This window comes from Actinacidiphila yanglinensis, from assembly GCF_900107965.1.
GTDB lineage: Bacteria > Actinomycetota > Actinomycetes > Streptomycetales > Streptomycetaceae > Actinacidiphila > Actinacidiphila yanglinensis.
On the sequence record NZ_FNVU01000011.1, the window covers coordinates 114,913 to 171,932 of the forward strand.

49 protein-coding genes, 2 tRNA genes and 1 pseudogene (2 of these 52 only partly in view) are annotated in these 57,020 nt (G+C 73.9%); 30 read left to right on the plus strand and 22 right to left on the minus strand.

The window, feature by feature from the left end; translation table 11 throughout:
* The 11 genes from C4U44_RS24505 to C4U44_RS24555 all read left to right on the plus strand — a co-directional run.
* Positions 1-674: the 3' portion of a GntR family transcriptional regulator gene (locus tag C4U44_RS24505; RefSeq protein ID WP_103888155.1), read on the plus strand. The gene continues 79 nt to the left of window position 1, outside the view; 674 of the gene's 753 nt are visible here — the last part of the coding sequence; the start codon falls outside the window, past its left edge; the stop codon is at positions 672-674.
* Positions 675-809: 135 nt separating this feature from the next.
* On the plus strand, positions 810-1,928 hold the full coding sequence (locus tag C4U44_RS24510; protein WP_103888156.1) for a TIGR03364 family FAD-dependent oxidoreductase: 1,119 nt from the start codon (positions 810-812) through the stop codon (positions 1,926-1,928).
* 5 nt (positions 1,929-1,933) lie between these two features.
* Positions 1,934-2,641 (plus strand): phosphonatase-like hydrolase, encoded by a 708-nt coding sequence (locus C4U44_RS24515; RefSeq protein ID WP_200823392.1) that lies wholly within the window; start codon positions 1,934-1,936, stop codon positions 2,639-2,641.
* Position 2,642: 1 nt separating this feature from the next.
* On the plus strand, positions 2,643-3,956 hold the full coding sequence (locus C4U44_RS24520; protein WP_103888158.1) for an ABC transporter ATP-binding protein: 1,314 nt from the start codon (positions 2,643-2,645) through the stop codon (positions 3,954-3,956).
* A complete protein-coding gene (locus C4U44_RS24525; protein WP_103888159.1) occupies positions 3,943-4,857 on the plus strand; it encodes a 2-aminoethylphosphonate ABC transporter permease subunit in 915 nt (304 codons plus the stop codon). The genes C4U44_RS24520 and C4U44_RS24525 overlap by 14 nt, the downstream gene beginning before the upstream one ends.
* On the plus strand, positions 4,844-5,641 hold the full coding sequence (locus C4U44_RS24530) for an ABC transporter permease (protein WP_103888288.1): 798 nt from the start codon (positions 4,844-4,846) through the stop codon (positions 5,639-5,641). The genes C4U44_RS24525 and C4U44_RS24530 overlap by 14 nt, the downstream gene beginning before the upstream one ends.
* Before the next feature lie 80 nt (positions 5,642-5,721).
* Complete coding sequence (locus C4U44_RS24535; RefSeq protein ID WP_103888160.1) at positions 5,722-6,813, plus strand: 2-aminoethylphosphonate ABC transporter substrate-binding protein; 1,092 nt, start codon at positions 5,722-5,724, stop codon at positions 6,811-6,813.
* Positions 6,814-6,899: 86 nt separating this feature from the next.
* Positions 6,900-7,679, plus strand: coding sequence for an HAD-IIA family hydrolase (locus tag C4U44_RS24540; protein ID WP_103888161.1), 780 nt, complete (start codon positions 6,900-6,902; stop codon positions 7,677-7,679).
* 203 nt (positions 7,680-7,882) lie between these two features.
* Positions 7,883-8,560 carry an LPXTG cell wall anchor domain-containing protein gene (locus tag C4U44_RS24545; RefSeq protein ID WP_103888162.1) on the plus strand — a complete coding sequence of 226 codons (678 nt, stop codon included), beginning with the start codon at positions 7,883-7,885 and terminating at the stop codon, positions 8,558-8,560.
* 6 nt (positions 8,561-8,566) lie between these two features.
* The gene (locus C4U44_RS24550) at positions 8,567-9,268 is read left to right on the plus strand and encodes a class F sortase (RefSeq protein ID WP_103888163.1); all 702 of its coding nucleotides are present in this window, start codon (positions 8,567-8,569) and stop codon (positions 9,266-9,268) included.
* Positions 9,269-9,433: 165 nt separating this feature from the next.
* Complete coding sequence (locus C4U44_RS24555; RefSeq protein ID WP_103888289.1) at positions 9,434-12,400, plus strand: FAD-binding and (Fe-S)-binding domain-containing protein; 2,967 nt, start codon at positions 9,434-9,436, stop codon at positions 12,398-12,400.
* Positions 12,401-12,806: 406 nt separating this feature from the next.
* Here the strand turns inward: C4U44_RS24555 and C4U44_RS43285 are convergent, their stop codons facing one another.
* Complete coding sequence (locus C4U44_RS43285) at positions 12,807-14,039, minus strand: PP2C family protein-serine/threonine phosphatase (protein ID WP_146088328.1); 1,233 nt, start codon at positions 14,037-14,039, stop codon at positions 12,807-12,809.
* A gap of 348 nt (positions 14,040-14,387) precedes the next feature.
* Here C4U44_RS43285 and C4U44_RS24565 point away from each other — a divergent pair, with 348 nt between their 5' ends.
* Both C4U44_RS24565 and C4U44_RS24570 read left to right on the plus strand, forming a co-directional pair.
* Positions 14,388-15,809, plus strand: coding sequence for a M1 family metallopeptidase (locus C4U44_RS24565; RefSeq protein WP_103888165.1), 1,422 nt, complete (start codon positions 14,388-14,390; stop codon positions 15,807-15,809).
* 139 nt (positions 15,810-15,948) lie between these two features.
* The gene (locus C4U44_RS24570; protein WP_103888290.1) at positions 15,949-16,767 is read left to right on the plus strand and encodes a pentapeptide repeat-containing protein; all 819 of its coding nucleotides are present in this window, start codon (positions 15,949-15,951) and stop codon (positions 16,765-16,767) included.
* A gap of 99 nt (positions 16,768-16,866) precedes the next feature.
* Here the strand turns inward: C4U44_RS24570 and C4U44_RS24575 are convergent.
* Positions 16,867-16,940: transfer RNA gene (locus C4U44_RS24575), tRNA-Lys, on the minus strand.
* 46 nt (positions 16,941-16,986) lie between these two features.
* Positions 16,987-17,745, minus strand: coding sequence for an IclR family transcriptional regulator (locus C4U44_RS24580; protein WP_235032333.1), 759 nt, complete (start codon positions 17,743-17,745; stop codon positions 16,987-16,989).
* A gap of 386 nt (positions 17,746-18,131) precedes the next feature.
* Here C4U44_RS24580 and C4U44_RS24585 point away from each other — a divergent pair, with 386 nt between their 5' ends.
* The 3 genes from C4U44_RS24585 to C4U44_RS24595 all read left to right on the plus strand — a co-directional run bounded on the left by C4U44_RS24585 (position 18,132) and on the right by C4U44_RS24595 (position 21,997).
* Positions 18,132-19,256, plus strand: a complete 1,125-nt coding sequence (locus C4U44_RS24585; RefSeq protein ID WP_235032317.1) for an LLM class flavin-dependent oxidoreductase — start codon at positions 18,132-18,134, stop codon at positions 19,254-19,256.
* Between the two features lie 310 nt (positions 19,257-19,566).
* Positions 19,567-21,441, plus strand: a complete 1,875-nt coding sequence (locus C4U44_RS24590; RefSeq protein WP_103888167.1) for a glycosyl hydrolase family 18 protein — start codon at positions 19,567-19,569, stop codon at positions 21,439-21,441.
* Between the two features lie 112 nt (positions 21,442-21,553).
* Positions 21,554-21,997, plus strand: a complete 444-nt coding sequence (locus tag C4U44_RS24595; protein WP_146088329.1) for a hypothetical protein — start codon at positions 21,554-21,556, stop codon at positions 21,995-21,997.
* 83 nt (positions 21,998-22,080) lie between these two features.
* On the opposite strand, the gene C4U44_RS24600 is transcribed toward C4U44_RS24595, so the two are convergent.
* Entirely contained in the window at positions 22,081-22,992 is a 912-nt protein-coding gene (locus C4U44_RS24600; protein WP_103888169.1) for a hypothetical protein, read from the minus strand.
* Positions 22,993-23,262: 270 nt separating this feature from the next.
* Entirely contained in the window at positions 23,263-25,071 is a 1,809-nt protein-coding gene (locus C4U44_RS24605; protein WP_103888170.1) for a putative bifunctional diguanylate cyclase/phosphodiesterase, read from the minus strand.
* A 358-nt stretch (positions 25,072-25,429) separates the two neighbouring features.
* Between C4U44_RS24605 and C4U44_RS24610 the strand changes: the two genes are divergently transcribed.
* The gene (locus tag C4U44_RS24610) at positions 25,430-26,758 is read left to right on the plus strand and encodes a M6 family metalloprotease domain-containing protein (protein WP_407642881.1); all 1,329 of its coding nucleotides are present in this window, start codon (positions 25,430-25,432) and stop codon (positions 26,756-26,758) included.
* A gap of 4 nt (positions 26,759-26,762) precedes the next feature.
* Complete coding sequence (locus C4U44_RS24615; protein WP_235032318.1) at positions 26,763-28,052, plus strand: M6 family metalloprotease domain-containing protein; 1,290 nt, start codon at positions 26,763-26,765, stop codon at positions 28,050-28,052.
* Between the two features lie 120 nt (positions 28,053-28,172).
* Here the strand turns inward: C4U44_RS24615 and C4U44_RS24620 are convergent, their stop codons facing one another.
* From C4U44_RS24620 to C4U44_RS24655, 8 genes and pseudogenes are all read right to left on the minus strand, one after another.
* Entirely contained in the window at positions 28,173-28,601 is a 429-nt protein-coding gene (locus tag C4U44_RS24620) for an OsmC family peroxiredoxin (protein ID WP_103888171.1), read from the minus strand.
* Between the two features lie 191 nt (positions 28,602-28,792).
* Positions 28,793-28,866 (minus strand) — tRNA-Lys (locus tag C4U44_RS24625).
* Positions 28,857-29,528, minus strand: a pseudogene (locus C4U44_RS24630) (bifunctional DNA primase/polymerase). Before C4U44_RS24630 ends, C4U44_RS24625 begins: the two are co-directional and overlap by 10 nt.
* 105 nt (positions 29,529-29,633) lie before the next feature.
* Positions 29,634-29,996, minus strand: a complete 363-nt coding sequence (locus tag C4U44_RS24635; protein ID WP_103888173.1) for a hypothetical protein — start codon at positions 29,994-29,996, stop codon at positions 29,634-29,636.
* 80 nt (positions 29,997-30,076) lie between these two features.
* Positions 30,077-31,357 carry an AAA family ATPase gene (locus C4U44_RS24640; protein WP_235032334.1) on the minus strand — a complete coding sequence of 427 codons (1,281 nt, stop codon included), beginning with the start codon at positions 31,355-31,357 and terminating at the stop codon, positions 30,077-30,079.
* A gap of 155 nt (positions 31,358-31,512) precedes the next feature.
* The gene (locus tag C4U44_RS24645) at positions 31,513-33,060 is read right to left on the minus strand and encodes a hypothetical protein (protein ID WP_103888174.1); all 1,548 of its coding nucleotides are present in this window, start codon (positions 33,058-33,060) and stop codon (positions 31,513-31,515) included.
* Entirely contained in the window at positions 33,057-34,202 is a 1,146-nt protein-coding gene (locus C4U44_RS24650) for a hypothetical protein (RefSeq protein WP_407642887.1), read from the minus strand. The genes C4U44_RS24645 and C4U44_RS24650 overlap by 4 nt, the downstream gene beginning before the upstream one ends.
* A 222-nt stretch (positions 34,203-34,424) precedes the next feature.
* Entirely contained in the window at positions 34,425-35,519 is a 1,095-nt protein-coding gene (locus tag C4U44_RS24655) for a phosphatase PAP2 family protein (RefSeq protein ID WP_103888175.1), read from the minus strand.
* Between the two features lie 240 nt (positions 35,520-35,759).
* Between C4U44_RS24655 and C4U44_RS24660 the strand changes: the two genes are divergently transcribed.
* The 4 genes from C4U44_RS24660 to C4U44_RS24675 all read left to right on the plus strand — a co-directional run bounded on the left by C4U44_RS24660 (position 35,760) and on the right by C4U44_RS24675 (position 38,626).
* Positions 35,760-36,449: a TetR/AcrR family transcriptional regulator gene (locus C4U44_RS24660; protein ID WP_103888176.1), complete on the plus strand. Its 690-nt coding sequence runs from the start codon at positions 35,760-35,762 to the stop codon at positions 36,447-36,449.
* 63 nt (positions 36,450-36,512) lie between these two features.
* Entirely contained in the window at positions 36,513-37,118 is a 606-nt protein-coding gene (locus tag C4U44_RS24665) for a histidine phosphatase family protein (RefSeq protein WP_103888295.1), read from the plus strand.
* 245 nt (positions 37,119-37,363) lie between these two features.
* Positions 37,364-37,747, plus strand: coding sequence for a hypothetical protein (locus tag C4U44_RS24670; protein ID WP_103888177.1), 384 nt, complete (start codon positions 37,364-37,366; stop codon positions 37,745-37,747).
* Between the two features lie 24 nt (positions 37,748-37,771).
* Entirely contained in the window at positions 37,772-38,626 is an 855-nt protein-coding gene (locus C4U44_RS24675) for a spermidine synthase (RefSeq protein WP_103888178.1), read from the plus strand.
* 20 nt (positions 38,627-38,646) lie between these two features.
* On the opposite strand, the gene C4U44_RS24680 is transcribed toward C4U44_RS24675, so the two are convergent.
* Complete coding sequence (locus tag C4U44_RS24680) at positions 38,647-39,192, minus strand: hypothetical protein (protein ID WP_103888179.1); 546 nt, start codon at positions 39,190-39,192, stop codon at positions 38,647-38,649.
* Positions 39,193-39,296: 104 nt separating this feature from the next.
* On the opposite strand from C4U44_RS24680, the gene C4U44_RS24685 reads away from it, so the two are divergent.
* The 4 genes from C4U44_RS24685 to C4U44_RS24700 all read left to right on the plus strand — a co-directional run bounded on the left by C4U44_RS24685 (position 39,297) and on the right by C4U44_RS24700 (position 44,671).
* Positions 39,297-39,989, plus strand: a complete 693-nt coding sequence (locus tag C4U44_RS24685; RefSeq protein WP_200823382.1) for a response regulator transcription factor — start codon at positions 39,297-39,299, stop codon at positions 39,987-39,989.
* Between the two features lie 25 nt (positions 39,990-40,014).
* Positions 40,015-41,358, plus strand: a complete 1,344-nt coding sequence (locus tag C4U44_RS24690; protein ID WP_103888181.1) for a sensor histidine kinase — start codon at positions 40,015-40,017, stop codon at positions 41,356-41,358.
* Between the two features lie 570 nt (positions 41,359-41,928).
* Positions 41,929-43,536 carry a right-handed parallel beta-helix repeat-containing protein gene (locus C4U44_RS43645; protein WP_407642882.1) on the plus strand — a complete coding sequence of 536 codons (1,608 nt, stop codon included), beginning with the start codon at positions 41,929-41,931 and terminating at the stop codon, positions 43,534-43,536.
* A 46-nt stretch (positions 43,537-43,582) separates the two neighbouring features.
* The gene (locus C4U44_RS24700; protein ID WP_407642883.1) at positions 43,583-44,671 is read left to right on the plus strand and encodes a methyltransferase; all 1,089 of its coding nucleotides are present in this window, start codon (positions 43,583-43,585) and stop codon (positions 44,669-44,671) included.
* Positions 44,672-45,149: 478 nt separating this feature from the next.
* Here the strand turns inward: C4U44_RS24700 and C4U44_RS24705 are convergent, their stop codons facing one another.
* From C4U44_RS24705 to C4U44_RS24735, 7 genes are all read right to left on the minus strand, one after another.
* A complete protein-coding gene (locus C4U44_RS24705) occupies positions 45,150-45,473 on the minus strand; it encodes a TcmI family type II polyketide cyclase (protein WP_103888183.1) in 324 nt (107 codons plus the stop codon).
* 6 nt (positions 45,474-45,479) lie between these two features.
* Positions 45,480-45,986: an SRPBCC family protein gene (locus C4U44_RS24710; protein ID WP_103888184.1), complete on the minus strand. Its 507-nt coding sequence runs from the start codon at positions 45,984-45,986 to the stop codon at positions 45,480-45,482.
* A 26-nt stretch (positions 45,987-46,012) separates the two neighbouring features.
* Positions 46,013-46,297 carry an acyl carrier protein gene (locus tag C4U44_RS24715; RefSeq protein ID WP_103888185.1) on the minus strand — a complete coding sequence of 95 codons (285 nt, stop codon included), beginning with the start codon at positions 46,295-46,297 and terminating at the stop codon, positions 46,013-46,015.
* Positions 46,298-46,422: 125 nt separating this feature from the next.
* Complete coding sequence (locus tag C4U44_RS24720; protein WP_103888186.1) at positions 46,423-47,679, minus strand: beta-ketoacyl synthase N-terminal-like domain-containing protein; 1,257 nt, start codon at positions 47,677-47,679, stop codon at positions 46,423-46,425.
* Entirely contained in the window at positions 47,676-48,974 is a 1,299-nt protein-coding gene (locus tag C4U44_RS24725) for a beta-ketoacyl-[acyl-carrier-protein] synthase family protein (protein ID WP_103888187.1), read from the minus strand. The genes C4U44_RS24720 and C4U44_RS24725 overlap by 4 nt, the downstream gene beginning before the upstream one ends.
* Positions 48,971-49,408: a cupin domain-containing protein gene (locus C4U44_RS24730; RefSeq protein WP_103888188.1), complete on the minus strand. Its 438-nt coding sequence runs from the start codon at positions 49,406-49,408 to the stop codon at positions 48,971-48,973. The genes C4U44_RS24725 and C4U44_RS24730 overlap by 4 nt, the downstream gene beginning before the upstream one ends.
* 187 nt (positions 49,409-49,595) lie before the next feature.
* Positions 49,596-50,738 (minus strand): SchA/CurD-like domain-containing protein, encoded by a 1,143-nt coding sequence (locus tag C4U44_RS24735; RefSeq protein WP_235032321.1) that lies wholly within the window; start codon positions 50,736-50,738, stop codon positions 49,596-49,598.
* Positions 50,739-51,112: 374 nt separating this feature from the next.
* Between C4U44_RS24735 and C4U44_RS24740 the strand changes: the two genes are divergently transcribed.
* Positions 51,113-52,864 (plus strand): FAD-dependent oxidoreductase, encoded by a 1,752-nt coding sequence (locus C4U44_RS24740; RefSeq protein ID WP_103888190.1) that lies wholly within the window; start codon positions 51,113-51,115, stop codon positions 52,862-52,864.
* Positions 52,865-53,000: 136 nt separating this feature from the next.
* Here C4U44_RS24740 and C4U44_RS24745 read toward each other — a convergent pair whose 3' ends face one another.
* Positions 53,001-54,191, minus strand: a complete 1,191-nt coding sequence (locus C4U44_RS24745; RefSeq protein ID WP_160145091.1) for a multicopper oxidase domain-containing protein — start codon at positions 54,189-54,191, stop codon at positions 53,001-53,003.
* A gap of 344 nt (positions 54,192-54,535) precedes the next feature.
* Here C4U44_RS24745 and C4U44_RS24755 point away from each other — a divergent pair, with 344 nt between their 5' ends.
* The 3 genes from C4U44_RS24755 to C4U44_RS24765 form a co-directional block, all read left to right on the plus strand.
* Positions 54,536-55,018 (plus strand): hypothetical protein, encoded by a 483-nt coding sequence (locus C4U44_RS24755; protein WP_103888193.1) that lies wholly within the window; start codon positions 54,536-54,538, stop codon positions 55,016-55,018.
* A gap of 181 nt (positions 55,019-55,199) precedes the next feature.
* Entirely contained in the window at positions 55,200-55,913 is a 714-nt protein-coding gene (locus C4U44_RS24760) for a class F sortase (protein WP_103888194.1), read from the plus strand.
* A gap of 152 nt (positions 55,914-56,065) precedes the next feature.
* Positions 56,066-57,020: the 5' portion of a glycoside hydrolase family 18 protein gene (locus C4U44_RS24765; RefSeq protein WP_103888195.1), read on the plus strand. The gene runs 515 nt beyond the window's last position; 955 of the gene's 1,470 nt are visible here — the first part of the coding sequence; it begins with the start codon at positions 56,066-56,068; its stop codon lies off the right edge, out of view.

Sequence of the window (57,020 nt, forward strand, 5' to 3'; positions counted from 1 at the left end):
TGAAGACCCGGCTGGAGGGCATGCTCGACGACCTCGGCGAGGGCGGGCTGCTGCCCACCGAGCGGGAGTTGGCGGCGGACTTCGGGGTGGCGCGGGAGACCGTGCGGCAGGCGTTGCGCGAGCTGCTCATCCAGGGCCGGGTGCGCCGCAAGGGCCGCGGCACCGTCGTGGCCGGTCCCAAGCTGGTGCAGCCGCTGTCCACGGCGAGCTACACCGAGGGCGTGCGGCGCCAAGGCCGGGTGCCCGGGCGCAACCTGATCGGCCTGGAGCGGCTGGAGGCGGACCCCGCGCTCGCCGCCGAGCTGCGGCTGGAGACGGGCGACCCGGTCTGGCACATGGAGCGGGTGCTGCTGGCCGACGAGGAACGGGTCGGCCTGGAGAGCACGTACCTGTCCTGGGCCCGGATCCCCCGGCTGGACCGGGACTTCGCGCCGGACACGTCGTTCTACGCCTTCCTCCGCGAGCGGATGGGGATGGAGCCGACGGTGGTGGACGAGCGGATCGAGACGGTGCTGGCCACCCCGCGGGAGGCGCTGCTGATCGGGACGCCGCCGGCGCTGCCGATGCTGCTGCTGCACCGGTCGAGCAAGGACCGTACGGGGATGCCGCTGGAGCGGGTGCGGTCGCTCTACCGGGGGGACCGGTTCAGCTTCACCGTGCACCTGGGCGGATGACGGCCCGTTCCGGCGGGCCGCGGCGGTGTTTGGTCACGGAAGAATAACGGGTCTAGTCCAAGCTTGGAGGCGTGTTCACGCAAGGGACCGCATTCCGTTGGGCAGGGGCCACCTGGGGTCGCGAACGTCGGGGCCGTGAGAGTCACAGTCGTAGGAGCCGGAGTGCTGGGCACGATGCATGCCTGGCACGCAATCGAACGCGGCCACGAGGTCGTCCAACTGGAACGGGAACGCGAGGCACGCGGCGCCTCCGTCCGGAACTTCGGCCTGGTGTGGGTCGGCGGGAGGTCCTCGGGCGCGGAGCTGGAGACGGCGCTGCGGGCCCGGGAGCTGTGGGAGGCGATCGGCGCGAAGGTGCCGGGCGCCGGGTTCCGGGCGAACGGCTCGCTGACGGTGCTGCGCACGCCCGCCGAGCAGGCGGTCGCGCAGGACGTGCTGGGCCGGACGGACGCCGGCGTGCGCGGCTACCGCTGGCTGGAACGGGACGAGGTGCGCGCCCACAACCCGGCGCTGCGCGGCGACTTCCTCGGCGCGCTGCTGTGCGAGAAGGACGCCGCCGTCGAGCCGCGCACCGCGCTGCCCGCGCTGCGCGCGTACCTGGCGGCGACCGGCCGCTACACCTTCGTGCCCGGCCGTGAGGTCCGCGACGTGGCGACCGGCTCGGTCCGCGACGACCACGGCACGGTGTACCGCTCGGACAGCGTGGTGCTGGCGACCGGTGCCTGGCTGGGCGGGCTGGTCAGGGAGCTGGCCCCCGAACTGCCGGTGCGCCGGGTCCGGTTGCAGATGGCGCAGACCGCGCCGCTGGACGAGGAGTTGACCACCACCGTCGCCGACGGCGACAGCTTCCGCTACTACCCGGCCTACACCGGCCCCGCCCTGGAGGCACTGCGCTCCGGCGAACCGCAGCCGCCGGTCGCGCTCGCGCACCGGATGCAACTCCTGCTGGTCCAGCGCCTCGACGGCGGCCTGACCATCGGTGACACCCACGAGTACGACGAGGCGTTCGCCTTCGACGTGACCGAGGACCCCTACGAGCACCTGCGCGAGCGGGCGGCGGAACTGCTCGGCCGCCCGCTGCCCCCCATCCGGCGCCGCTGGGCCGGGGTGTACGCGCAGACCGCCGACAGCGCCGAGGTCGTGCACCGCGAGCAAGTGCTCGACGGGGTGTGGCTGGTCACCGGGCCCGGCGGGCGCGGCATGACCTGCTCGCCCGCGATCGGCGAGACCACCGCGAACCGGATCGGCTGGTGACCACCATGACCTCCGCCCCGACCCCCACCCCTTCCGCGCCCTCGCCCACCCTGGTGGTGCTCGACATGGCCGGCACCACCGTCGCCGACGGCGGGCTGGTCGAGCGGGCCTTCTCCCGGGCGGCCGAGGAACTCGGCGTCGAGCCGGGCAGCGCCGAGCACGCCGCTCAACTCGACCACGTCCGCGCCACCATGGGCGAGTCCAAGATCAGCGTGTTCCGGGCCCTGTTCGCCACGGAGGAAGCCGCCCAGCGCGCCAACGCCGCCTTCGAACGCGCCTACGCCGACCTGGTCGACACCGGGGAGTGCGCGCCGCTGCCCGGCGCCGAGGACGCGATCGGCGCGCTGCGCGAGCAGGGCCGCACAGTCGTCCTGACCACCGGGTTCGCCCGCACCACGCAGGACGCCATCCTCGACGCCCTGGGCTGGCACGGCATCGCCGACCTCACCCTGTGCCCGGCCGACGCCGGCCGCGGCCGCCCCCACCCCGACCTGGTGCTCACCGCGCTGCTGCGCACCGGCACCGAGTCGGTCCGGCACGTCGCGGTCGCCGGCGACACGGCATACGACATGCTCAGCGGCATACGGGCCGGCGCGGCCGTCGTGGCCGGGGTCACCTCCGGCGCGCACGACGGGACGCGGCTGCGGGCGGCGGGCGCCACCCACGTCCTGGGCTCGGTCGGTGAACTCCCCGCACTGCTCGGAGGGTTGTGACATGACCCGCACGGGCAGCGCCACCTCCGACGACCCGGCCGCGACCCCGGGCACGCCCACCGGCCCCGACGCCGGAAAGGGCTCCGCGCCCGCTCCCGGCTCCGCGCCCGCTCCCGGCTCCGCCTCAGGGATCCGCTTCGACCACGTCACCGTCTCCTACGGCGCCACCACCGTCCTGGACGCGCTCGACCTGACCGTCGAGCCCGGCGAGGTGATGGCCCTGCTCGGCCCGTCCGGTTCCGGCAAGACCACGGCGCTGCGGGCGGTGGCCGGGTTCGTCACCCCGGCCGCCGGACGGGTGCTGATCGGCGGCCGGGACGTCACCGGCCTGCCCCCGTACAAGCGCGGCATCGGCATGGTGGTCCAGCAGTACGCCCTCTTCCCGCACCTGCGGGTCGAGCAGAACGTCGCCTTCGGGCTGCGGGCCAACCGCACCCCGCGCGCCGAGGTCGGCCCGCGGGTCGCGGCCGCGCTGGAGATGACCGGCATGGCCGACTACGCCCGTCGCTACCCGCGCGAGCTGTCCGGCGGCCAGCAGCAGCGGGTCGCGATCGCCCGCGCGCTGGCCATCCGGCCCGGCGTGCTGCTGCTGGACGAGCCGCTGTCCGCGCTCGACGCCCAACTGCGCTCGGGCATGCTCGCCGAACTGGCCCGGCTGCACCGCGAGTTGCCGGACGTGTCGATCCTCTACGTCACCCACGACCAGATCGAGGCGCTCACCCTCGCCGACCGGATCGCCGTCCTCGACCAGGCCCGGCTGCAGGACTGCGGCACCCCGCACGAGCTCTACCGCACCCCCCGCACCGCCTTCACCGCGGGCTTCGTCGGCAGCGCCAACCTGCTGCGGGTCCGCGCGGAGGGCCACGGCGTGTTCCGGCTCGGCACGGCCGCGCTGCGCGTGGCGGAACATCCCGGCGTCCCCGGGCCGGCCCCGGGAGCGGAGGCGACGATGTGCCTGCGCCCGCACGTGCTGAGGCAGTTGGCCTCCGAAGACGCCCCCGACGCCACCCCCGGCACGGGCGGCTACCCCGACACGGACCCCGGGATCGGTCCGGCCGGCGAGGTCAACGTGCTGCACGGCACCGTGACCGGCGTGCAGTGGCGCGGCCACACCCACCGGCTGCTGGTCGAGGCGTACGGCCATGAACTGCGCGCCGACGTCGGCGACCTGCGGCAGCCCCCGGCGGTCGGCGCGCGGATCGCGCTCGCCTTCGACCCGCAGGACGCGGTGCTGCTGCCCGGCGGGCTGACCGCCGGCGCGGCGGACGGCCGCACCGCACCCGCGGCGGGAGGTGCCGGCGATGGCGTCGGCTAGCGCGGAGCGCGCAGGGGCCGGGCCGCGCGCGGACACCGGCGGCCGGCCGGTGCGGCGGCGCGGCGTACCGGGCCCGCTGTGGGCGGTGCCGCCCGTGGCCGCGCTCGGCCTGGTCTTCCTCTATCCGCTGGCGCTGGTGGTCAAGCAGTCCTTCTCGCCCGACGCGGGCGGCCACTCCACCAGGCCCTGGTCGCAGGTGTTCCAGGAGCAGTCCTTCCGCACGGCACTGTGGAACACCGTCTGGATCGCGGCCGGTTCGACCGCCGGCTGCCTCGTCCTCGGCTTCGTGCTCGCCCTGGTGATCGCCTTCGTGCCGTTCCCCGGCGGGAAGCTGCTCAGCCGGTTCATCGATGTCTTCCTCGCCTTCCCGTCCTTCCTGATCACCCTCGCGCTGCTCTTCGTCTACGGCACGGTCGGCATGGCCAACGGGCTGTGGACGGACGCGACGGGTGCGTCCAGCGGGCCGGTGGACTTCCTGCACACCCCGTGGGGCGTGCTGCTCGCCGAGGTCACCTACTTCACGCCGTTCGTGATGCGGCCGCTGCTCGCGGCGTTCTCGCAGGTCGACACCGCCCAGTTGGAGGCCGCGGCGTCGCTGGGCGCGCGGGCGCCGCGGATCGTCCGGCAGGTGATCCTGCCCGAGGCGCTGCCGTCGCTGGCCGCCGGGGGCGGACTGGTCCTGGTGCTGTGCCTCAACGAGTTCGGGATCGTGCTGTTCACCGGCGCCAAGAACACCACCACGCTGCCGACGCTCGTCTACAGCAAGGCGATCCTCGACGGGGACTACCCCGGGGCGTGCGTGGTCGCGGTGGTGTCGGTGGCGCTGTCGGTCTCCTTGTACGGGCTCTACCGGGCCCTGGTGGCCCGCACCACGGGAGGTGCGCGCCGTGCTGGTGCATAGCCGGGCGGGCCGGATCGCGGCCTGGGTGGTCTTCTTCGTGCTGTTCCTGCCGCTGTTCGCGCTGCCGTTCCTGGTCATCGTGATGGCGTCGTTCGCGACCAACTGGAGCGGGGCGTTCCCCTCGCACCCGACGTTCGCGCACTACCGCGCCGTCGGCGGCGGGGACTCCCTGCACGCGCTCACCACCAGCCTGCTGACGGCCCTGTGCGCCAGCGTGCTCGCGCTCCTGGTCGGGGGGTGGGCCGCGCTGGCCGCCGAGAAGCTGCGCGGGGGCACGCGCAAGGTGATCGACGCGCTGTTCGTGCTGCCGGTCGCCGTGCCGTCGGTGGTGGTCGGGCTCTCGCTGCTCGTCGCCTTCTCCCAGCCGCCGTTCCTCCTCAACGGCACCGCGAAGATCGTCATCCTCGCGCACACCGTCCTGGTCACCGCGTTCGCCTACCAGTCGGTCGGCGCGGCGCTGGCACGGCTCGATCCGGCGTACGAGCAGAGCGCGGCGAGCCTGGGAGCACGGCCGGCGTACGTGCTGTGGCGGGTCCGCCTCCCGCTGCTGCTGCCGTCCCTCACCGCCGCCGCGGGGCTCTGCTTCGCCCTGTCCATGGGGGAGTTGAGCGCCACGATGATGCTCTACCCGCCCGACTGGATGCCGTTGCCCGTGCAGATCTACGGGGCCACCAACCGGGGCTCGCTCTTCGAAGGGGCCGCGCTGGCGGTCGTGCTCATGGTCAGCACCCTGCTGGTGCTGCTGGTGATGGGCCGGGTGCGGACCCGCGCCACCTACCGCTGACCCCGATCCCCCGGGCCTCCGTACGTCAGCACTTCCGAACGTCCACCCCACGCAATGACTCTCAAGGAGTGAGATCTGCCATGCGCAGGAGCAACAGGAGCAGCCGTCCGCTCAGCCCGGTCGCCGCCGGGAGCGCGGTCGCCGTGATGGGACTCGTACTCGCCGGATGCGGCGGCTCGTCGTCCGCGGACAGCGGGAAGCCCTCGACGGAGGTGACGGTGTACAGCGCGGACGGGCTGCACTCCGACACCGGGGACGGCTTCTACAACAAGGTGTTCAAGGATTTCACGGCCAAGACCGGGATCAAGGTCAAGTACGTGGAGGGCGGTTCGGGGGAGGTCGTGCAGCGGCTGGTGCGGGAGAAGTCGAACACCCAGGCCGACGTCGTGGTGACGCTGCCCCCGTTCATCCAGCAGGCGCAGCAGAAGGGGCTGCTGGCGCCGTACCGGCCCGCGGGCGTGGACAAGGTGGCCGCGGCGGACAAGGACGCGAACGGCGCGTGGGAGTCCATCGTCGACAACTACCTGTGCTTCATCTACAACACCAAGGACCTGGCGCAGCCCCCGAAGACGTGGAACGACCTGATGGACGCCAGGTTCAAGGGGAAGTTGCAGTACTCGACGCCGGGCGTCGCGGGTGACGGCACCGCCGTGGTGATCAAGGCGATGCACGACATGGGCGGCAAGGGCCCGGCGATGGACTACCTGAAGAAACTCCAGGCGAACAACGTGGGTCCGTCGGCCTCGACCGGCCAGCTCGCCCCCAAGGTGGACAAGGGCGAACTCACGGTGGCCAACGGCGACGTGCAGATGAACTTCGCCGACCAGGCGTCGATGCCGCACCAGGGCATCTTCTTCCCGGCGGTGAGCGACACGGCCAGGCCGACCACGTTCGCGCTGCCGTACGCGGCCGGGCTGGTCAGGAACGGCCCGCACCAGGACGCCGGCAAGAAGCTGCTGGACTACTTCCTCACCCCGGCCGTGCAGCAGGAGGTCTCCGCGGTGGGCGGCGGGTTCGCGGCCCGCACCGATGTGACCGCGACCGACCCGAACGCGGCCGGCCTGAAGAAGCTGATGGCCGGCGTGGACGTCTTCACCCCGGACTGGACGGACATCAACGACAACCTCGACGCGTACGTGGACGCGTGGAGGTCCGCCACCGGCAGCAGTTGATCCGCAGGCTGGACGGCCGGGGCGGCGCGGACCCGCCCCGGCTAGGCTGGTGACCTCAGGCGGTACCCAGGACAGGAGAGCGACCCGTGTCGACCCGCAGGCCCATCGATTCGTGGCTCACCGACATGGACGGCGTGCTGATCCACGAAGGCACCCCCATCCCGGGCGCGGACGCGTTCATCACGGGGCTCAAGGCGTCCGGCAAGCCGTTCCTGGTGCTGACCAACAACTCCATCTACACCCCGCGGGACCTGCACGCGCGGCTGACCCGGATGGGCCTGGACGTGCCGGTGGGCAACATCTGGACCTCGGCGCTGGCCACCGCGAAGTTCCTGGACGACCAGCGGCCCGGCGGCACCGCGTACGTCATCGGCGAGGCCGGCCTGACCACGGCCCTGCACGACGTCGGCTACATCCTGACCGACCACGACCCGGACTACGTGGTGCTCGGCGAGACCCGCACCTACAGCTTCGAGGCCCTGACGAAGGCGATCCGGCTGATCAACGGCGGCGCCCGGTTCATCTGCACCAACCCCGACCAGACCGGCCCCTCGCCCGAGGGCGTGCTGCCCGCGGCGGGCTCGGTGGCGGCGCTGATCACCCGCGCGACCGGCAAGGACCCGTACTTCGTCGGCAAGCCGAACCCGCTGATGATGCGGGCCGGGCTGAACGTCATCGGCGCCCACTCCGAGACCAGCGCGATGATCGGCGACCGGATGGACACCGACGTGCTGGCCGGGCTGGAGTCCGGCATGAAGACGTTCCTGGTGCTCACCGGTCTGACCACGGTGGCCGACATCGACCGCTACCCCTTCCGGCCGTCCCGCGTGGTCGACTCGATCGCGGACCTCGTCGACGAGATCTGAGCACGGTCCCCGACGGCGGGTTCCGGAGGAGAAGGCAGAGCGGGCCGGAAGACCGGCAAGGACGCGCCGTTTTTACTCTCCGTAGATGAACAGTCACCCCAATGGACCACTGAGCGGCCGCCCGGAGTGCGTGCGGCCGCCGGCAACGGAATCTTCGTAAGCACCGGGCGCGGGTCCCCGCTCCCGGCTGAGCGGAGGTCCTCATGTTTGGTCTGAAACTGCCCGCCATCGCCGCTGCCGGCGCTGTCGCCGTGCTGGCCGTGGGCGGTGTGTCCGGACTCCCGAAGACGGCTGTGGCCGACGACGGCGGCGGGGGATCGGGCAACTCGTCGAGCAGTTCCTCCAGTTCGTCGAGCAGTTCGTCGAGCAGCTCGTCGTCCGGCGCGGGCGGCATGGACGTCTCGCCGCGCACCGTCGCCCCTGGCGGCGTGGTCTCCCTGCACCTTGCGACCTCCTGCAAGGCCGGGAAGACCGCGACGGCCAGCGCCGACGTCTTCGTGGACACCGTGACCCTGGCCCCGTCGGGTGACGGCAAGGGCATGGAGGGCGACGCGTTCATCAAGTCCGACGCCGTCGAGGGCTCGTACTCGATCGCGGTGCACTGCCAGGACGGCTCCAGCTCGGCCAGCGCCTCCATCACGGTCAGCACGAGCAGCAGCGTCTCGCCGATCACCCCGCTCAACCCGGTCAACCCGGTGCCGGCCGGCGGCGGCGGCGCGGCCCACCAGCTCGCCGCCCGCAGCGGCAGTGCCGAGCAGCTCGCGGCCGGCCCCGCGGCGGCCGGTGAGAGCACCGGCCCGCTGCTGGTCACCGGCGGCGTCGCCGCGGTGGGCCTGGCCGGGCTGCTGCTCCACCGGCGTCGCAGTGCGGCCCGCGGCTGACCCGGCATGCACGACGGGGAGGACGCCGAGGGTGTTCAGGCCGACACCCGTGCCCGGCCCGACAGCAGGACGTGGACGGCCCTCGCGGTCGGCCTGGTCCTGCTGGCGGCCTGGCTCACAGGACACGGTTCCGGCGGTGGTACCGCCACTGCCGGGACCGGCCGTGCTCAGGCCGCGGCGGCCGACGACCATCCGCCGCACCTGTACGCGGCGCACGCGGCACTGCCCGCGTCCGACCCGGTCCGGATCGACATCGGATCGATCGGGCTGCACGCTCCGCTGGTCGGGCGCGGGCTGACCGACGGCACGATCGACCCGCCGCCCTACTCCACCCCGAAGGTCGCCGGCTGGTACACCGGCGGCCCGGCCCCGGGGTCGGACGGCGCGGCGCTGATCGTCGGGCACGTCGACACCGAGACCGGCCCCGCGGTGTTCTTCCCGCTGAGCACCATCAAGCCGGGCGCGCTGGTCGAGGTGACCCGGGCGGACCACTCGGTCGCGGACTTCTCCGTCGAGGCGGTGGAGATCGTCCCCAAGGACCACTTCGACGCCACCCGGGTCTACGGCTCCGACGCCGCGAACCGCCCGGAACTGCGGCTGATCACCTGCGGCGGCGACTTCGACAGCGCCCGGCAGGCCTACTCGGCGAACGTGGTGGTGTACGCCTCGCTGACCGGCTCGCGCGCGGCGCCCGGCGGCCGGGCTTAGGGTGCGAAACGGTGCAAGGGTGCCCACGCCGGTGGGCCCGCGACCAGGGAGGAAACGGACGGACACGGCCGGGACGGCCTGCGCGACGGCGCACGCGACGCCCGGCGGGACGGCGTACGGAACCGTGTGCGGAACGGTGTGACGATCACCCGATCGGAGGTCCGGATGCCCAGGCGTGACCCGAAGGGGAACAGGTGGCGCCCCGCGCCCGGAACACCCGGCGCGCCCGCGAGGCCGGCACCGGACCGGGTCGGTGAGGCGCGGGCCGGCGGCACCCCGCCGGGGCTGCGCGGCGACCTCGAGCAGTTGCTCGGCCCGGGCAAGGTGCTCGGCGGCATCTCCGACCTGGTGCGCTACGCGTCCGACGCGAGCCCGTACCGCTTCGTACCGCAGGTCGTGGTCGTCCCCGACAGCGTCCAGGACGTCGTGAAGCTGATGGCGTACGCCCGCGGGCAGCGCCGCAACCTCGTCTTCCGGGCGGCGGGCACCAGCCTCAACGGGCAGGCGCAGGGCGAGGACATCCTCGTCGACGTGCGGCGCCACTTCAGCGGCGTCGAGGTCGAGGCCGGCGGCGACCGGGCCCGGGTGCTGCCCGGCACGGTCCTGGCCCGGGTGAACTCCGCGCTGGCCCGGCACCGGCGGGTGCTGGGCCCCGACCCGGCCAGCGCGGCCGCGGCCACCGTCGGCGGGGTGCTGGCGAACAACGCCTCCGGGATGGCCGCGGGCACGAGCCGCGACTCCTACCGCACCGTCGTGTCGCTCACCGCGGTCCTGCCCTCGGGCACCGTGGTGGACACCGGTGACGCCGACGCCGACGCGGCGCTGGCCGCCGCGGAACCGGAACTCCACCAGGGCCTGCTGGACCTGAAGGACGAGATCGAGGGCGACCCGGAGCTGATCGCCCGGATCCGCACCAAGTACGCGATCAAGAACACCAGCGGCTACCGGCTGGACGCCTTCCTCGACGCGGAGACCCCCGCGCAGATCCTGCGCGGGCTGATGGTCGGCTCGCAGGGCACCCTCGGTTTCGTCGCGGAGGCGGTCTACGCGACGCTGCCGACCCGCCCGGCAGTCACCGCCGGGCTGCTGTTCTTCCCCTCGCTCGACGCCGCCGCGGCCGCGGCACCGCTGTTCGCGCAGGCCGGCGCGGAGGCCGTCGAGCTGATGGACGGCCACGTGCTGCGCGCGTCCGTGGGCGTGGCCGGGGTACCGGCGGACTGGGCCGAGCTGCCGCGGGAGTGCGCCGCGCTGCTGGTGGAGTTCCGGGCCGCCGACGAGACCGAGCTGGCCGCGTACGAGCGGGCCGCCCGACGGGTCTGCGACGACCTCGGGCTGATCCTGCCGGTGCCGTCGGCCCGCAACGGCTTCAGCCGCGACCCCGACGAGACCGGCCGGCTGTGGCGCGCCCGCAAGGCGTTCGTGGCCGCGGTCGGCGGCAGCAGGCCGCCCGGCACCACCCTGATCACCGAGGACTTCGCGGTGCCGCCGGCCCGGCTGGCCGAGGCGTGCGCGGAACTGCTGGCGCTGCAGGAGCGGCACGGCTTCGACGCGGCCGTCGCCGGTCACGCCGCCCACGGCAACCTGCACTTCCTGCTCGCCTTCGACGCGTCCGACCCGGCCGACGTGGAGCGCTACGCCGCCTTCATGGACGACTTCTGCCACACCGTCACCGAGCGGTTCGACGGGTCGCTGAAGGCCGAGCACGGCACCGGGCGCAACCTCGCGCCGTTCCTGGAACTGGAGTGGGGCCCGCGCGCCACCGCCCTGATGTGGCGGATCAAGGCGCTGCTCGACCCCGACGGCATCCTCGCCCCCCGTGTCGTCCTCGACCAGGACCCGCGCGGCCACCTGCGCGGCCTCAAGACGCTCCCGGCCACCGAGGCCGCCGCCGACCCGTGCATCGAGTGCGGGTTCTGCGAACCGGTCTGCCCCAGCCGGGACCTGACCACCACGCCCCGGCAGCGGATCGTGCTGCGCCGCGAGATGTACCGGCAACCGCCGGGCTCGCCCGTGCTCCAGGAACTCCTCGACGCCTACGGCCACGACGCCGTCGACACCTGCGCCGGCGACTCGCTGTGCGCCACCGCGTGCCCGGTCGGCATCGACACCGGCGCGCTCATGAAGGACTTCCGCCGGCTCCGGCACACCCGCGCCGAGCAGCGCGCCGCCGCCTCGCTCGCCACCCACTGGCAGACCGCCGAACGCGCCGTCCGCACCGCCCTGTCCGCGGCCGCCGCCGTCCGCGACCGGGCCGGCGACCGGCCGCTCACCTCGGCCGCCGCGCTCGCCCGCCGCGCATTGCGCCCCGAACTCGTCCCGGAATGGCTGCCGGAGACACCCCGGCCCGCGCCGCACCTGCCGCGTACCTCGCGCCAGGGCGCGGCCGCGGTCTACTTCCCCTCCTGCGTCAACCGGATCTTCGGCCCCCCGGCCGGCGCCGGCCGCGGCTGGGTGGTCCAGTCCCTGGTCACGCTCGCCGCGCGGGCCGGCCAGCCGCTGTGGATCCCGCCCGACACCACCCGCACCTGCTGCGCCACCATCTGGCACTCCAAGGGGTACGACGCCGGCAACGCGGTGATGGCGAACCGGGTGGTGGAGCACGCCTGGGCGTGGACCGGCGGCGGGCGGCTGCCCGTCGTCGTGGACGCCCAGTCCTGCGCGCTCGGGCTCTCCCGCGACGTGGTGCCCTACCTCACCGACACCAACCGGGAACTCCACGCCGAACTCACCATCGTGGACGCGGTGGCCTGGGCGGCCGGCCAGCTGCTGCCCAAGCTCACCGTGACCCGGCCGCTGGACTCCGCCGTCCTCCACCCCACCTGCGCGGCGACCCACCTCGGTGCCACCGCCTCCGGTGCCGGCGCGCTCGAAACCCTCGCGCGGGCCTGCGCGCGCGAGGTGGTCGTACCCGATGACGCGGGGTGCTGCGGCTTCGCCGGCGACCGGGGCATGCTGCACGAACCCCTCACGGCCGCGGCGACCCGGCCCGAGGCGGAGGAGGTCGCCGCGCGGGCCTTCGGGGCCCACCTCTCGGCGAACCGGATGTGCGAGTTGGCGATGGAGCATGCGACGGGGGAGGCGTACGAGTCCGTACTCGTCGCGCTCGAACGCGGAACACGAGGGTGCCCCTGACCCCCCAGGGTGCCCCTGCCTGTGGCTCACGGGACCTTGCGGTCCGCCGTGGCTCGTCGCGCAGTTCTCCCCCAGCCTGGCGGCTGGGAGGTGCCCCCACGCGCCCCCTGATGGTTGCCCTCTCTCCGCGGAGGAACCCGCACAACCTCGGGGGTGGCTACCTTCTTTTCGCGGGGGGAGCCGCACAATCCAGGGGCGCGGGGAACTGCGCGAACAACCACGGCGGACCGTAAGGTCCCTCCACCGGCAGGACGGGGCACCTCCCTGGGCTGGACCTTCTTTTCGCGGAGGGAGCCGCGCAAACCAGGGGCGCGGGGAACTGCGCGAACAACCACGGCGGACCGTAAGGTCCCTCCACCGGCAGGACGGGGCACCCTGGGGGGTCCGGGGCACCCTGGTGGCACCCTCAGGGGTCCGGGGGATGCATAGGGAGCGGGCGGGGGACGGGGGCGAGGAGGAGCAGGACGACGTCGTCGGAGAGCGACCCGCCGGCATGGCGCAGCAGATCCGCGTAGACCCGCTCGACCGCGCCGTCGAGATCGTGCCCGCAGCCGGCGACGAGGGGCCCGACCCGCTCGGACAGCGGGTAGAACGTGTTGTCGTGCGGGCTGCGAGCCTCGATCACGCCGTCGGTGCACAGCACGAGGACGTCCCCGGGCAGCAGCTCGACCCGCCAGGACGCGGGCCCGCTCGCGACGACCGGCGCGGGGGAGGGGTCGGTGGAGGGCTCGGTGCGTGCCGCACCCGGGAGCACGGTGGCGCCCGCTCCCGCGGGCGGGGGCTCCGGGGAGGGGATCATGTCGGCGAGCCCCAGCGGCACCCAGGGGTCGACCGGTTCGAGCGTCTCCACGGAGCCGTCGCGCGAGACCCGCAGCGGCGCCACGTGCCCGTAGTGCAGCAGCTCGACGCTGCCCGGCTTGTCGAACTGCGCGAAGAGCGCGGTGATGAAGTCCCCGGTGTCGACGTGCCGGGCCACGCTCGTGTCGACCCGCGCGGCGACCGTGTCGAGCCCGCCCTCGTCGAACGCCGCCTCGCGGAACGCGCCGAGCACCACCGCCGAGGTCTGCACGGCGGCCAGCCCCTTGCCGCGGACGTCGCCGATGAGGGCGCGCACGCCGTGCGGGGTCTCCAGGACGGCATAGAGGTCGCCGCCGATCTGGGCCGCGTCGGCGGCCGAGACGTACCGCACCGCGAGCCGTACCGCGCCGACGCGGGGCGCGGGCGGGTGCATCAGGGCATGCTGGGCGGCCTCGGCGACGGACGCGATCGCGGTGAACGCCTTCGCGCCGGTCTCCCGGCGCCAGGCGATGTAGATACTGAAGAGGCTGACCAGGGCGTAGGCGAACAGCTGCCCGAACAGGACGTCGTGGTCGGGGATGTCGGTGACCCCGTCGTACGGCGTGAGCGCCGCTTGGACGGCGGCGCCGAGCAGGCTGACGAAGAGTGTGCGCTGCCAGCTGACGGTGATCGCGGCGAGCGGCGGTGCCACCACGATGCCGGGCGTCAGGAAGTGGTCGCGGCCCGCGATGATGTCGGCGAGCACCACCAGGACGATGGCCGTCAGCGGCAGGGACAGGCCCATGCGGGAGAGGTAGTCGCTCTCCAACCGCTGTACGGCTCGAACCCAGGCGTTCTTCACATGGTGTACCTATCTGGCCTTCCCGGCCGCGTCAGCCGCGCGCCTCCCCGTCACCAGGCGGCCGAATGCACGGACCCGGCCTGGCAGCAGAGGAAACGCTCCGAACAGCTCCAACGTTCCCCGATTCACCCGCACGTGCAACCTGATGCTGGGCGCTACCCCGCGAGGGCCGGCCGCCAAACCTTCCCGGGCCGCCGAATTCCGGCTCGGGCGTCCGCATGCCGCGGTGCATGAAAGTTCTGCGACATCAGGGCGAGTTGGGGTGGTCGTGACACCGGAGGGCTCCCTAGGGTCGGCGTGTACCTGCCACCCTGGCCGGTCGACTTCCCTCGCGCTGGAGGACTCCCCGTGCGTCTTCGACTGATCGCGTCCACCGCTGTCGTCACCGCCTTCGGACTGCTGGCGATCCCGGCATCCGCGGCGAGTGCGGGTCCGGGTGCCCCGGGCATCGGCGACCCGTACTACCCCACTTACGGCAACGGCGGCTACGACGTCTCGCACTACGCCCTGGATCTCGGCTACCAGCCCGCCACCGACACCCTGACCGGCACCACCACCATCACCGCGACCGCGACGCAGGGCCTGACCAGCTTCGACCTGGACTTCGCGCTCGACGTCAGCAAGGTCACCGTCAACGGCCGGGCGGCCCGCTTCGCCACCAGCGGGGAGCAGGAGCTGGTGATCACCCCGGACCGGCCGATCGCCAAGGGCGGCCGGCTCAGCGTCGCCGTCACCTACTCCGGGGTGCCCTCGAAGGTCCAGCGCTACGGCTTCACCTCCTGGATGCGCACGCCCGACGGGGGCGTCGCCGCCAACGAGCCCGAGTCCGCGTGGTGGTGGTTCCCCAGCAACGACCACCCCGCCGACAAGGCCACCTACGACGTGAACGTCCGCGTGCCCGCGGGCGACCAGGCGATCAGCAACGGCATCCTGGTCTCCCAGCGCACCAGGGACGGCTGGACCGGCTACCACTGGCGCGAGGACAAGCCCCAGGCCACCTACCTCGCCACCCTCGCCGTCGGGCACTTCGACGTGACCCACTCCCGCACCGCTACCGGCGTGCCCGTACTCAACGCCTACAGCCCCGACCTCGACCCGACCACCGCGGCCAACGCCCGCGCCAGCGTCGAGCGCACCGGCGAGATCGTCGACTTCCTCAGCGGCTACTTCGGCCCCTACCCGTTCGCGTCCGCGGGCGGCTACGTCCCGAACGTCACCGCCGGCTTCGCGCTGGAGACGCAGACCCGGGTCTTCTACAGCCCCAAGTTCTTCACCAAGGGCCCCGACACCTCCGTGGTCGCCCACGAACTGGCTCACCAGTGGTACGGCGACAGCGTCTCCCTGGACCGCTGGTCGGACATCTGGCTCAACGAGGGCTTCGCCGGCTACGCCGAATGGCTGTGGGCCCAGCACGAGGGCACCGGCACCCCGCAGCAGCTCGCCCAGCAGGTCTACGACGCCCACCCGGCCGACGACGCGTTCTGGACCGTCGAACCCGGTGACCCGGGCGCCGCGAACCAGTTCGACGACGCCGTCTACGACCGGGGCGCCGTCGCCATCCAGGCGCTGCGCGACACCATCGGCGACACCGCCTTCCTGCGGCTGCTCAAGTCCTGGCCGACCCAGCACCGCTACGGCAACGGCACCATCGCCGAGTTCGAGGCCCTCGCCGAGCGGCTCTCGGGCAAGGACCTGGGCGACTTCTTCACCACCTGGCTCTACACCAAGGCCAAGCCCGCCTCCTTCCCCGCCGGCCCGGCCGCGCGCTGACCTGCCCGGCGCGGGCCGACCCCGCGCCGTACGGCACCATGGACCGCGGGCGGGGTCTGTCCCCGCCCGCGGGCAGGGCGGTGCGGTGGCGGTGGGGCGCCGCGGCCGCCGGCGCGGCGAGGCGGGCGAGGGGTGCGGTGTGAGCGCGGTGGAGACGGGCCCCGGGCTGCGGGCGGACTGCGGGAAGTGCTTCGGGCTGTGCTGCGTGGCGCTGGCCTTCGCCCGGTCCGCGGACTTCGCGGTCGACAAGGACTCCGGCGAGCCGTGCCGCAACCTGACCGACGGGCACCGCTGCGGCATCCACTCCCGGCTGCGCGCCGACGGCTACCGGGGCTGCACCGTCTACGACTGCTTCGGCGCGGGCCAGCAGGTCTCCCAGGTCACCTTCGGCGGCCGGGACTGGCGCGGCGACCCGGACGGCGGCCGGGCGATGTTCGACGCGTTGCCCCGGATGCGCCAGCTGCACGAGCTGCTCGCCTACCTCACCGAGGTCCGCGACCGGCCGGCCGCCGCCGAGCTGCACCCCGCGGCCGACCGGGAACTGGCCCGGGTCCGGGCGCTGACCGGGCTCGGCGCGCCGGAACTGGCCGCCCTCGACCTCGACGCGGAGCGGGCCGCCGTCAACCCGCTGCTGCTGCGGGCGAGCGAGCTGATCCGGGCCCAGGCACCCGGCAGGCGGCGGGCCGGGCGGCGCGGCGCCGACCTGCTGGGGGCCCGGCTGCGCGGCGCCGACCTGCGGGGCACCGACTTCCGCGGCGCCTGCCTGATCGGGGCCGACCTGCGCGGGGCGGATCTGCGACTGGCCGACCTGATCGGCGCGGACCTGCGGGACGCGGACCTGCGCGGCGCGGACCTGACCGGCGCGGTCTTCCTCACCCAGTCCCAGGTGAACGCGGCCCGCGGCGACGCCGGCACCCGCGTCGCGCCGGGCCTGGACCGCCCCGCGCACTGGGCCTGAGGGCCCCGAGGGCAACGTGATGGGGCACCCCGATGAGGGCACCTCGATCAGGGCAAGGAAAAAGCCCCCCGCTTCCGCGGAGGGCCTTCGTCCTTCAGGTGCGCCGCCAGGGACTCGAACCCCGGACCCGCTGATTAAGAGTCAGCTGCTCTAACCAACTGAGCTAGCGGCGCCTGCTGACGTGGGAGATCGTACCGCATGACCGGGGCGCGAAAAAAATCAGATGCTCATACTGAGCAGCACCGGGGCGGCGCGCTCGTGCAGCGTGTCCACGGCCGGGCGCAGCCGGTGCGCCTGGGCGTAGGGCATCGACAGCGCGAGGCAGGCCACGGTGCTGCCGATGGTGACCGGGATCGCGGCGCAGACGGTGCCGACCGCGTACTCCTGCAGGTCGAGGGTGGGGACGCTGGCGGGCTGCCGCTCCAGCTTGGTGAGCAGCACCCGGTCGTCGATCTCGGTGCGGGAGGTGAGCCGGGCCGGGCGGTGCCGGGACAGGTGCTCGCGGCGCCCGTTGTGGTCGAGCTGGGAGAGCAGGCACTTGCCGACCGCGCTGGCGTGGGCGGCCGAGCGGAAGTCCACCCACTCGTTGACCTTCGGCGCGTTGGGGCCGTCGGCGAAGTCGATGATCCGCACCTCGCCGTCGTCGTACCGGCTGAAGTAGACCGCGGCGCCGACCTCGTCGCGCAGCTGGATCAGGATCTCCTTGAGCTTCTCGGCGAGTGCGAGGTCGCGGTTGGCCGCGCCGAGGAGTACCAGGGACTCGCCGACCACGTAGCCGCCACCCGGCAGGAAGCCGAGATAACGCTCGCGACGCAGCATCGAGAGCAATTGGCCGAGATAACTCATGGGCACGCCGACTTCGCGGGCGAGTTGCTCGGCGGAGATGCCGTCACGGTGCGTGTTGACGGATTCCAGTACGCGGAGTGCGTACTGGACCGCGTACACGGCCGGTCCGGCCTGTCGGTGTTCCAGCGCCACGGTGACCCCCTGCAAGGTAAGACCGTCTGCGTCCCCGGGCTCCGCCGCTGGTCGTGGGGCAGCGTCGAGGCTGACCCGCGAGGGAACCGCCACCCACGATAGCCCCAATGGCCTTTCCGGCAGAGGCGGTTGAATGGGATTCCAAGCCTCCGCAGGCGTATATGCAGGAAGGGGGCACGGTGGCATATGACTGGGTCATTGCCCTCTTTGCGGCGATCTGCAAGTGCTGTTCTGCCGGGGGCTCACGGAGGCGGGAATAAGGCCGGCGCGCGCTCCGGTTGCACCCCTTGCGGGCGTCCGTCGCCCGGCACGGCACCCGGCTCGGTGGGCGAGGTCCTCCCACCCCGCGCGGGGCGCGACGATCGAGGACCGAGGAGGCGCCCGCAGTGCCTGACGTAAGCCTGCCCGACCAGGGACACGGTATCCGCGGAACGCTCCGCGGGAATGCACCGGTACCGCTGTCCGTACTGGATCTGGCCACCGTCGGCAGCGGCTTCACCGCCACCGACGCGCTGCGCACCAGCGTGGAGATCGCCCGGATCGCCGAGACCCGCGGGTACCACCGGATGTGGGTCGCCGAGCACCACTCGATGCCCGGTGTGGCCAGCTCGTCGCCCGCCGTGATCCTCGCCCACCTCGCCGCCCACACCGGCACCCTGCGGCTCGGCTCCGGCGGGGTGATGCTGCCCAATCACGCGCCGCTGGTGATCGCCGAGCAGTTCGGCACCCTGGAGGCGCTGGCCCCCGGCCGGATCGACCTGGGCCTGGGCCGCGCGCCGGGCACCGACGGTGCGACCGCCGCCGCGCTGCGCCGTACCGACACCCTCAACGAGGGTGCCGACGACTTCCCGCGCCAGCTCGCCGAACTCACCCGCTTCCTTGACGACGAGTTCCCCGACGGCCACCGCTACGCCTCGATCCACGCGATCCCCGGCCCGGTGCAGGGCAGCGCGCCCGGCGGGGTGCAGTCCCCGGCCCGGCCGAGCGTGTGGCTGCTCGGGTCGTCCGGCTTCAGCGCGCAGTTGGCCGGAATGCTCGGGTTGCCGTTCTCCTTCGCGCACCACTTCTCGGCCGCGAACACGGTGCCCGCGCTCGCCCTCTACCGCGAGTCGTTCCGCCCCTCCGACGTGCTCGACCGCCCCTACGCGTCGATCGGCGTGGCCGCGCTGGCCGCCGACGACCCGGAGGAGGCCCGCCGCCAGGTGCTCACCGGCGCGCTGAGCATGCTCCGGCTGCGCACCGGCCGCCCCGGCCTGGTGCCGACCCCCGACGAGGCGGCGGCGTACGCGTTCAGCCCCATCGAGCGGGACTTCGTCGACTCCTGGCTCGGGAACGTGATCTACGGCGACCCGGCGACCGTCCGGACCGGGCTCGACGATCTGGTCCGCCGCACCGGCGCCGACGAGCTGGTGATCACCGCCAACGCGCACACCCCCTCCGCCCGGCTGCGCTCGTACGAACTGATCGCGGACGCCTACGACTTCCCGAAGGACGTCGCCGCCGCCTCCTGAACGCGTCGGCGCCGGTTACGCCCTGGTTACCCGCCGGTCGGTGGTCCGGCCGGCCGCCGGCCGCCGGCCCCTGCTTAAGGGCGTCTTAACGCCCCCGCAAAGCCGCTCGTCATCGCCGCGGACGAGCGGCTTCGCCCTGTCCGCCCGGCGGCCCGCCGCGCCCCGCCACCGCCAGATTGGTCTAGTCCAAGTCTGGTTCAGACCATTGACGTGCACTTGACCAAGGGTTAACCATTCTGGTCGCCCCCTGTTGTTCCTCCTTCTCCCCCCGGAGGTACTTGTGCAAGCCAGGTCAAGGAAGAGAACGTTCGTGGCCGCGGCCACGAGCGCCGCCGTCGGACTGGGGCTGTTCACCGCCCTCTTCGGCGGTATCGGCACCGCGCAGGCCGACTCCAGCGGCAGTGCCGCCAAGGCCGCGGCTGCCGCTCAGCCCGCGGCGGCGACCGCCTCCAGCGGCGGGGTCAAGATCGCGTACTACGACCAGTGGAGCGTCTACGGCAACGCCTTCTACCCCAAGAACCTGGACACCGAAGGCATCGCCGGCAAGCTCGACATCCTCAACTACTCGTTCGAGAACATCGATCCGAACAACCTCACGTGCTTCGAGGCGACCAAGGCGTCGGACTCCACGAACGAGCAGGACCCGAACGCGGGCGACGGCGCGGGCGACGCGTTCGCCGACTACCAGAAGTCCTTCGGCGCCGACATCAGCGTCAACGGCACCGCCGACGTCTACAACCAGCCGATCGTGGGCAACTTCAACCAGCTCAAGGAGCTGAAGGCGAAGTACCCGAACCTGAAGATCATCGCCTCGCTCGGCGGGTGGACGTACTCCAAGTACTTCTCCGACGCCGCCGCGACCGACGCCGGCCGCAAGAAGCTGGTCAGCTCCTGCATCGACATGTTCATCAAGGGCAACCTCCCGGTGCAGGGCGGCTACGGCGGCACCGGCAGCGCGGCCGGGATCTTCGACGGCTTCGACATCGACTGGGAGTACCCCGGCTCGCCCAACGGCCACGTCGGCAACCACTACAGCGCGAACGACAAGGCCAACTTCACCAAGCTGCTGGCCGAGTTCCGCACCGAGCTGGACGCCTACGGGGCGGCCAACGGCGGCAAGCACATGCTGCTCACCGCGGCGCTGCCGTCCGGCCAGGACAAGATCTCCACCATCGAGACCGACAAGATCGGGCAGTACCTCGACTACGCGAACGTCATGACGTACGACATGCACGGCGCGTTCGAGACCACCGGCCCGACCAACGTCCAGGACCCGGTCTACCAGTCGCCGAACGACCCCTCCGCGGCGATCCCGCCCGGCACCGAGAAGTACAGCACCGACAACGCCATCAAGGCCTGGACCCAGGGCGATGCGGCCTACGGGATCCCAGGGGGCATGCCGGCCAGCAAGATCACCATGGGCTATCCGCTGTACTACAGAGGCTGGACCGGAGTGGCGGCGGGCAGTAACCACGGTCTCTACCAGCCGGCGACCGGACCCGCCGCGGCCCGCAGTATCAGCGCGGTCCCGGGTGTGGCGTACTACAAGGAACTGAGCGGCATCGTCGACAACGCCTCGGACACCTTCTACGACCCGCAGTCGCAGGCGAACTACTTCTACAACGGCACCGAGTTCTGGACCGGCCTCGGCGCCCAGGAGATCCAGTCCAAGGCGGACTACGCGCACTGCAACGGGCTCGGCGGCTCGATGATGTACTCGCTGCTCGACCTCGATCCGGGGACGACGCTCTTCAACAAGATCATCACCGCGACCAACGGATCGGCATCCAGCTGCTCCGGCGGCACCACCGGCGGCACCACGTCCGGGACGTCCAGCGGCACCTCGTCGGGCACCACGGCCGGCACCACCACCGGGACGACCTCCGGCACGAGCACCGGCACGACCTCCGGGACCACGGCCGGCACCACCTCGGGCACCACGTCCGGGACGACCTCCGGGACGACCTCCGGCACGTCGACCGGTACGTCCACCGGCAGTTCGTCCGGCACCACGGGCGGCACCGGCGGCTGCACGCTCCCGTCCTGGAGCTCCTCGGCCATCTACGTCGGCGGCAACCAGGTCTCGTGGAACGGCCACAACTGGCAGGCCAAGTGGTGGACCACCAACGAGGAGCCCGGCACCACCGGCGAATGGGGTGTGTGGCAGGACCTCGGCGCCTGCTGACCCCTCCCGACCCCCCACACCGGGCGCGCCCTCGCGCGCGCCCGCCCTCCGGGGCCCGCGTCCTTACTCCCCCCGAGGACGCGGGCCCCGACCCCTCGCTATCTTCGGGGCCGTGAAGAGATATGTGATCCACGGACGGGAGGGCCTGGATCTGGGCCCGGCGCCGGGCCCGATCGCCTTCGGACAGCGGCGCGCCGAGGTCACGGCCCTGCTCGGCGACGACCCGGCGGTCTTCCGTATGGAGGGCAGGCTGCGGGACTACTTCCACCGCTGGTCCCTGAACCTCTCCTACGACGACGCGGAGCGGCTGGAGTTCGTCGCGGTGGAACTCGGTCCCGAAGTGCATTACCGCGGGGTCCCGTTGCTCGGACCGCCCTACGAGGACGTGCACGCCGAGCTGACCGCGCTCGGCCTGCACGGGGTCGAGGGCAAGGCCGGAATCGCCTTCAACGACCTCGGCTTCGCGGTCCTCGGCGCCCCGGACGACCCCCTGGTCCACACCTGGGGCGTCGAGATCTACCCGCCCGGCACGGAACTCGACCTCGACGACTACTGAGCGGGAGCGGTCGCGCGCGGCAGCAGGCCGCCGGACGCGGGGGTTGGTCCGCGCCGGCGGCCTGCCGGTGAGGGTTCCGCGGGTCAGCCGATGCAGCCGGGGACCGCGGTCGGGCTGGTGAGGCAGTTGTTCGGGGTGTTCGCGGCGACGCGGCTGATGCGCAGGTTCACCGTGCCGCCGTTGTTGTAGACCCCGCCGGGGTTCGTCCCGCCGGCCGTGTTGTTGGTGATGTTGCTCACGTTGACGGTGGAGGTCCCGCCGCTGACGCCGGGCACGCCGTTGGCGAGGCCGGCGCCGGGGCCGTTCGGGGTGGTGTTGTTGGTGAGGTTGCTGGCGTTGAGGGTCAGCGTCCCGATGTTGGCGATGCCGCCGCCCGCGTTGCCGGCCGTGTTCCCGCTGACCTGGGTGGCGTTGAGCACGAGCGTTCCGTCGTTGACCAGGCCGCCGCCGTTGTTCGCGGCGGTGTTGGCCGAGACGGTGCTCGCGGTGAACTGGGCCTGGGAGCCGTTGAACACGCTGACGCCGCCACCGTAGTTGGCGCTGTTGCCGCGGATCACGCTGGCGGTGACGGTCAGGCTGCCGTTGCCGGTGACGACGACCCCGCCGCCGGCCCCGGGCTGGACGGAACTGCCCGTCGCGTTGCCGTTGGTGAGAACGGCCGAACGCAGCGTCAGGTTGCCGCCGTCGACGGTGAGGATGCGGAACGTCCCGGACGTCCGGGTGAGGGTCGCACCGTTGCCGTTGACGACGACCGGCGAGGTGACGGCGGGGAGTTCGGCCGTCAGCCCGTAGGTGCAGCCGGGCGCCAGGTTGAGGGTGTCGCTCCCGGGGGTTCCGTTGGCCGTGTTGATGGCGGCCCGCAGAGCGGCCTCGCTGCATCCCACGGGAAGCGTCGCCGCGGAGGCCGAGGTGGCCAGTGCCGTCGAGGCGAGCGTGAGCGCTCCTCCTATGCACAGCACCTGGGCGGTCCGGACGAGGGACAGTCGGGTGAGCATGTCACTCCTTCTGCAGTGGTGTCCGCCGCGAACCGCCCCTCGGGTGAACGGCCGCCGGGCGCCGCGGTCGGAAGGTCGGGCAAGAGGTCCCCGCCCGGCTGCCGGGTGTCGCGGCGGGTGGCCCGATTTACGCCTGGTGGGCGTGCGGGATGCGTCTGCTGGCCGAACGCCGGGCGGCCGGGGGCGACGCCGGCGGTGCGGGCCGTGCCGCCGGGTGGCGCGCAGCCGACCGGGTGGCGGAGCCGGCCGCGAAGCAGGGACAGCGACGGGTCAGTTGAGGAGCCGGGAGATGCTCGCGGCGGCGACCGGGCGGGAGTAGTGCCAGCCCTGGCCGGTGTCGCAGCCGATCCGGCGGAGGCGGTCGGCCTGGTCGGCGTTCTCGACGCACTCCGCCGTGACGGTGAGGCCGAGGCGGTGGGCGAGGTCCACCAGGGCCTCGACGATGGTCTCGTCGGCCGGGTTGGGGTGTTCGGCCGAGCGGAAGCCCTGCACGAAGGAGCCGTCGAGCTTGAGGGCGGAGACGGGCAGGCGGCTCATGTACGCGAGGTTGGAGTAGCCGGTGCCGAAGTCGTCGATGGCGATGCGCACCCCCATCTCGTGCAGCGCGTGCAGGGCCTGGAGGGGGCGGCCGGCGCTGCCCATGACGGCCGACTCGGTGAGTTCGAGCTGGAGCAGGTGCGGCGGGAGGCCGGTTTCGTCGAGGATCGCGGCGACGTCGGCGACCAGGTCGGAGTCCCACACCTGGCGGACCGCCACGTTGACGCTCACCACCAGGGGGGTGCCCGGCCGCTCCTCCTGCCAGGCGCGGGCCTGCCGGCAGGACTCGGCGAGTACCCAGCGGCCCAGCTGCACGATCGAACCGTCCTCCTCGGCCAGCCCGATGAAGCGGTTGGGCGCGAGCCGCCCGAAGTGCGGGTGCTCCCAGCGGACCAGGGCCTCCACGCCGCGCAGGTCGCCGGTGTCGAGGGCGACCAGCGGCTGGTAGTCCAGCACGAACTCGCCGCGCTCGACGGCCTGCCGCAGCGTGCTGGACAGGGACTGGCGGGTCATCCGGTGCTCGTTGCGCTCCGGGTCGAAGAGCGTCCAGCGGCCCTTGCCGTCGTCCTTCGCCCAGTACAGCGTGGTGTCGGCGGCCTGCATCAGGCCGGTGGGTGAGGTGCCCTGGGCCTCCCGCTCGACCACGCCGATGCTCGCCGAGACCGCCAGACGCTGCCCGGCCACCTCGAACGGCCGCTGGAACGACGCCAGTACGGCCTCGGCGAGCTCGGTGGCCTGACCGGTGCCGGTGGAGTCCCGCAGCAGCAGCGCGAACTCGTCGCCGCCCAGCCGCGCGGTGAGGTGCCCGCCGGGCCCGGCGCAGGTCAGCAGCCGGCCGGCCACCGCGGCGAGCAGCTCGTCGCCGACGCGGTGCCCGAGGGTGTCGTTGATCGCCTTGAAGCCGTCGAGGTCCAGGTAGCACAGCCCGATCCGGCCGGTGCCGCGCTCGGGGGCGCGCTCGCACGCCTCGGCCAGCCGCTCGAAGAACAGCGCCCGGTTGGGCAGTCGCGTCACCGGGTCGTGCATCCGCAGGTGCCGCAACTCGCGGCGCAGGGCGTCGCGTTCGCCGACGTCCTCGACGGTCAGCAGCAGCGGGCGGGTGTCGGTGCGGGCGAGGGTGAGTTCGGCCCGCAGTTCGGTGCCGTCCGCCCGGGTGAGATGGCGGGTGCAGCGCAGCCGGCGCCGCCGCCCGGTGACGACCGCGTCGAAGGCGGCGTCGGTGTGCGGGTCACGCGCCGATCCGAGCAGCAGGCGCGCGTCGCTCGCCACCATGCGCTCCAGGGGGGTGCCCAGCAGCCGTGCGAGCGCGGCGTTGGCCGCCAGCACGGTGCCGTCGGGGCCGAGCAGCGCCATCCCCGTCCGGGCGACCGCGAAGGCGGCGCGGTAGTCGGCGGGTTCCGCCCCGCGGTGGCCGCCCGGTTCCGCCGCATGGTGCTCGCCCGGCTCCGCGGCATACGAGGAACGGCCCATCCGATCACTGCGCGTGATGGTCGCTGCCGTGCTGTCGGGCTCGACGCCGGGGCCGCCCGCGGGTCCGCCCATGGACTGCTCCCTGTTCGCACTTCCGTCACTGGCGATCATATGGGCTGGCGGAGTTGGCGATCCAGCGCCGCCCTGGTGATTTCCCGCACGCGTGCCGGTCCGGTGACCGCTTCTGCGCGTTCCGGTCGAGCAACTGATCGCCCTCCGCACACCATGACGCTCGGTAGTCACCCGAAGGGGTTCGCCGCGGCGACTCGCCCGAGGGGTGCGAGCGGGTGCCGCGCGCCGGGTCGCACCGCCACGCGCCCGCGCCGATCCGGCGCAACCCGCACGGAGCAGCCGAAACCGACAAAGCGCCACAATTCATAGCAATGTGGTGAGGGTCCCGGACGGAAAACCGAACCTCGCGGAGGTCGTTGTGCGGCTGCGCCGGTCAGACCTCGCGCCGGACGAGCCGGCGGGCGGTACCCCCGGAACGGGTACCGCCCCCCGGCCGTCCGGCGCGGGCCGCCGGGCCCTGCGCGCGTTCGCGGCCGCGGCGGCGGGCTTCGCCGCCCTGGTCGCGTGGACCCTGATGACCGGACCGGCCGCGGGCGCGGCGGCCGGCAGCGCGTGCCTGCTGCCGCGCGCCGCCGTGCACCACTCCGAGGGCGTCGACGGCTGGGACGGCGCCTACGCCCGGCCCAGCGGGGACGTCAAGGCGCTGATGGTCTTCCTGTCCTTCCCGGGCTCCACCCCCGAGTTGACCCCCGCGCAGGTCGCCGCCGACCACTACCCGGCCACCGGCCGGTTCTGGGAGACCGCCTCGTACGGGAAGTTCCGGCTGCACCTGCACGCCGAGAGCACATGGCTGCGGATGCCGCACCCGGCCACCGACTACCTGATCAGCCGTAACTGGGACGCCGCCGACCGCGCCGCCTACCTGCGCGACGCCCTCGCCACCGCCGACCCGACGGTGGACTTCGCGGGGTACGACGTGATCTACCTCGTCGCCGACCCCGACGCGCCCGGCGTCGACTCCGACGCCACCAAGGTGGTCAACCTCGCCGCACCCATGACCGTCGACGGCAACCCGATCCGCCGCATGGTGACCGTCTTCGAGCACCACCCGCCGGACCGCAACGTGCTCGCCCACGAGACCGGGCACGTCTTCGACCTGCCCGACCTGTACTACCAGCCGCCGCCCGGCAGCAGCGCGGACTGGGACACCCATGTGGGTGACTGGGACCTGATGGGCAGCCAGTTCGGACTGGCCCCCGACCCCTTCGCCTGGCACAAGTGGCGGCTGGGCTGGCTCGGCGCGGACCAGGTCGGCTGCATCACCGGCATCGGCACCACCTATCACGACCTCAGCCCCGACGAGACCCCCGGCGGCACGAAGCTCCTGGTGGTGCGCACCGGTCCGGACAGCGCGCTGGCCATCGAGGCCCGCACCCGTACCGGCAACGACCGCACGGCCTGCCGCGAGGGCGTCCTCCTCTACACGGTGCGGTCCGACCGCGAGTCGGGCGACGGGCCCATCGACGTGATCGACGGCCATCCCGGGCACTCCGCGTGCGGCGCCACCTCCGTCTACCCGGCACTGGCCGACGCGCCGCTGGGCGTCGGCGAGTCGTACGCGGTGCCCGACGGCAGCACCCAGGTCACCGTCACCGGCCGGCAGAGCGACGGCACCTGGTCGGTCCGGGTCTCCGAGGTGGCCACGCACGCCACCGACCAGGACGCCGACACCGGCGCGGCGGGCTGACCCGATGGCCAGTCCGGACCGTCCGACCGACCGCCACACCCCCGCCCGGCGCCGCAGACGCTCGCGCCCCGGTATACGCGCGGCCGCCCTCGCCGTCTGCGGCCTGCTCGCGGTCGGCTCCACGGTGATCGCCGAGCCGGAGCTGATCGGCTCGCACGGTGGTTCGCCGCCCGCGGACCGCCCCTGCGCGCTGCGCGCCAAGGACGGTGTCGCCATGTCGGAGGGCTTCCCCGCGCACCCGTACCACGGCACCGGCGAGGAGTTCGCGCCGTCCACCGGCAAGGTACGCGCGCTCACCCTGCTGATCGACTTCCCCGACGCCAAGGCGCCCTACAGTGCCCGCGAGCGCTACGCGGAGTTCTTCCCGGCGGTCAAGCAGTGGTACGCCAGCGCCTCCTACGGCCGGCTCGACTACGAGTCCACCCCGGTGCTGCGCTGGATACGCATGCCGCGGCCGTTCTCCGCCTACGGGATAGGCCGCGGCTACGGCTGGGACGCGCACACCGAGATGATGCGCGACCTGCTGAAGGTCGCCGACAAGAGCATCGACTTCCACGGCTACGACCTGGTCAACATCCTGGTCACCCCCAACGCCGGGCCGCCCGCCGACGAGGCGGTGCTCTCGGTGACCTGGACCGGCGCCTCGGCCGCCACCACCGACGACGGCACCCACCTGGACAAGGTCTCCCTGATATACGGCCACGACCAGTCCGGGTTCCGGGTCCTGGCCCACGAGAACGGCCACGCGCTCGGCCTGCCCGACCTCTACGACGCCGAGGACTTCGAGCGCACCGACCGGCTCGCCGGGCAGTGGGACACGATGTCCCTGGACTGGGGGCTCCAGGGCGACATGCTGGCCTGGCACAAGTGGAAGCTCGGCTGGATCGACGACCGCCAGATAGCCTGCGTGACCAAGTCGGGCAGCCGGACGTACCTGTTGCGGCCGATCGAGGTGCCCGGCGGCGGCAAGGCCGTGATCGTCCCCTTCGGCGACGACACCGCGTACGTCCTGGAACTGCGCGAGCCGCTGGGCAACGACAAGGACGCCTGCCGCAAGGGGATCCTCGCCTACCGGGTGCGCACCGACGTCGACTCGGGGAAGGGCCCGGTCACCGTCGAGGACTCCCATCCGGCCACCGGGGCCTGCGACTTCAGCAGCGCGTCCTTCAACTCGCTGAACGACGCGCCCTTCACCCCGGGCGAGGGGTGGAACGACACCGCGGACGGCTTCGCCTTCAAGGTGCTGGCACCGGACGCGGCGGGCGACTGGCGGGTGCGGGTCACCCGCCGCTGAACCGCGCCGATCAGGGGACCTGATCAGAGGCACCGGTCGCCGGAGCCGGCCGGCGCGAGCCGACCACGTCGAGCCGACCGGTTCCGGGCGGATCGACGTGGACGGCTCGGGAGCGCGGGATCAGGCGAGCAGTTCGGCCTCGAGGGTGATGTTCACACCCGCGAGCGCCTTGCTGACCGGGCAGTTCGCCTTCGCGTCCTGCGCGGCGGCCTCGAACGCCTCGGCGGAGATGCCCGGCACGCGGGCCTTCACCGCGAGGGTGATCCCGGTGATGCCCTCACCCGGCTGGAAGGTGACGTTCGCCACGGTCTGGACGGTCTCGGGCGGGGTGCCCGCACCGGCCAGCCCGTGCGAGAGCGCCATCGAGTAGCAGGAGGAGTGAGCCGCGGCGATCAGCTCCTCGGGGCTGGTCTTGCCGTTCGCGGCCTCCGCGCGCGACGGCCACGACACCTCGTACTGGCCGACGCCCGAGGTGTCCAGCGAGACCGTCCCGGCGCCGCCCATGAGCGGGCCCTTCCACTGGGTCGTCGCGGTGCGAGTGGTTGCCATCGTGAAGCCTCCAAGAGTACGTACCGGCAGGCGGCTCGCGCCGCCGTCAGAACGCTACCTCGCGCCGGGTGCACCGCGGGCGCAGGGCCGCGCCCGGGACCCGTACGCGGGCCCCGCCGGACGCCCGCGGCGGCGCGTCCCCGGCAACGACGAAGGCCCCCCGCTTCCGCGGAGGGCCTTCGTCCTTCAGGTGCGCCGCCAGGGACTCGAACCCCGGACCCGCTGATTAAGAGTCAGCTGCTCTAACCAACTGAGCTAGCGGCGCCTGCTGACGTCGTAGACATTAGCACCCGCTCCAGCGCGGTGCGAAATCGATAAACCTCAGGCCGTCCCGGGTGTCCTGACCAGCGGCGGAGCCATGGACAGCGGCTTCGCCCCGACCTGCCGCGCCGCGCGGACGGAGGCCCACAGCAGCACGTCGGCGCCGGGCAGCCAGGGGGTCCGGGTGTCCGGCGCGACCACCCAGCGGGAGCGGCCCGTCTCGGGGTGCGGTGCGTCCCCGCCGGCCGGCCCGCAGTCGTAGAGCGGCGGCACGGTGACCGTGTCGCCCTTGCCGTGCAGGAGCAGTGGCGGGACCCGGCGGCCCCACTCCTCCCACGCCAGCAGGGAGGGCAGCCGCTGGGCGGTGCCGGGTGCCGCGAGCACAAGCACCCGGCCGCGGTGCACGGCGGCCGGGCCGCTGCCCGGGCCCGCGGCCCACAGCTGCTCCAGCACCCGGCGCCCGAGCAGCAGCGGCAGGCTGACCACGTCGAAGACGGTGCCGCACGGCAGCACGCTCGGCGCGGACGGGCGGGCCGCCCACAGTGCCTGCACGCTGCGCGGGAAGGCGCTGGCGGAGGCGAGCCACGCGGCGCCCGCCGAGGTGACGTACGAGCTGTGCTGCTGACGCTCGATCTCATCCATGGCAACTACATCTACGCGGCGCATGGTTGCCCCCCGGGAGGATTCGGCGAATCGGGGACAGCCGCGGCGGGGCGGAGTACCGTGCCCCGGCCGCGACCCCCACCTGTCACCGGGGACGTGGAGGAGGCGCTAGGGGGTGGTGCCGCTGTTCCTGATCAGGCCCTCGCCGTACTCGACCATCTTCTTCGCGTAGTCCTCGGTCCATCCGGCCCGCTCGGCGAGCTGCGCGGACGTCAGCCGGTCGAAACGGCGCGGATCGGCGAGCTGGGCCGCCGCCATCGCCTGGAAGTCCGTGGCCCGGTCGGCCGCCGCGCGGAACGCCAGCGCCAGTTCGGTGGCCCGCTCCAGCAGCTCCCGCGGGTCGTCCATCGATTCCAGGTCGAAGAACCGGTCCGCACCCTCTTCCGGCGCCGTCCCCGGCTCGAAGAGCAGCGGAGTGGGTCGTCGGGGCCGCTCCCCGCCCGGCCGGCGCGCCTCCGGCGGCTGGCTCATGCCCTACCTCCCGTATCTCGGCAACCCTTCCATTGTCCCGCACCCGCAGGCCGGTGGTGCCGGGTGGTGCCGTACGCGCGTCAGGGGCGCCAGACGGTGCGGTGCTCGGCCAGGTGCGCCAGGACGGAGTGGTTGGCCTCCCAGCCGTCGGGGAACTTGACGGTGACGCCCAGCCGCACCGGCTCGGACGAGGGGTGCTCGTCCAGGAGGTCGGCGACCCCGGCACGGCAGACGACGAGGCAGGCGTGCCGGTGCCTTGAGGTGAGCACGCACAGCCGCCCGGTCTCCAGGTGGAAGGCGGTGGCGTCGGGGCGTCCGGACAACGGGTGGAGCACGACGGTGACGTCGAACTCGCGTCCCTGCAGCCGGTTGGCGGTGTCGACGGCCACCCCGGCGACACCGAGCGTGGAGAGCGCGGCACGGACCGCGGCGGCCTGGTCGCGGTGGGCGGTACCGACGGCGATGCGCTCGGCGGTGAGCGGCGCGGGGTCGGGGTCGGGAGCGGAGTAGGTGAGGCCGCCGCGGTCGAGCAGGCGCCGGACGAGCAGGGCGACCGCCCGGACCGCCTCGGGATCGGTGCGGGGGGTGTGCCGGGCGGGCAGCTCCAGCAGGCCCCAGCCGCTCTCCGCGGCCTCGTCCAGCGCGCGGTCCAGGCCGCCGCCGTCGCCGCGCACCCCGAAGCCGAGCCGCCGGTCGCCGGGGCCGGTGCCGCTGCGGAACGGCGTGTACGGGTAGAACGCCCGCGACACCAGCGGGGCGGCGGAGGCGGGCAGCCGCCAGGAGACCGGCAGCCGGTGCTGCGGCAGGCCCGGGTTGTGCGCGAGGAGCGTCACCACGGCGCTCGCCGACGGGTCCCAGCTCAGCCCGGCCCACTGGTCCGCGCCCACCACGCTGAACGGGTCCAGCTGGCCGGGATCGCCGACGAACAGGGCGCGTTCGAAGAGCCCGGCGACCTGGAGCAGCGCGTCCGAGCGCATCTGGTACGCCTCGTCCACGATGGCGTGCCGCCACGGCTCGGTGTCCTTGACGTACGCCCACTTCGCCGCGGTCGCGATCACCACCGCGCGGTCGCGCAGCTCGGCGACCGAGGTGGACTTCGCCAGGGAGCGGTGCCGGTCCAGGGCCGGGTCGGGCGGCGAGTCGGTGCCGTGCAGCCGCCCCACCGGCAGCTCGGGGTCGGCCGTGGCGAGGCGGTCGGCGAGGTCGTCGACCTGGGCGTTGGTCTGCGCGACGATCATCAGCGACTCGCCCGCCGCGGCCAGTTCGCGCGCCGCGCGCACCACCAGCGTCGACTTGCCCGCACCCGGCGGCGAGTCCACGACGACACCCCGGGCGGTGCCGTGCAGGGTGCTCCGCAGGATCGCCGAGGTCGCCTCGGCGGCAGCCCGGCCCGGGTCGAACGGCTCGTGCGGTACGGGTGAGGCGTGCGGCGGGTCGGATGCCTGCGGTGGCTGCGGCTCCCGCGGGTCGTACGGTCCGCCGTCGGTGTCCGTGCCGGGGCCTCGCACGGGCTGGGTCACAGGAAGTCCTCCGCGGTCACGGGGTCGGGTGCGGCCGGGGTGCCCTCGGAACCGGGCGGACCGCCGTGCGTCCACGGGGTCTGCTCCGCCTCCGGGAGGGCGGGGCCGCTTCTCGGGTCGTGCTCGAACAGCGTGAAGGTGACGGTGTCGCCGGGCGCCGGGACCGAGCCCTCCCGCGGGGTGCGGCCGCTTCCCATGCCGCCGGTCAGCTTCACCCGCAGCCGCACCGGGCCCCCGGCGACAGCGGGTTCGGGCGTCCCTGCCAGCTCGGCGCCCTGCGCCGACCGCGCGTCCGGGAGCGCGCGGTACGCCTTGGCGCCCGGCTCGGCCTGCGGCAGGTCCTGCGTGGTGATCGTGAGGATCGGCCGGGGCATCGGGCGGCGGCCCTCGGACCAGGTCATCTCGACCTCGACGACGGTGCCGGTGAACGCCTCGCCGGACAGCCGCCGCGCGGCCATGGCCAGCGGGTCGTCCAGTGCCTCCTGCGCGGCGAGCCGGGCCTGCGCGGTCTCCCGCCCGGCGAGCTTCTGGGCCGCGGCGATCGCGTCGTCCCGCTTCGGCTGCGGGGGCTCGCCGGCCCGGACCCGGTCGCGGTGCCCGGTGAAGGACCAGCGGTCCCGCTTCCACCGCTCCTCGACGTGCGCGCCCTCGGGCAGGGCCCGCAGCAGGTCCAGGCCGCGCCACATGTCGTCCCAGGTGGGCCGGAGCTGCGAGCCGACCAGATCCCGTATCCCCGCCTCGGCGGCGGCCCGTTCGGGTGCGGTGCGGGCCTTGTCGTAACGGGCCAGGGCCGGAGCGAGGACGCGGTTGTCGAAGACGGGGTCGGTGGCCGGGCCGGCCGGGGGGCTGAGCAGGAGCCCGTCCGGGGTGCGGCCGGTCTGCGCGCGGGCGGCGGCGGCAGGCCCGTCGAGGCCGGGCGGCGGATCGATCCAGCCGAGCAGGGCGCCGAGGTGCTGGTCCTCCATCGCGCTCTGGCCGGTGGCCCAGTGCCGGGTGAGCAGATCGGTCAGGGCCAGCAGCAGCCCGCTGCCGGGGGTGCGGGCCCGCTCCGCGTAGTGGGTGAGCCAGCGCCCCAGCAGGGGGACGGGCACCGGCACCGGGTGCGGGGCGTCCGGGTCCTCGGCGGTGCGCAGGAAGCGGGTGGAGCGGCCGACCAGCCGGACGTACTCCAGGGCGGCGGCGTTGGGCACGACGATCTGGAGGGCGTCCGCGCACAGTTCGGTCTCCTCGCGGGTGCGGGTGGCCGGTTCGACCTCGACGTCGTCGCAGTGCTCCTCCAGCGCCGACAGCAGGCTGCCGGCCAGCCCCGCGAAGAACCCGAACCGCAGCTCGCGGTCGAGCGGTTGCGGCACCACGAGCAGCTCGGGCGCGGCACGGTCGGTACCGACCAGCGCGCCCAGCGGCGCGCCCGCCTCGCCCGCCGTGGTGAGCGGCACGAGGACCAGCGGCCGGTCGGACAGGTGGGTGTGGCGCACGGTCGCCGCGGGCACGGCCCGCCCGGCCGCGACCGCCTCGGCCCGGGCGAGGGTGTGCAGCACGCTCACGCGGGGCCGCCGTCCGTACGGCACGGCGCGGACCCGGGCGGCTGCGCCGGGACGTGCGCGGGTGCAGGTTCGCCGGCCGGGGCCGAAGCCGGGTGCGGGTCCGGGGCGGGGGCCGGGATCGCCGGGAGCGCGGCGGACAGCGCCTCCTCGCGCAGCGCGGCGGCGCGCCGCAGGGCGGCGACCGCCGGGTCCTCCGGGTCGCCCGCCCGGCCGTGGGCGGCGGCGAGCACCGCCTCGACCGTGGTCAGGTCGCCGAGTTCGCCGCGCAGCGAGCGCCCCAGGGCCTCGACCCTGCCCGCCGCGCGCGAGCGGTCACGGCAGTGGAACGCCAGCTCGCAGGTGGAAAGGCACTCCGGGGCATAAGCGGCGGGGACGATGTCGACGGCGGCGGCGAGTTCGGCCCGCGGCCGGGTCGGGGTGCGGCCGTCCGGCGTGTACGACAGGTCGAAGGTGGTGCCCTCGGGCAGCAGGTCGGCGATGTCCGCGATCCGGGTCAGCCGGGCGAGCTGGCGGCGGGTGACCGCGAGTTGCCTGCGGACGTCGACCCGGTCGGCGGTGGGCAGGTTGGAGAAGTCCTTCGGGCAGACCAGCAGGATCTCGGCGCGGGTCCGGCCGGGGAGCACCGCGTCCAGGGCCAGGACGTAGACCGCCGACTGCCGGGCCGCCGCGCCGACCTTCATCGCGTCGGCGCCGCCGTCCAGGATGGGGAAGGACTTGATCTCGACCACGCTCCAGGTGCCGTCCGGGGCGACGGCCACCGCGTCGGGTTCGAGGTGGACCGTGGAGCCCGCGACGTCGAGGGCGAGCAGCGGGTGGTCGAGGAGGGTCCAGGCGCCGGGCGCGGCCTCGGCGAGTGCCATCCGGGTCCTGGCCACCCGGCCCTCGGGCCCGGGCGCGGACAGGTCGGGCAGCGCCGCCTTGCCGTCGGCGCCGAGCAGCCGCAGCAGTTCGGCGCAGCCGTCGGCCTTGACCCGGGCCTCGAAGGCGTGGCCGCGGGAGAAGGCGAACCGGGACTGGCCGAACCGCGCGGGGGAGCCGAGGGCTTCCGCGACGGCGCCCTTGTCGACCCCGGCGGCGTCCATCACCGCGCGGCGCTTGCAGCCGGGGTTGGCGGCGAGCGCGGCCAGCGCCCGCGCGTCCATCGGGCGGGGGGTGGTGGCCGGGCCGCGCAGGACGGCCAGCCGCTCCCGCAGGGAGTGCGTAGTGCTCACCCGCGAAAGTGTGTCATCCGGCGCTGACAGGTGGGCCCGGGAAGCGGGTTTGCCGCCCGGTTCGCGCCGCTCGGTGGGCGGTCGACGCCCGCGCGTGGCACCGCGAGTTCAGCCCGCGCGTGCGACCCGCGGGTCGGACGCACGGGCTCGGGGTCAGCTCCGGGCGGCCGGTTCGCCGCCGGGCAGCACCGCGCCGGACCCGGTGTCTGCGGTCCGGCCGGCCGCCGGACCGGCGTCCTCGCGGGCACCGGCGGGGGAGTCCTCGCCGCGGGGGTCGGGCACGGGCGCCCGACGCGCCTCGCCGGGAGCGCGCCGCGCCTCCGGTACGGAGGGGGCGGCGGTCTTGGCGGACGTCTTCGCGGAGGTCGTGCCGGCGGTCCCGGCCCGCTCGGGCTCCGGCGCCGGGCGGTCCGTTGCCGGCGCGTCGACCGCCGTCACCTCCAGGGCGGCCGCCGCGCTCTCGGCCCGGTGCCCGACGCCGTACCGCGCGTACAGCGCGTCGACCATCCGCAGGGCGGGCTTGGCCAGCAGGAAGCCGACGCCCATCACCAGCACGCCCGCCGCGGCGTCCATCAGGTAGTGGTTGGCGGTGCCCATCACCACGAACGCGGTCACCAGCGGGTAGAGCACGCCGATCGTGCGCACCGTCCAGTGCCGCCCGTAGCGGAAGAGCATGATCCCGCACCACAGCGACCAGCCCACGTGCAGGCTGGGCATCGCGGCGTACTGGTTGGTGAGGTCGCCCATGCCGCGCGGCGCGCTCGCGTCGGTGCCCCACCAGCCGTAGGAGCCGTACTGCGCCATGGTGTCGATGAAGCCGTGGTGACCGGTGAGCAGCCGGGGCGGCGCGGTGGGCACCAGCGTGAAGCCGATCAGGCCGATCAGGGTGGACAGCATCAGCCACGTGCGGGCCACCCGGTAGTGGGTGGGCCGGCGGCGCCACAGCCAGACCAGGACGCTCGGGGTGACGATGTAGTGCAGCGACGCGTACGCGAAGTCGGCGGGCACGCCGAGGAAGGCGTGGTCCGTGAAGAGCCGGTTGAACCAGTGCTCCGGATCGAGGTGCACGATCTGCTCGAAGTGCAGGATGTCCGCGCCGTGTTGCACGGCGCCGCTGACGTCGCCGCGCACCAGCAGCCGCGCCCCGGAGTGCAGCGCGTAGACCACGGCGATGAGCGGCAGTTCGGTCCACCAGCGCAGCCTGCCGCGGTAGGCAGCGGCGCGCGGCGCAGTGGCGGTGATCGTCATCCGGACGTCTCTCCAGGTTCTCCGTCGGCCGCGGGCCCTGCGGTCGTGGTCGTGTGCCGTAGGCTCTACCGTACGACGTACGTTAAGTGCGGCGCACGCCGCCCCCGAAGTTTCGCAGAAACCCCGAGTTCGTACGGTGTTCAACCCTGTGTGGCAGGGTATGCACACCGCGAAGGACGCCCGGTTCCGCTCCCGGGTTGCCTTCCGCGAGGTACGAAGGAAACAAGAACAGAGATTCCGATGTCGGTGTTCCCGTCGCCCCAGCCGGTCCGCTCCCCACGGCGCCGCGCACCCCGCAACACGCTCAACCCAGATCGTATCCTCGATGCCGCCATCACTCTGCTGGATCGCGACGGCGCCGAGGCTTTCACCATGCGTGCACTCGCCGAACAACTCGGCGTCGCCACGATGGCGGTCTACTCCCACTTCCGCGGCAAGGAGGAGATCAGCGACGCGGTCGCCGAGCGCCTGCTGGACACCGTCGAGCTGCCCCGGACCTGCGGCGCCGACCCCCGCGGTGAGCTGCGGGAGGTCTGCCTCGGCGTCTACCGGCTCTTCACCGAGCACCCCTCCGCGCTCCAGCTGCTGACCACCCGCCCGATGCGCAGCGACGACGCGATAGCCGTGATCGACCGGATGCTCGCGCTGCTGTGCCGGGCCGGCCTCTCGCAGGAAGCCGCCGTGCGCGCCCACGTCACCCTGATGCAGTACACGGTGGGCGCCGCGCTGTGGAGCACCCGGCGGGCCCGCGCGCTGTGCGGGGAGGGGGTGCGCGAGCGGCTCCGGACCAAGCTGGACGCCCTCCCGGTCGAGTGCTACCCGACGCTCGCCTCGCTGGTCCCGCAGGTGCTGGACGCGCAGGAGGACTGCGCGGCGCAGTACGAATGGGGGCTGGACCAGCTGCTGCGAGGGCTGCTCGCCGAGGGCTGACCACCATGGGCGATGATGGGGTTTTCGGCCCGGTCCGCGAAAGGTCCTTTCCGTATGGCAGTGGTGGCGCCGCGCATCCTCCTGGTCCGGCACGGGCAGACGGAGTGGTCCCGCACCGGGCGGCACACCGGCCGTACCGACATCCCGCTCACCGAGGAGGGGCGGCGCACCGCGCTGCTGCTCGGTGAACGCCTGGCCCGCGCACCCTGGAACGGCCTGCCCGAGGTGGAGGTCCGCACCTCCCCGCTGCTGCGCGCCTCCGGCACGGCCGCGCTCGCCGGGTTCGGCCGTGCCAAGGAGTGGGACGCGCTGCTCGAATGGGACTACGGGCAGTACGAAGGGCTGACGCCCGCACAGCTCCAGGAGCTGCGACCCGGCTTCCACATCTGGCGGGACGGGGTGCCCGGCGGGGAGACGCTGGCCACGGTCGCCGACCGCGCGGACGACGTGATCGCCTGGGCCCGCTCCACCCCCCGCGACGTGCTGGTCTTCGCGCACGGCCATTTCCTGCGGGTGCTGGGCGCGCGGTGGCTGGGCTTCGACCCGGCCTTCGCGGCGGCACTGCGCCTGGACCCGGCCTCCCTGTCGGTGCTCGGGTGGGCCTACGGCGCCCCGGCGATCGAGCGGTGGAACGACACCGCGCACCTCGAAACGGCGCACGCCGGATAGCGCGGCGCGCCCCTCCCGCACTCCTCGGCACCCCTCGGCACCCCTCCGCGACCCTGGCGCGCCCCTCCGCCCGCCCGGTGCACCCGGCCCACCCCCCGGCGCCGCACGCGCGCACCCCCGAAAAGGGGGGTCGCGCGCGGATTCGCCAGGTAACGCCACCCCCGCTCGTCACCCCCGGCGTGCTGCGATGGCGTTGTAGGGAACGTGGCGCCGATCACATCGGCGCTCTTCGGCGGGAGGTTGCTGTGGAGAACAACGATGCCTCGGGCCACAACCCGGACCCGGACACGCCCCCGGCGCGGGACGTGGTGACCGTGCCGTCGAGGCAGGGACTGGAAGCCGTGGACCTGCTCCGGCTGAGCACCGGCGTGGGACCGGTGCTGCACGACCGCTCCGGCGACAGCCTGGAGTTCCTCGTCCCGCCCGGCACCGCCGACTGCTGGGACCTGCCCGGCAGCCAGTGCCGCCGCACCGACGGCGACCCGACCTCCTGCGGCAGCGGCTGGCTGCTCCCCCCGCACACCGACATGGCCGTGACGGACCCGGTCGTCCTGCGCGCCGCACTGGGCGTGGCCGCGCGGACCATCGAGCTGGTCGACGGGTTCGAGCAGCCGCCGTCGCCGCCGTGAGCTCCCGCGGCGGATAATCGGACCATGGCACGTCAACGGCGCAGCGTCGCGGAGCCCCGGACCACCCCCGTGGGCGGCGGCCTGGCCGAACTGCGCCCGGACCGGGAGCGGCCCCGCGCGTGGACCCTGCTGGTGGACGGCGCCCCGCAGTCCCACGTCGACCTGGCCGACCCCGCCCACCTCGACTTCGCCTACCAGCGCAGGCTCGGCCACGTCATCGACCTCGCCGCGCCGCCCGGCCGGCCGCTGCGCGTGCTGCACCTCGGCGGGGGCGCGCTCACCCTCGCCCGCTACACCGCGCACACCCGGCCCCGGTCCACCCAGCAGGCCGTCGAGGCCGACACCGCGCTGACCGAACTGGTCAGGACCGAACTCCCCTGGGACCGCGGCTGGCGGATCAAGGTACGCGGCGGCGACGCCCGGGAGGGCCTGGCGAAAGTCCCCGACGGCTGGGCCGAGTTGCTCATCGCCGACGTCTTCGCGGGGGCCCGGACGCCCGCGCACCTGACCAGCGCCGAGTTCCTCGCCGAGGTCCGCCGTGTCCTCGACCCCGGGGGCCTGTACGCCGCCAACCTCACCGACGGCGGGGCGCTCACCTTCCTGCGCGGCCAGGTCGCCACCGTACGGGCCGCGTTCGACGAGGTCGCGATCGCCGCCGACCCGGCCGTCCTGCGCGGCCGCCGCTTCGGCAACGTGATCCTGCTGGCCGCCGGCCACCCCCTGCCCGTCGCCGAGCTCACCCGCCGCGTCGCCACCGACCCGCACCCGGGCCGGGTCGAACACGGCCGCGCGCTGGCCGACTTCACCGCCGGCGCCGCCGTCGTCACGGACGCCACGGCCACCGCCTCCCCGCCCCCGCCCGCGCACGTCTTCGACTGAAGCCGCCCCGCCCCGGGGGGTCAGTCCTCGTACGCCTGCACCGTCGGCGGGTGGCCGTTCCACGTGCAGATCACCGACGAGGCCGCCGAGCCGTTCGCGGAGGTGAACGTCACCCGCAGCCAGCCCGGTTGGTCCGTCCACAGCTGCATCCGCCAGCCCGGCTGGGGCGTCGCCGACACCAACGAGGCCGACGTCGCGCCGAGATCGAGCACCACCTGCCCGCCGGCCACGGTGTAGCTGTGCACGTCGCCCGGATCGCCCGCGGAACTCGGCGAGGGCGAGGAGGACGGGGTCCGCGAGGACGGTGCCGGTGACGCGGGTGCCGACGGCGGACGCGTGCCCGCGGTGCCGCCCGCCGGCGCGGTCGGGTGCGCGGACGGCTTCGGCCGGTGCACGGCCGACGAGATCCCGGGCGGCGGCCCGCTGCTCACCACCGCGATCGGCACCGTCCGGGGCGGCCCGTACGCGGTGCTCCGCAGCACCGAGCGCACGCCGAACCAGGACACGGCCACCGCCACCGCGGTGGCCACCGCCCACACCCCGACATGCAGGAGACCTCTGCGCACGCCCCCATCCTCCCCCAGCCGTCCGCGTCCCGGCCGCGCGGTGTGCGGGCCGGGCCCGGGATCGGCCGGCCCGGTGGCCGGGCCTGCCCGATAGGTTGCCTCGCATGGCAACGGTCCTCGTCGTCGAAGACGACCAGTTCGTGCGCTCGGCCCTCATCCGGCACCTGGCCGACGCCGGCCACACCGTCCGCAGCGTCGGCACCGCGCTGGAGGCACTGCGCGAGGTCGCGCAGGTCGGCTTCGACGTGGTCATCCTCGACCTGGGGCTGCCGGACCTGGACGGCTCGGAGGCGCTGAAGATGCTGCGCGGGCTGAGCGACGTCCCGGTGATCGTGGCGACCGCGCGGGACGACGAGGCCGAGATCGTCCGGCTGCTGAACGCCGGCGCGGACGACTACCTGGTCAAGCCGTTCTCGGTGGAGCACCTGTCGGCGCGGCTGGCGGCGGTGCTGCGCCGGGCGCGCGGCGGGGCCGCCGGGGAGTCGGCGGAGGGCGGCCGGATCAGGGTCGGCGGCCTGGAGATCGACGTACGGCGCCGGCTCGCCGTCCTGGACGGCGGTCAACTCGACCTGACCCGACGCGAGTTCGACCTGCTCGCCTTCCTCGCCGCCCGCCCGGGCGTGGTGGTGCCGCGGCGCCGGCTGCTCGCCGAGGTGTGGCAGCAGTCGTACGGCGAGGACCAGACGATCGACGTGCACCTGTCGTGGCTGCGCCGCAAGCTCGGCGAGACCGCGGCCCGGCCGAGGTACCTGCACACGCTGCGCGGCGTCGGGGTGAAGCTGGAGCCGCCGGCGTGAGCGGTATACGGAAGGCGGCCCGGGGATGAGATGGGCCCTGATCCGGGTGTCGCTGGCCGTCACCGCGATGGTGGTGCTCGCCTTCGCGGTGCCGCTCGGCCTCGTGGTGAGGGAACTGGCCCGGGACCGCGCGCTGACCAACGCGGAGCGGCAGGCTGCCGCCGTGGCGCCCGCGCTGGCCATCACCACCGACCGCGCCGAACTCGCCCGGGCCGTGGCCACCGCCCAGGCGGGCGGCGAGAACCGGATCGCGCTGCGCATCCCCGCCACCGCGCACGCCGCGGCGGTCGACCTCGGCCGGCACCGCGCCCCGCGCGCCGCGCTCGACCGGGCGTCGGCGCACGGGCAGGCCGCGACGGTACGCGTGCCCGGCGGCTACGCCCTGCTGCGGCCGACCGCCGTCGGCTCCGGCACGATCGCGGTGGTCGAGGTGTTCGTGCCCGAGGCCGACGTGACCCGGGGCGTGGCCACGGCCTGGCTGGTGCTCGCCGCCGTCGGGGTCGGCCTGATCGCCGGATCGGCGGTGGTCGCGGACCGGCTCGGCAGCCGCACGATCCGGCCCGCGGTGCGGCTGGCCGGCGCCGCCCGCCGGCTCGGCGAGGGGGACCTCGCAGTCCGCGTGCCGGAGGCCGGCCCGGACGAACTGCGAGCGGCCGCAGTCGCGTTCAACGCGATGGCCGACCAGGTTGTCCAACTCCTCGCCAACGAGCGGGAACTGGCCGCCGACCTCTCGCACCGGCTGCGCACCCCGCTGACCGTGCTGCGCCTCAACACCGCCTCCCTCGGCGACGGTCCGGCCGCCGACCACACCCGGGCGGCCGTCGCCCAACTCGAACGCGAGGTGGACCAGATCATCCGCGCCGCCCGCGAGCAGCGGTCCGGCACGGCCGTACCCGCCGGGTGCGACGCGGCCGAGGTGGTGCGCGAGCGGATGGCGTTCTGGTCCGCGCTGGCGGAGGACGAGAACCGGGTGGTGCGCACCGCGGGCGCCGACCGTCCGGTGCGGGTGCCGGTCGCCCGGGCCGACCTCGCCGCGGCGCTCGACGCGATGCTCGGGAACGTCTTCCGGCACACCCCGGAGGGCGCGGCCTTCGCTGTCGACGTCCACGAGTTCGAGGACGCCGTCATCCTGCTCGTCTCCGACGCCGGGCCGGGCGTCGCCGACCCAGCCGCCGCGCTCCGGCGCGGGCACGGCCACGGCGGCCCCGGCTCCACCGGGCTCGGCCTCGACATCGTCCGCCGGGTCGCCGAGTCCACCGGCGGGGACCTCGCGATCAGCCGCAGCGTGCTCGGCGGCACCGAGGTCCGGATCCGCCTCGCCCGCACCCTCCCGTCCCCCCTGGCCCCCTCCACCCACCGCCGCACCTAGGGCCTGCGCGGCGGATCTTGCCGGTCGAGCTCGCGGCGTGGGGTGCCGTGCATCGCAAGGCGGAGAGTCTTCCTCCAACGCTGGGAGGTGCGGTGCCGGGCGTCGCGGGCCCGGCAGGATCCGCCGGACAGGCCCTCGGGCCTGCCGTGTGACGTCCCCGCAAGATCCCGCCCGGCCGGGGGCGACCGGCACGCCCCGGACGGCCTCGCCGCGACCGGAGGGGGCCGCCGGGATCACCGACCCGGCGTCACCGGACCCGCCGTCACCTTTCCGGCGGGCAGCCTTCGGGGCGGGGTCGCGCGGGCCCGGACCGGACGCGGCGCAGGTCGCAGCCTCCGCGCCCCACGTCCCGCTTCGCTCGGGCGGCTGACCCGCCGTTACCCGCCGCCAGCCCCGCGCGGGCCGTCCTTCCGCCGGATCTCGGTGAGGGACCGTCACCCCAGTGACATCTGTGAGTGGCGGTGCGCGTGCCCCGAAAATAGCTTCGTGCTGGCGGCGGGAGCCGCCGTTTTCATGTCAGAGACCCCCAAATGGGTCCGTACGAAAGCGGGTCAGGCAATGAAGAAGCACATGGCTGTTGCGGGCGTCGTGGCGGGAGCCGCCGTGGTCGCGGCGGTGACCGCCGGCGGAGCCTCGGCAGCGGTTCCCTCCATGCACGTGGTGCACCCGGGGGAGTCGATCCAGGCCGCGGTGGACGCGGCGCGGCCGGGCGACACCGTCGTGGTGATGCCGGGTACGTACCGGGGCAGCGTGGAGATCACCAAGCCGAACATCACCCTGCGCGGCACCGGCGCGGGCAGCACCGTACTGATGCCGGCGAAGTCGGCGGCTCCTGCGGCTCCGGCCGCTCCGGCGGCTCCGGCGGCTCCGGCGGCCCCTGCCGCTCCGGCCGCTCCGGCCGCGCCCGAGGCTCCGGCAGCCCCGGCGGCCCCTGCGGCTCCGGCCGCGCCCGAGGCTCCGGCCGCTCCCGCAGCTCCCGCGGCTCCGGCAGCCCCGTCGAACGGCATGGGCGCCACCACCGGCATGGGCAGCGCGCACGCCCCCTCCGCCTCCATGGCCGGCAACGCGCACGCCCCGGCTTCTTCCATGGCCGGCAGCGCGCACGCTCCCGCCTCCTCCATGGCCGGCAGCGCGCACGCCCCCTCCGCCTCCATGGCCGGCAACGCCCACGCCCCCGCCTCCTCCAAGGCGGCCGGCCCGGCCGGCGGCGGGAACGCCCCCGCGGGCGCGAACAGCAGCCACGCCGCCGGCCCCACCGGCGACCACACCACCGGCGCCAACACCCCCGCCGCGCCCGCGGCTCCGCAGGCCCCCGCGGCCCCCGCCGCTCCTGCCGCTCCCGCCGCACCTGCCGCACCTGCCGCCCCCGCGGCCCCGGCTGCCCCCGGCACCGCGGCCGGCAGCGACACCTGCGCGCAGGCCGGCGACGGCCTCTGCGTCACCGGTGCCGCCAACGTCCGCATCGAGTCCCTGAAGGTCACCGGCTTCGCGAAGTACGGCATCTGGGCCACCTCCGCGGACCGCCTCGCCGTCAGCAAGGTGCACGCCGACGACAACGGCCAGTACGGCATCGGCCAGGAGAAGTCGGTCCGTTCGCGGTTCACCAGGAACGAGGCGAGCGGCAACGGCGAGGCCGGCCTCTTCGTGGCGAACGCCGTCAACGAGGAGGGCGGTGCCACCGATACCCAGGGCACCGAGATCCGCGGGAACACGCTGAACGGCAACCACATGGGCCTGGTCGTCCGCCGGCTGCGCGACGTCACCGTCGAGGACAACACGATGTCCGGCAACTGCGCCGGCGTCTTCCTGGTCGGCGACGAGAACACCCCGCGCGCCGGTGAGATGACGGTCACCGGGAACACGGTCACCTCGAACAACGCCTACTGCGCGGCCACCTCCCGGCTGCCCTTCGTGCAGGGCGCGGGCATCGTGCTGACCGGCGTGGAGAACACCGTGCTGAGCGGCAACAAGGTGACCGGCAACGTCGGCACCTCACCGCTGTCCGGCGGCATCGTGTTCTACCCGAGCTTCACCGGCAAGCCCGTCTCCGGCATCACCGTGCGGAACAACACGCTGACGGGCAACGGCCCGGCCGACCTCGCGGACAACGACAAGGGCACCGGCAACACCTTCACCGCGAACACGTGCAAGGTCTCCCTGCCCGCGGGCCACTGCTGACCTGTGGTGCCCCACGCACCACGACACCACGAGAAGGAACGGTCATATGACGACCACCCCGGACACCCGGGCCCCATCGGCCCCGCACGCACCCCCTCCCGACCCCGCCGGTTCACAGGCACCCGCGGCGGCCGCCTCGATGCGGCTCCGCGAGATCGTCTTCGGCGCGGCCTGCGCCGCCTCCGTCCGCGCCGCCGCCCGCCTTGGCGTGGCCGACGCCCTCGGCGAGGAGCCCCGCAGCGCCGAGGAGTTGGCGGCCGACCTCGACGTTCAGCCCGAAGCGCTGCGCCGCCTGCTGCGGGCGCTCACCTGCTACGGACTCTTCGTCGAGAACCCGGACGGCCGCTTCGCGCACACCGACATGTCCCGGTTGCTGCGCGAGGACGTGCCGGGCAGCCTGCACCACATCGCCCTGTGGTGCACCGAGCCGTGGACGTGGGACGCCTGGCCGCGCCTGGACGAGGCGGTCCGAACGGGCCGCGACGTCTTCACCGGCCTGTACGGCAAGGGCTTCTTCGAGTACCTGCACACCGACGGCGGCGAGTCCGCCCGCGTCTTCGACCGCGCCATGACCTCCTCCAGCCGGCAGGCGGCCAGGGACCTGGCCGCCTACGTCGACCTGACCGGGGTCGGCAGCGTCGCCGACATCGGCGGCGGGCAGGGCCTGGCGCTCGCCGGTCTGCTGGAGAAGAAGCCCGACCTGCACGGCACCCTGCTCGACCTGCCGGACGTCGTCGCGCACGCGGACGCCCGGCTGCGGGACGGCGGGGCGCTCGCGGACCGGGTCCGGCTCGTTCCGGGCGACTGCCGCGCGGACATCCCGGTCCGCGCGGACCTCTACGTCCTGAAGAACATCCTGGAGTGGGACGACGCCAGCACCCGCGCGACCCTGCGCAACGTCGTCGAGGCCGCCGAGCCCGGCGCCCGGGTCCTCGTGATCGAGAACCTGGTCGACGACAGCCCGTCCATGCGGTTCACCACCGCGATGGACCTGCTCCTGCTCCTCAACGTCGGCGGCGCCAAGCATTCCCGCGCCTCCATGACCGGGCTGATGGCCGAGGCCGGTCTCGACGTCTCCGACGTCAATCCGATCAACCCCTACCTGCACGCCTTCGAGGCCACGGTCCGGCGGTGACGCTGCGCCAGGGCCGGACGTGACGTTCCCCGCGTTCCTCTTCGAGGAGCGCGGGGAACGTCACGTTCGGCCCCCGCCCATAAGTTGCCCCCTCCCCGGTTCCGAGCTGCCCTTGCGTTCGACGGCGCCCTCTCCCCGGGGTCGGGGTTGCCCTTGCGGCTGAGCCGCACCACCCAGGGGCGCGTGGGGGCATCTCCCAGCCGCCAGGCTGGGGGAGAACTGGGCGAGGAACCGGCCACGGGCCGATGGCCCGAACACTTGCCGCGGGGGCTGGGCCTGCGGGCCCCCGGCTGCGCCGCGCCGGCTGAGCGCGCGGTGGTCTCCAGTGGTGGTTGCCGTGGCCCGCCAGGGCACCCCGACCCCGGGGAGAGGGCACCGTCGATGGGTAGGGCACCCGGGCGCGGGAAGCGGCGACGGCGCCCTCCACGGTTTCCTGCCGTGGAGGGCGCCGTCGGTCGTACCGGCCCGCGCGGAGCCGCTAGCACTCCCAGCGGTAGAACTCGCGCGCCATCGCGTCCTGCGGCTCGCGCCAGTTGACCGGGTCGTACGCGCTGACCCAGGGTGCCAGCGCGGCGCTGATCCGGCGGAACTCGGGATGGCCCTTGTGCTGGGCGACGGCCGGGCCGGGCGGGCGGTCGGCCTCGATCAGGTGGAGGTAGAGGTCGTCGCCGAACTGGAAGAGGCTGCGGCCGGTGACGCCGATCAGGCCGGGCAGCTCACCGCGGTCCGACTCGGCGAAGGTGCCGGCGATGGCGTCCGCGGCGTCCGGCTTCATCCGGGCCACGATGAGGCTGCGGTGCATCCGCGCTCACCCCTCTCGGACGGCGCGGCCGGGCATCGGGGACACGCCGCGCTCGGCCGCCTGCTTCTCGACACGCTCGCGGATCCGCTCCATCTGGACGACGGAGTTGCGGTTGATCCGGTCCGTCATGGTCGCGTCGTCGACGGGCGCGTCCGGCTTCATCGCGAAGTCCTGCACCCAGCGCATGGAGGTGCCGCCGGGCACCTCGGCGTACTCCCAGTGGATGTCCATGTGCTGGAACGGGCCGGTCTCCACCCGCCGGGCGCGCACGGTCAGGTTGCGGCGGTCCAGGATCCGCTCGGAGACCCAGCTCCACACGGTGCCGTTCTCGTCCGGGTGCATGGTGAGCCGGAAGGTGACCTTGTCGCCCTCGCGCGCCATGACCTCGACGGCCGCGTACTCGCTGAACAGCTGCGGCCAGCTCTCCAGGTCGTTCGTCATCTCCCAGGTGAGGTCCACCGGGGCGGCGATGAGGATCTCGTTCTCGGTGTGCCCTACGGTCGGTGCTGCCATCAGCTGTGCGCTCCTTCGGGTACGGCTCAGGCCTTGGCGGCGCTGAGCTGGGAGTTGACGTTCGCCAGGAACTCGTGCGGGGTCTTGCAGGTCTCCGCCTCCTCGCCGATCTTGTGGCCGTAGCGGTTCTCCAGCTCGGCCACGATGCCCAGCAGGCCCAGCGAGTCGAGGTTGAGCTCCTCGAAGGTCGTGGCGGGGCTGGACGCCATCTCCGACGAGTCCACCGACAGCCCGGCGCGGCCCTTCATCAGTGCGGCGAGTTCGTCGAAGGTGACGGGGCCGTGCACGGGTGCGTTCGCGGCGTCGTTCATGGGTCCTTCTCCTTCACTTGGGAACCAGGGATGCGAGGAAAGCGGGAGAGACAGGGGAGATGGGGAGCGCGGCGCGGGCAGCGGGACGGGCCGGGGCCCGCGCCCGCCGCCGGGCACGGGCTCGGCTACCGCCCTCCGTCGTCGTCGCGGCGCAGTACCAGTGCCGCGTTGCAGCCCATCAGGCCGCGGCTGAGCACCAGGGCGGTGCGCAGCGGCACGGTGCGGGCCTCCCCGGTGACGACGTCGAGGTCGTGCCGGACCTCGGTCACGTTCGGGGTGGCCGGCACCACGCCGTGTTCGAGGGCGAGCACGGCCGCGGCGGCGTCCAGCGCCGAGGCGCCGGAGTAGGCGCGGCCGAAGCCGGTCTTGGGGGCGGTGACCGGAACGGTCGCGGCCCGCGGCCCGAGCGCGTCGGCGATGGCCAGCACCTCCGCCTGGTCGGCCTCGGGTACGCCGAGCGCGTCGGCGAAGACCACGTCGACGTCCTCGGGCGCGCAGCGGGCCTCGGCCAGCGCGTCGCGGGCCGCGCGCGCCAGTCCCTCGCGGGAGTTCCGCCAGCCGTCGGTGCCGGTGAAGGTCGAGGCGTGCCCGGCCACCACCGCCCGTACCCGCGCGCCCCGGCGCCGGGCGGTCGACTCCTCCTCGATCACGAACATCGCGCCGCCCTCGGCGGGGGAGTAGCCGCAGGCGTCGCCGGTGAAGGGCAGGTAGGCGCGCCGCGGGTCGTCCGCCAGGCTCAACTCGCGGTAGCCGAGCTGGCAGACCACGGAGTACGGCGCGAGCGGCGCCTCCGTGGCCCCGGCCACCATCGCGTCGGTGCCGCGCCGGATGGTGCGGCTCGCGTGCGCGAACACGTCCAGGCCGCCGGTCTCGTCGTTGGCGAGCACCCCGCACGGGCCCTGGAAGCCGCCGCGGATGGAGATCTGGCCGGTGCTGGCCGCGTAGAACCAGGCGATGGACTGGTACGGGCCGACGAACTGCGGCCCCTTGCCCCACAACTGCTGCAACTCGCGCTGGCCGAACTCGCCGCCGCCCGAGCCCGCCGCGGTCACCACGCCGATCGCGAACGGGGAGTCCGGATCGGCCGCCACGTGTGCCTCCGCCAGGGCGAGTTCGGCCGCGGCCATGGCGAAGTGGGTGAACCGGTCGGTCTGTACGAGGAAGCGGTCCTCGACCAGTCCGGCCGGGTCGAACCCGTCCTCGACCTGGCCCGCGATCCTCAACGGCAGCCGCTCGCAGCCCTCCCGGGTGACCGGGCCGAGCACCGAGGTGCCCTGCTGCACCGCCTTCCAGAAGGCCTCGGTGCCCACGCCGTTGGGCGCGACCACACCGATCCCGGTCACCACCGCCCGTCGCCGCCCGCTGCTTCCGGATCCGCTCATGACGTGCTCCTCTCGGCGTGCGCGAGCACCACCGCGGACTGGAAGCCGCCGAAGCCGCTGCCGACCGACAGCACGGACCGCAGCCGGGCCTGCCGCGCGGTGCGCGGCACGTAGTCCAGGTCGCAGTCCGGGTCCGGCGTCTCGTAGTTCGCGGTCGGCGGCACCACGTCGTGCGTCAACGCCAGTGCGCACGCGGCGAGTTCGATCGCCCCGATGGCGCCCAGCGAGTGCCCGACCATGGACTTGATCGAGCTCATCGGGACGGAGCGCGCGTGCTCGCCGAGCGAGCGCTTGACCGCCGCCGTCTCGTGCCGGTCGTTCTGCTTGGTGCCCGAGCCGTGCGCGTTGACGTAGTCCACGCCGGTCCGGTCGATCCGCGCGTCGGCCAGCGCCCGGTCGATCGCCTCGGACATCTCCCGGCCCTCGGTGGTGAGCCCGGTCATGTGGTAGGCGTTGCCGAACGTCGCGAACCCGCGCAGCTCGCAGTGGATGCGGGCGCCGCGCCGCCGGGCGTGCTCCCACTCCTCCAGCAGCAGCACCGCGGAGCCCTCGCCGAGGACGAAGCCGTCCCGTTCCGCGTCGAACGGGCGCGAGGCGTGCGCCGGGTCGTCGTTGCGGGTCGAGGTGGCCTTGATCGCGTCGAAGCAGGCCACCGTGATCGGCGAGATCGGCGAGTCCGCCGCGCCGGCCACGATGATGTCGGCCTTGCCCTCCTGAACGGCGTGGAAGGCGTGGCCGACCGCGTCCAGGCCCGAGGTGCAGCCCGTCGAGACGGTCTGCACGGGGCCGTGCACGCCCATGTCCTCGGCCACCTCGGAGGCGAGCGCGCTGGGCTGGAACGCCCGGTGCAGATGCGCGCCCGCCTCCTCCGGCGACACCTCCCAACGGCTCCCGGACGCGCTGACCTTGACGTAGTCGCGTTCCAGGCGGGTGGTGCCGCCGACGGCGGAGCCCAGGCACACCCCGACCCGCCACGGATCCAGGGCCGCGAGTTCCAGCCCGCTGTCGCGGACCGCCTCGCGTGCCGCGGTCAGCGCGAACTGGGCGTAGCGGTCGGCGCGCCCGGCCAGCTCGTCGCTGAGCCCGGCCGTCCTCGGGTCGAAGTCGCACTCGGCCGCGATCCGGGAGCGGAAGCCCGCCGGGTCGAACAGGCTGATGCCGCGGGTGGCCGTGCGGCCCGACGTCAGCAGGTCCCAGAACGCGGGGACGCCGATGCCGCCGGGTGCGACCACTCCGATGCCGGTGACCGCGACCCGGCGCTCCCCGCTCGGGCGGTCCCCGTCGGCGCGGCTCATGCCCGCGCCCCGGCCGGGTCGGGAGGCGCCGCGTGCGCCGGTCCGGCCTCCGCCGTCTCCTCGGTGTCCACGTGGCCGAGTTCCGGGCGGGGCGCGAGCGGGCCCAGGTGGAAGACCATCCGCGCCTCGATGTTGCCCACGTTGCGGAACCGGTGCCGCATGTCCACCGGGATCAGCAGACCCTGCTCCGGACGGAGCGGGTGGCTCACCCCGTCCAGGTCCACTTCGAGCTGCCCGCTCAGCACGTACACGAACTCCTCGGAGTACGGGTGGTAGTGCTCGCCGATCCGCTCGCCGGGCTGCACGATCGCCACGCCCATGAAGCCGCTGGTCGCTCCGACCGAAGCGGGGGTCAGCAGGGCCCGCAGGTCGCCGCCGCGGCGGCAGTTCGGGCTGGTGTCGTTCAGGTGCACGATCCGTGCGGCGTCTTTCATTGCGGCTCCTTCGAGGCTCAGGTGAGATGTCGTGCGGAGGGTGGCGGACAGGGTGGGGAACGGTTCACCCGCGCCGCCCGTCCGGGTGGTTCCCGGACCGCGGGACCGCGGGTCGGGGGCGCCTCCCGTCCGCCCGCGAACCAGGTCGCGGGCGGACGGGGAACGGTCGGACGGCCGGGTGATCCGCTCATCGCGAGCTGCGGTCCGTCACCGGCGTCATGGGGTGGCCGCCATGGCCCAGCCCCGCGGGGTCGGCGGGCTCGCCCGGGACGAGGAGTTCCCGCAGGACGCCGGCCGGTCCGTCCTGCTGGACGGGGGCGGCGGGCATGCCGTCGGGACGCTCGCGGACGTCGACGACCCGGACCACGGTGTCCTCGCGCTGGAAGACCGTCGCCGCGGCCAGCGGGTGCGCCGGGTCGGCGATCGCCTCGGCGTCGAGCGTGCGCAGCAGCCGGACCACGTCCCCGCCGCGCCCCGGGCGGACCGGGTAGAAGAAGGCGTGCCGGGCCAGCTTCTCGCCGGCGGCGGCGGGCGTGCCGGCCTGGGCGGACTCGTGGCCGATCGCGGGCAGTGCCGCGCGGGCGAAGAAGGCGCGGGCGGAGGCGGAGTCGGTGAGGTCGCGCTCCTCCTCCAGGTAGGGGTTGATCGCCTGCTCGACGGCCCTCACCTCGGGCTGCGAGGCCACGTGGCGCAGCGCGTTGCCGAGGTCGCCCTCCACCTCCACCGCCCGCACGACCCGGTTGCCGTGCATGAACAGCGACGTGCGCAGCAGCCGCGTCGTGTCGTCCACCTGGGCCTGCGGTGCGCTGTAGTCGGCCAGCAGCTTCGCCACCGGCTCCTCGCTGCCCGGCTTCACCGTGAAGGTGATCGCGTGGCGCACCACGCCGCCCGAGCACAGCGGTGGCGTGGGCACCGGGTCGAACGCGGTGCCGGGCGCCGACCGGCGGGCGGCCGCCGCGGGCTTGGTCGTGCCCTGCTCGGGCGTCTCGCGGGCGATCAGGAACCGCAGCGACCTGGTGTCCCGCACGCAGCCGTGCAGCGGCTCGACCATCTTGCGGTGCTCGGCGCTCTCCACCCATTCCAGGAAGGGCTCGCTGGACTCCCACTCGCTGGTGATCAGCCACTGGGACGAGTTGCCCAGTGACTGGCACAGCTGGTCACTGACATGCCCGGGCACGGCGGCCACCTGGTGCCTGATCTGCTCGTACGCCTGAAGGAACTGCTGTTGCCTGCCGTCCAGCACGTCCAGCAGCAGCACGACCCGCAGCCGGGCCGTGTCCGGAACGGCCGGGGAAGAGGGTGGGGCGAGCCTGTCGTCCAGAGTCGTCACGGGAGTTCGTTCCTTTCGGGTGTTGCGCGAGCGGACGGTCGCAGGCGGCGCCCCGCGGTGGAGAGTGCCTGCGGTGGGAAAGCCCTGCGGTGGTGCCTTCTCCGCGGCGCGGACGGAGCCGTGCGCTCCGGGTCCGCCGCCGGGCGGCCGTTCGTTCCGCATATGCGTGTGGCCGTATGCGCGTAGTGGGACCGCCTGTTCTCGATGCTCAGGCCGGGCCGGGATTCGTGCGCGGCACATGAGGCGGGCGAGTGAAGCACCGCCCGGCCGGGCCCGCCGAGCGCCTCGGCAGGGAAGAGATCAGCAGCCGGGACGCACCCGTGTGACGGGCCCCCGGCCCCCCTGCCGTGCACCCCCCACCCCGGAGAACCCCCATGACGAACGCGTCGCATCCCTCGCCCCCCTCCGAGCCCGCGCCGCACGACTCCGACGAGCGCGTGCCCGTCCTGATCGTGGGCGGCTCACTCGTCGGCCTGTCCACGTCCCTGTTCCTCGGCCGTCTCGGCGTGCCGCACCTGCTCGTCGAGCGGCACGCCCGCACCTCGCACCACCCGCGCGGCCGCGGCAACAACGTCCGCACCATGGAGCTGTTCCGCGCCGCGGGAGTCGAGGAGCGGATCCGCGCCGCCGCGTCGGTGCTCGCCGAGAACCACGGCATCCTCCAGGCGGACACCCTCACCGGGTCCGAGCAGGAGTGGCTGTTCCGGACGATCGACCCCGGTGGCGCGCTGTCCCGGATCAGCCCGTCCGGCTGGTGCCTGTGCAGCCAGAACGACCTGGAGCCGGTGCTGCTCCAGGCCGCCCGCGAGCTGGGCGGCGACATCCGGTTCGGCACCGAGATGACCTCGTTCACCTCGGACGCCGACGGTGTGACCGCGCGGATCACCGAGCGCGAGTCCGGCCGGGTCCGCACCGTCCGCGCGGACTACCTGGTCGCCGCGGACGGCCCGCGCAGCCCGGTCCGCGAGCGCCTCGGCATCCCCATGACCGGCCCGGGCGACCTCTTCCACAACGTCAGCATCACCTTCCGGGCCAAGCAACTGGCCGACGCGGTCGGGGACCGCCGCTTCATCGTCTGCTACCTCACCAACCCCGACAGCCCCGGCGCCCTGCTGCCCGTCGACAACGCGCAGGACTGGGTCTTCCACGCGCCGTGGCGGCCCGACGACGGCGAGACGCTGGAGGACTTCACCGACGAGCGCTGCGCCCACCTCATCCGCACCGCGGTCGGCGTGCCGGACCTGGAGGTCGAGGTCACCGGGAAGGCGCCGTGGCACGCGGCCGAACGCGTCGCCGAGCGCTACGGTCGCGGCCGTGTCCTGCTCGCCGGCGACTCCGCGCACGAGATGTCGCCCACGGGCGCGTTCGGCTCCAACACCGGCATCCAGGACGCGCACAACCTCGCGTGGAAGCTCGCCGCGGTCCTGGACGGATGGGCCGGGCCCGGCCTGGTCGACAGCTACGACGCCGAGCGGCGTCCGGTCGCGCTGGCCACCGCCGCCCGCGCCTCGTCCCGCTCCGCCGAGCACAGCCACCCGGGCTACGACGCGGCGCCGGCCGCCGGCCCGCAGAAGGGCATGCTCGCGGTCGTCCTCGGGCACCGCTACCCGGAGGGTGCCGTGATCGGCGCCGAGTCCGACGAGTCCCCCGTCCCGACCGACTTCAGCCCGCTGGCCGTGCCCGGCGGCCGGGCGCCGCACCTGTGGGTACGGCTCGACGGGGAGCGCGTCTCCACCCTCGACCTCTACGAGCGCACCCCGGTCCTGCTCACCGGGCGCTCCGGCGGTGCCTGGCACGACGTGGCGCGGCTCGCCGCCGAACGGACCGGGGTGCCGCTGGCGTGCTTCCGGCTCGGCCACGAGCTGGAGGTCGAGCCGATGCCGGCGGGCGCCCCGAGCGGTCCGCCCGCCGGGGCCCGGGGCGGCGCCGCCGGTGGTGCCCCAGGTGGCGCCCCCGGAGGGGCCCCCGCAGGCCCGCCCGACTTCCATCGGCTGCACGGCATCGGCGAGGAGGGGGCCGTGCTCGTGCGGCCCGACGGATTCGTGGCGTGGCGCTCCGAAGGGGCCCGCCCCGACCCGGAGAGCGTGCTGCGCGAAGCGCTGGCCGAGGTCTTCCGCACGGGCTGACGGTCCGTACCGGCCGGGGAAGTGGTCCCCGCGCCCCCGGTACGCCTCTTCGGGGGCGGCCGCAGGGGGCGCGGGGACCACTTCGTTCTCGGGGGCTTCCCCCTCGGGGGGTATGCCCCCGGCCCGGAGGCGCGGCTCAGCCCAGGACGCGGTAGCGGCCCGCCATGCCGTGCATCATGTGCGCGGCGACGTGGCAGTGGTAGAGCCAGTCGCCCGGGTTGTCCTCGGCGTACTCGACGGTGAGGGTCGTCGCGGGCGCGAGCACCTGCGAGTCCGTCCATCCGGCCGGACCCAGCCAGCGGTGGCCGTGGATGTGGAAGACGTGCAGCGAGTTGCCGAGCGTGCCGACCCGCCACCGGATCCGCTCGCCGCGACGGGCGGTGAAGGTGGGCGCGTTGTCGACGAACGCCCCTCCGCTGCACAGCGAGAGGTCCTGCTTGAGGGTGGTGGCGTCGGACGCGGAGACGTCGTGGAAGAAGAGCACGAACTCCCGGTCGACCCGGGGCGTGGTGGCGTCGGTGACGGCGATCATCCCGAAGAGCCCCAGCTCCGCCCCGATCTCCATGACCGGCCCGCCGCCGCCGAACGCGCGCGACTCCATCGAGTCCGAGGTGGCGGCGCTACCCGCGCCCGCGGAGGTGGACGACGAGCCGGCGGCGCGCGGCGGGAGCTGGGGCGCCGCGTGGTCGTGATACGGCCAACTCCCCACGGAACTCGGCACGCAGGTCCAGGTGTAGGTGTAAGTCCCCCCGTAGGGCACGGCGGTTCCCGGTGCCTTCGGGTCATCGTCCATCCAGCCGCCGTCACTTGAGGTGGCGTACCGCACGCCGTGCGGGTGGATGCTGTGCGGCCACTTGTAGTGCGCGTCGTTGTTGCGGAAGTGCACCTTGATGACGTCGCCGACCTCGGCGCGCAGCACCGGACCCGGAATGCCGCTGTTGGGGCCGATGCCCTGCGGCGAGAGGTCGGCCGGCAGCGGCTTCCCCCAGTTCGCCGTGTAGGCGCGGTAGCCGATCGCCTGAAACGTCGTCTGGTCCGCGGTGAAGGTCATGCCGGTCATGCCGTCGCGTCCGTTCGGCACCGCGTTGTGGGCGAAGGACTCGGCCTGGAGCCAGTACTCGCGCACCCGCCCGCCGCGGGCCGCCCGGAAGGCTTCCGCGGCGAAGGGGTCGATGGCCTGCCCGGCGGGGGCCGCGGCGGCCTCGGCGGGTGCGGCGGGCGCGGCGGTGAGGGCCAGCGCGGCGGCCGCACCGCCCCCGGTCAGCGCGCGCAGCAGGTTCCGGCGGCCGCTTCCTCGGCGCGGTTCACGTACCGGCTCCAGTGACATGGGCGTCCTCTCGCTCGGGTCTCGCATGTGAAGGGTGGTCAGAACGTCCCGGCGAGGTCTGAGGGGTACTCAATCGAGCTGCCGGGCACGGCGGACGGGTGTCGCCGCCGTCACCCCACTGTGCGGGGCGGGGGTGGCGGCAGCCGGTCGCCCCGCCCCGGGAGGGTGACCGAAACAGGCAGGTGGCGGTGCCGGCCACCCGAAGAGCGGACGCGGTCACCCTCATGCGGCCCTCTCCGGTGGCGGTCCCGTCGACGGGGGCTGACGGTGATCGTGTCGTCCTCGCGCTTGTCGGGCTGACAGGAAGTCAGCCGGCGTATGTCGACGACGGAAGGATCGTCCCCATGCGTACTGCCCGCACCCTCGTGGCCGGAGCCGCACTCACCGCCTGCCTCGCCCTCGCCGCGCCGGCCGCCCACGCCGCGGGTGCCGTCAACATCTACGACCCGAGCGGCCAGGGCTCGTCGTCGTCCTCCTCGAACTCCTCCTCGAACTCCTCGTCGAACTCTTCCTCCAACTCCTCCTCGGACTCCACCGGCAAGTCCTCGCACTCCTCCGACAGCGGCAGCTCGCAGGGCTGGAGCGGCCAGGGCTCGGACAGCAGCCAGGGTTCGGACAGCAGCCAGGGCTCGGACAGCGGTCAGAGCTCGGACGGCGGCCAGTGGCACAAGCCGCACGGTGGCATGCACACCGGTGGCGGCGGCATGTCGCTGTCCGGCGGCAGCAGCCTGGCGGCCGGTTCGGTGCTGCTGCTCGGCGGCCTGGGCGCGGGCGCGCTCGTGCTGCGTCGTCGTCGCGTGACGGCCGGGGCCGGCGCCCTCGCCTGAACGTTCCCTCCGATCGGCTGATCACCGGGCCGAATGGCGTGGCCACCGCTGCGGTACGGCGGTGGCCACGCCTCCCCCGTCCGGCCCCCGTTCCGCCCCCGGTGCACCCCCCGGGGGAGTGCCCCGCCCCGTCCCCGGGCCCGCCGCCGTATCCCCGCAGGCCGTAGAAAGGCAGCACCGTATGACCACGCACCCCCCGCAGGACGACTCCCGGCCGGCGGACGCGGCGCCGCCGGCGCGGGACGGCGGCTCCGGCGCCCTGCGCTGGGCCACCGCGGCGACGCTGATCGGCGCCTTCCTGGTCTTCCACTCGCTCGACGCCTCCAGCGACGAGACCGCCGTCGGGGCGCCGACGCCCCCGCCCGCCGCCACCGCGGCCGCCGCGCCGTCGGCCGATCCCGTGGTGACGATGCATCCCATCCCGGGGCTGCCGCGTTCCGAGCCGACGAAGATCTCCATCCCGACCATCGGGGTGAACGCCCCCTTCACCCCGCTGTCGATGGACTCCTCGGGCGTCCTGCAGCCGCCGCCCGACACGAACCGGAACCTGGCGGGCTGGTACAAGGACGGCGTCACGCCCGGCCAGCTCGGCAACGCCATCGTGGCCGGCCACGTCGACACCACGACCGGCCCCGCGGTCTTCTACCTGCTCTCCTACCTCAAGAAGGGCGACCCGATCGACATCACCCGCTCGGACGGCACCATCGCGTCCTTCAAGGTCGACGAGGTGAACACCTTCTCGAAGGGGAACTTCCCCGACCAGCGGGTCTACGGCGACACCCCCGACGCGGAGCTGCGGATCATCACCTGCGGCGGCACCTTCGACCGCAAGAAGCGCGACTACGAGTCCAACGTGGTGGCCTTCGCGCACCTGGCCTCCTCACGGAATGCCTGAGGCCGATCCCGCGGCCGATCGTTAAGCCGCCCCTTCCGCTTCCTTAAGCCCGCCCTAAGAACCCGGCCGACCGTCCTGAACTGGGTTTTTGTCCGGTCCGTGCCCGCTAGCGTGCTGCCCGCCCCCACCTCCCGAGTGCAAGGCAGGCAGCCATGGCACCCTCCACCCACCGCCGGCGTCCCGGCCGCAAGGCGCAGGTCCTCTGCGCGATCACCGCGGCGGCGGCCGTCGCCGGCGGCGCGTTCGCCCTCGCCGGATCCGCGAGCGCCGCGACCGTCGCGGCGACGTACACCAGGACCAGCGACTGGAGCACCGGCTACACCGGCCAGTACGAGATCAGCAACTCCAGCGGCAGCCCGCTCGACGGCTGGACGCTCACCTTCCAGTTGCCGGCCGGTACGACCATCGGCTCGCTGTGGAACGGCACGTACACCGTCTCCGGGCAGACGGTGAAGGTCACCCCCGAGAGCTGGGACAGCACGCTGGCGTCCGGCGCGAAGGCCGACATCGGGTTCACCGCGAACACCACGAGCGCGGCGGGCGCCGCCACGCCGACCGGCTGCACCGTCAACGGCGCCAAGTGCTCCGTCGACGACGCCCCCACCGCCTCCCCGACCGGGCGCCCGACCGACACCGCGACCCCGACCCAGACCGCCACCGCCACCGCCACCCCGACCCCGACCGCCACCGGCGGCTCCGGCGGCGGGGCCGGCTCCGGCTCGACGGCCTCCGGCGGGTTCGCCCCCTACGTCGACACCTCGCTCTACCCGGCCTACGACCTGACGGGCGCGATGAAGGCCGACGGGGTGAAGCAGTTCAACCTCGCCTTCGTCGTCTCCGGCGGCGGCTGCACCCCCAAGTGGGGCGGCGTCACCGACCTCGGCAGCGACGCGGTGGCCGCGCAGATCGGAGCGGTACGCGCGGCCGGCGGCGATGTCCGCGTCTCGTTCGGCGGCGCGAACGGCACCGAACTCGCCTCCGCGTGCTCCTCCGCGAGCGACCTCGCGGCGGCGTACGGCAAGGTCGTCGACCAGTACAAGCTCACCAAGGTCGACTTCGACGTCGAGGGCGGCGCGCTGACCGACACCGCGGCCAACACCCGCAGGG

Coding starts and splice junctions, on each gene's coding strand:
- C4U44_RS24650 (WP_407642887.1), bottom strand. CDS start 34,202: ATGGACGCGCGGGCGCTGGCCGCGCTCGCCGCCAACCCCGGCTGCAAG.
- C4U44_RS24720 (WP_103888186.1), bottom strand. CDS start 47,679: ATGAGCGGATCCGGAAGCAGCGGGCGGCGACGGGCGGTGGTGACCGGG.
- C4U44_RS24525 (WP_103888159.1), top strand. CDS start 3,943: ATGGCGTCGGCTAGCGCGGAGCGCGCAGGGGCCGGGCCGCGCGCGGAC.
- C4U44_RS24730 (WP_103888188.1), bottom strand. CDS start 49,408: ATGAAAGACGCCGCACGGATCGTGCACCTGAACGACACCAGCCCGAAC.
- C4U44_RS24545 (WP_103888162.1), top strand. CDS start 7,883: ATGTTTGGTCTGAAACTGCCCGCCATCGCCGCTGCCGGCGCTGTCGCC.
- C4U44_RS24690 (WP_103888181.1), top strand. CDS start 40,015: ATGAGATGGGCCCTGATCCGGGTGTCGCTGGCCGTCACCGCGATGGTG.
- C4U44_RS43645 (WP_407642882.1), top strand. CDS start 41,929: ATGGCTGTTGCGGGCGTCGTGGCGGGAGCCGCCGTGGTCGCGGCGGTG.
- C4U44_RS24705 (WP_103888183.1), bottom strand. CDS start 45,473: ATGCACCGCAGCCTCATCGTGGCCCGGATGAAGCCGGACGCCGCGGAC.
- C4U44_RS24700 (WP_407642883.1), top strand. CDS start 43,583: ATGACGACCACCCCGGACACCCGGGCCCCATCGGCCCCGCACGCACCC.
- C4U44_RS24605 (WP_103888170.1), bottom strand. CDS start 25,071: ATGGGCGGACCCGCGGGCGGCCCCGGCGTCGAGCCCGACAGCACGGCA.
- C4U44_RS24685 (WP_200823382.1), top strand. CDS start 39,297: ATGGCAACGGTCCTCGTCGTCGAAGACGACCAGTTCGTGCGCTCGGCC.
- C4U44_RS24755 (WP_103888193.1), top strand. CDS start 54,536: ATGCGTACTGCCCGCACCCTCGTGGCCGGAGCCGCACTCACCGCCTGC.
- C4U44_RS24515 (WP_200823392.1), top strand. CDS start 1,934: ATGACCTCCGCCCCGACCCCCACCCCTTCCGCGCCCTCGCCCACCCTG.
- C4U44_RS24655 (WP_103888175.1), bottom strand. CDS start 35,519: ATGACGATCACCGCCACTGCGCCGCGCGCCGCTGCCTACCGCGGCAGG.
- C4U44_RS24760 (WP_103888194.1), top strand. CDS start 55,200: ATGACCACGCACCCCCCGCAGGACGACTCCCGGCCGGCGGACGCGGCG.
- C4U44_RS24555 (WP_103888289.1), top strand. CDS start 9,434: ATGCCCAGGCGTGACCCGAAGGGGAACAGGTGGCGCCCCGCGCCCGGA.
- C4U44_RS24715 (WP_103888185.1), bottom strand. CDS start 46,297: ATGAACGACGCCGCGAACGCACCCGTGCACGGCCCCGTCACCTTCGAC.
- C4U44_RS24675 (WP_103888178.1), top strand. CDS start 37,772: ATGGCACGTCAACGGCGCAGCGTCGCGGAGCCCCGGACCACCCCCGTG.
- C4U44_RS24635 (WP_103888173.1), bottom strand. CDS start 29,996: ATGAGCCAGCCGCCGGAGGCGCGCCGGCCGGGCGGGGAGCGGCCCCGA.
- C4U44_RS24725 (WP_103888187.1), bottom strand. CDS start 48,974: ATGAGCCGCGCCGACGGGGACCGCCCGAGCGGGGAGCGCCGGGTCGCG.
- C4U44_RS24745 (WP_160145091.1), bottom strand. CDS start 54,191: ATGTCACTGGAGCCGGTACGTGAACCGCGCCGAGGAAGCGGCCGCCGG.
- C4U44_RS24615 (WP_235032318.1), top strand. CDS start 26,763: ATGGCCAGTCCGGACCGTCCGACCGACCGCCACACCCCCGCCCGGCGC.
- C4U44_RS24660 (WP_103888176.1), top strand. CDS start 35,760: ATGTCGGTGTTCCCGTCGCCCCAGCCGGTCCGCTCCCCACGGCGCCGC.
- C4U44_RS24740 (WP_103888190.1), top strand. CDS start 51,113: ATGACGAACGCGTCGCATCCCTCGCCCCCCTCCGAGCCCGCGCCGCAC.
- C4U44_RS24600 (WP_103888169.1), bottom strand. CDS start 22,992: ATGCTCACCCGACTGTCCCTCGTCCGGACCGCCCAGGTGCTGTGCATA.
- C4U44_RS24550 (WP_103888163.1), top strand. CDS start 8,567: ATGCACGACGGGGAGGACGCCGAGGGTGTTCAGGCCGACACCCGTGCC.
- C4U44_RS24620 (WP_103888171.1), bottom strand. CDS start 28,601: ATGGCAACCACTCGCACCGCGACGACCCAGTGGAAGGGCCCGCTCATG.
- C4U44_RS24520 (WP_103888158.1), top strand. CDS start 2,643: ATGACCCGCACGGGCAGCGCCACCTCCGACGACCCGGCCGCGACCCCG.
- C4U44_RS24710 (WP_103888184.1), bottom strand. CDS start 45,986: ATGGCAGCACCGACCGTAGGGCACACCGAGAACGAGATCCTCATCGCC.
- C4U44_RS24535 (WP_103888160.1), top strand. CDS start 5,722: ATGCGCAGGAGCAACAGGAGCAGCCGTCCGCTCAGCCCGGTCGCCGCC.